Annotated in this window: 48 protein-coding genes and 1 riboswitch (2 of these 49 running past the window's edge); of the genes, 26 read left to right on the top strand and 22 right to left on the bottom strand. The window is 61.6% G+C overall.

The annotated features are described in order from the left end of the window. The 11 genes from AC07E3_RS15625 to AC07E3_RS15575 all read left to right on the top strand — a co-directional run. Positions 1–406 carry the 3' end of an ATP-binding protein gene (locus AC07E3_RS15625; RefSeq protein WP_336065826.1) on the top strand. 1,013 nt of this gene lie to the left of the window's left edge, so 406 of the gene's 1,419 nt are visible here — the last part of the coding sequence; its start codon lies beyond the left edge, outside the window; its stop codon occupies positions 404–406. 148 nt (positions 407–554) lie between these two features. Further along, on the top strand, positions 555–926 hold the full coding sequence (locus AC07E3_RS15620; RefSeq protein ID WP_478363170.1) for an RT0821/Lpp0805 family surface protein: 372 nt from the start codon (positions 555–557) through the stop codon (positions 924–926). 210 nt (positions 927–1,136) lie between these two features. Beyond that, on the top strand, positions 1,137–2,258 hold the full coding sequence (gene ccmI, locus AC07E3_RS15615) for a c-type cytochrome biogenesis protein CcmI (protein WP_478363168.1): 1,122 nt from the start codon (positions 1,137–1,139) through the stop codon (positions 2,256–2,258). A gap of 7 nt (positions 2,259–2,265) precedes the next feature. Then, positions 2,266–2,700 carry a cytochrome c maturation protein CcmE gene (gene ccmE / locus AC07E3_RS15610; RefSeq protein ID WP_478363166.1) on the top strand — a complete coding sequence of 145 codons (435 nt, stop codon included), beginning with the start codon at positions 2,266–2,268 and terminating at the stop codon, positions 2,698–2,700. A gap of 60 nt (positions 2,701–2,760) precedes the next feature. After that, positions 2,761–4,758: a heme lyase CcmF/NrfE family subunit gene (locus AC07E3_RS15605; protein ID WP_478363164.1), complete on the top strand. Its 1,998-nt coding sequence runs from the start codon at positions 2,761–2,763 to the stop codon at positions 4,756–4,758. After that, positions 4,755–5,231, top strand: coding sequence for a cytochrome c-type biogenesis protein (locus AC07E3_RS15600; RefSeq protein ID WP_478363162.1), 477 nt, complete (start codon positions 4,755–4,757; stop codon positions 5,229–5,231). The genes AC07E3_RS15605 and AC07E3_RS15600 overlap by 4 nt, the downstream gene beginning before the upstream one ends. Before the next feature lie 97 nt (positions 5,232–5,328). Then, positions 5,329–6,561: a bifunctional alpha/beta hydrolase/OsmC family protein gene (locus AC07E3_RS15595; RefSeq protein ID WP_478363160.1), complete on the top strand. Its 1,233-nt coding sequence runs from the start codon at positions 5,329–5,331 to the stop codon at positions 6,559–6,561. 130 nt (positions 6,562–6,691) lie between these two features. Further along, entirely contained in the window at positions 6,692–8,230 is a 1,539-nt protein-coding gene (locus AC07E3_RS15590; RefSeq protein ID WP_336065810.1) for a Do family serine endopeptidase, read from the top strand. Between the two features lie 107 nt (positions 8,231–8,337). Then, complete coding sequence (locus AC07E3_RS15585; protein WP_336065808.1) at positions 8,338–9,009, top strand: response regulator transcription factor; 672 nt, start codon at positions 8,338–8,340, stop codon at positions 9,007–9,009. Then, on the top strand, positions 9,009–10,469 hold the full coding sequence (locus AC07E3_RS15580) for a sensor histidine kinase (RefSeq protein ID WP_478363158.1): 1,461 nt from the start codon (positions 9,009–9,011) through the stop codon (positions 10,467–10,469). The genes AC07E3_RS15585 and AC07E3_RS15580 overlap by 1 nt, the downstream gene beginning before the upstream one ends. 45 nt (positions 10,470–10,514) lie before the next feature. Further along, positions 10,515–13,472 (top strand): bifunctional [glutamine synthetase] adenylyltransferase/[glutamine synthetase]-adenylyl-L-tyrosine phosphorylase, encoded by a 2,958-nt coding sequence (locus tag AC07E3_RS15575; protein WP_478363156.1) that lies wholly within the window; start codon positions 10,515–10,517, stop codon positions 13,470–13,472. A gap of 1 nt (position 13,473) precedes the next feature. Here AC07E3_RS15575 and AC07E3_RS15570 read toward each other — a convergent pair whose 3' ends face one another. Both AC07E3_RS15570 and pepN read right to left on the bottom strand, forming a co-directional pair. Next, a complete protein-coding gene (locus AC07E3_RS15570; protein ID WP_478363154.1) occupies positions 13,474–15,810 on the bottom strand; it encodes a PAS domain-containing sensor histidine kinase in 2,337 nt (778 codons plus the stop codon). Between the two features lie 129 nt (positions 15,811–15,939). Next, positions 15,940–18,585 carry an aminopeptidase N gene (pepN, locus tag AC07E3_RS15565; protein WP_478363152.1) on the bottom strand — a complete coding sequence of 882 codons (2,646 nt, stop codon included), beginning with the start codon at positions 18,583–18,585 and terminating at the stop codon, positions 15,940–15,942. Between the two features lie 187 nt (positions 18,586–18,772). On the opposite strand from pepN, the gene AC07E3_RS15560 reads away from it, so the two are divergent. Both AC07E3_RS15560 and AC07E3_RS15555 read left to right on the top strand, forming a co-directional pair. Further along, positions 18,773–21,082 (top strand): xanthine dehydrogenase family protein molybdopterin-binding subunit, encoded by a 2,310-nt coding sequence (locus tag AC07E3_RS15560; protein ID WP_478363150.1) that lies wholly within the window; start codon positions 18,773–18,775, stop codon positions 21,080–21,082. Between the two features lie 67 nt (positions 21,083–21,149). Next, on the top strand, positions 21,150–22,103 hold the full coding sequence (locus AC07E3_RS15555) for a DMT family transporter (RefSeq protein ID WP_336065793.1): 954 nt from the start codon (positions 21,150–21,152) through the stop codon (positions 22,101–22,103). On the opposite strand, the gene AC07E3_RS15550 is transcribed toward AC07E3_RS15555, so the two are convergent. Then, positions 22,098–22,916 (bottom strand): MmyB family transcriptional regulator, encoded by an 819-nt coding sequence (locus AC07E3_RS15550; protein ID WP_478363148.1) that lies wholly within the window; start codon positions 22,914–22,916, stop codon positions 22,098–22,100. The genes AC07E3_RS15555 and AC07E3_RS15550 overlap by 6 nt on opposite strands. Positions 22,917–23,054: 138 nt before the next feature. Here AC07E3_RS15550 and AC07E3_RS15545 point away from each other — a divergent pair, with 138 nt between their 5' ends. Next, positions 23,055–23,444 (top strand): hypothetical protein, encoded by a 390-nt coding sequence (locus tag AC07E3_RS15545; protein ID WP_478363146.1) that lies wholly within the window; start codon positions 23,055–23,057, stop codon positions 23,442–23,444. On the opposite strand, the gene AC07E3_RS15540 is transcribed toward AC07E3_RS15545, so the two are convergent. The 4 genes from AC07E3_RS15540 to AC07E3_RS15525 all read right to left on the bottom strand — a co-directional run bounded on the left by AC07E3_RS15540 (position 23,411) and on the right by AC07E3_RS15525 (position 26,557). Beyond that, a complete protein-coding gene (locus AC07E3_RS15540) occupies positions 23,411–24,319 on the bottom strand; it encodes a hypothetical protein (protein WP_478363144.1) in 909 nt (302 codons plus the stop codon). The genes AC07E3_RS15545 and AC07E3_RS15540 overlap by 34 nt on opposite strands. An 82-nt stretch (positions 24,320–24,401) precedes the next feature. Beyond that, a complete protein-coding gene (locus tag AC07E3_RS15535; RefSeq protein ID WP_336065782.1) occupies positions 24,402–25,223 on the bottom strand; it encodes a uracil-DNA glycosylase in 822 nt (273 codons plus the stop codon). Between the two features lie 72 nt (positions 25,224–25,295). Next, positions 25,296–25,874: a hypothetical protein gene (locus tag AC07E3_RS15530; protein WP_223005152.1), complete on the bottom strand. Its 579-nt coding sequence runs from the start codon at positions 25,872–25,874 to the stop codon at positions 25,296–25,298. Between the two features lie 83 nt (positions 25,875–25,957). Next, on the bottom strand, positions 25,958–26,557 hold the full coding sequence (locus AC07E3_RS15525) for a DUF2585 family protein (protein WP_336065776.1): 600 nt from the start codon (positions 26,555–26,557) through the stop codon (positions 25,958–25,960). Positions 26,558–26,841: 284 nt separating this feature from the next. On the opposite strand from AC07E3_RS15525, the gene AC07E3_RS15520 reads away from it, so the two are divergent. Both AC07E3_RS15520 and AC07E3_RS15515 read left to right on the top strand, forming a co-directional pair. Beyond that, complete coding sequence (locus tag AC07E3_RS15520) at positions 26,842–28,524, top strand: electron transfer flavoprotein-ubiquinone oxidoreductase (protein WP_478363141.1); 1,683 nt, start codon at positions 26,842–26,844, stop codon at positions 28,522–28,524. A gap of 5 nt (positions 28,525–28,529) precedes the next feature. Beyond that, positions 28,530–29,381: a class I SAM-dependent DNA methyltransferase gene (locus AC07E3_RS15515; RefSeq protein WP_478363139.1), complete on the top strand. Its 852-nt coding sequence runs from the start codon at positions 28,530–28,532 to the stop codon at positions 29,379–29,381. 262 nt (positions 29,382–29,643) lie between these two features. Here the strand turns inward: AC07E3_RS15515 and AC07E3_RS15510 are convergent, their stop codons facing one another. Genes AC07E3_RS15510 through AC07E3_RS15495 form a run of 4 tightly spaced genes read right to left on the bottom strand, consistent with a single transcriptional unit; the run spans position 29,644 to position 32,635 of the window. Then, positions 29,644–30,663, bottom strand: a complete 1,020-nt coding sequence (locus tag AC07E3_RS15510) for an endonuclease/exonuclease/phosphatase family protein (RefSeq protein WP_478363137.1) — start codon at positions 30,661–30,663, stop codon at positions 29,644–29,646. A gap of 56 nt (positions 30,664–30,719) precedes the next feature. Continuing rightward, entirely contained in the window at positions 30,720–32,219 is a 1,500-nt protein-coding gene (locus tag AC07E3_RS15505; protein ID WP_336065768.1) for an AMP nucleosidase, read from the bottom strand. Between the two features lie 46 nt (positions 32,220–32,265). Beyond that, positions 32,266–32,439, bottom strand: coding sequence for a hypothetical protein (locus AC07E3_RS15500; RefSeq protein WP_157776520.1), 174 nt, complete (start codon positions 32,437–32,439; stop codon positions 32,266–32,268). A 25-nt stretch (positions 32,440–32,464) separates the two neighbouring features. Then, positions 32,465–32,635 carry a hypothetical protein gene (locus AC07E3_RS15495; protein WP_007008452.1) on the bottom strand — a complete coding sequence of 57 codons (171 nt, stop codon included), beginning with the start codon at positions 32,633–32,635 and terminating at the stop codon, positions 32,465–32,467. 225 nt (positions 32,636–32,860) lie between these two features. On the opposite strand from AC07E3_RS15495, the gene AC07E3_RS15490 reads away from it, so the two are divergent. Continuing rightward, positions 32,861–33,565 (top strand): glutathione binding-like protein, encoded by a 705-nt coding sequence (locus AC07E3_RS15490; RefSeq protein WP_065818378.1) that lies wholly within the window; start codon positions 32,861–32,863, stop codon positions 33,563–33,565. A gap of 58 nt (positions 33,566–33,623) precedes the next feature. Here the strand turns inward: AC07E3_RS15490 and AC07E3_RS15485 are convergent, their stop codons facing one another. Together AC07E3_RS15485 and AC07E3_RS15480 are read right to left on the bottom strand one after the other, a co-directional pair. Beyond that, complete coding sequence (locus AC07E3_RS15485; protein ID WP_478363133.1) at positions 33,624–33,941, bottom strand: SMR family transporter; 318 nt, start codon at positions 33,939–33,941, stop codon at positions 33,624–33,626. Further along, positions 33,938–34,288, bottom strand: a complete 351-nt coding sequence (locus AC07E3_RS15480; RefSeq protein ID WP_478363131.1) for a DMT family transporter — start codon at positions 34,286–34,288, stop codon at positions 33,938–33,940. The genes AC07E3_RS15485 and AC07E3_RS15480 overlap by 4 nt, the downstream gene beginning before the upstream one ends. A 99-nt stretch (positions 34,289–34,387) precedes the next feature. Between AC07E3_RS15480 and AC07E3_RS15475 the strand changes: the two genes are divergently transcribed. Then, positions 34,388–35,296, top strand: coding sequence for a LysR family transcriptional regulator (locus AC07E3_RS15475; protein WP_478363129.1), 909 nt, complete (start codon positions 34,388–34,390; stop codon positions 35,294–35,296). A 222-nt stretch (positions 35,297–35,518) separates the two neighbouring features. On the opposite strand, the gene AC07E3_RS15470 is transcribed toward AC07E3_RS15475, so the two are convergent. Continuing rightward, entirely contained in the window at positions 35,519–35,863 is a 345-nt protein-coding gene (locus tag AC07E3_RS15470) for a DUF2147 domain-containing protein (RefSeq protein ID WP_065818374.1), read from the bottom strand. 576 nt (positions 35,864–36,439) lie between these two features. On the opposite strand from AC07E3_RS15470, the gene AC07E3_RS15465 reads away from it, so the two are divergent. Then, a complete protein-coding gene (locus tag AC07E3_RS15465; RefSeq protein WP_007008458.1) occupies positions 36,440–36,706 on the top strand; it encodes an SEL1-like repeat protein in 267 nt (88 codons plus the stop codon). Positions 36,707–36,785: 79 nt separating this feature from the next. Here the strand turns inward: AC07E3_RS15465 and AC07E3_RS15460 are convergent, their stop codons facing one another. Continuing rightward, positions 36,786–38,741, bottom strand: coding sequence for an acetyl/propionyl/methylcrotonyl-CoA carboxylase subunit alpha (locus AC07E3_RS15460; RefSeq protein WP_478363127.1), 1,956 nt, complete (start codon positions 38,739–38,741; stop codon positions 36,786–36,788). Between the two features lie 928 nt (positions 38,742–39,669). Between AC07E3_RS15460 and AC07E3_RS15455 the strand changes: the two genes are divergently transcribed. Then, entirely contained in the window at positions 39,670–43,359 is a 3,690-nt protein-coding gene (locus AC07E3_RS15455; protein ID WP_478363125.1) for an SRPBCC family protein, read from the top strand. Between the two features lie 190 nt (positions 43,360–43,549). After that, positions 43,550–44,176 (top strand): DUF922 domain-containing Zn-dependent protease, encoded by a 627-nt coding sequence (locus AC07E3_RS15450; protein WP_336065747.1) that lies wholly within the window; start codon positions 43,550–43,552, stop codon positions 44,174–44,176. 18 nt (positions 44,177–44,194) lie between these two features. Here the strand turns inward: AC07E3_RS15450 and AC07E3_RS15445 are convergent, their stop codons facing one another. The 5 genes from AC07E3_RS15445 to AC07E3_RS15425 form a co-directional block, all read right to left on the bottom strand. Beyond that, positions 44,195–45,802, bottom strand: coding sequence for a carboxyl transferase domain-containing protein (locus tag AC07E3_RS15445; RefSeq protein WP_336065744.1), 1,608 nt, complete (start codon positions 45,800–45,802; stop codon positions 44,195–44,197). Between the two features lie 169 nt (positions 45,803–45,971). After that, positions 45,972–47,132 (bottom strand): isovaleryl-CoA dehydrogenase, encoded by a 1,161-nt coding sequence (locus AC07E3_RS15440; protein WP_336065742.1) that lies wholly within the window; start codon positions 47,130–47,132, stop codon positions 45,972–45,974. Positions 47,133–47,145: 13 nt separating this feature from the next. Further along, positions 47,146–47,754, bottom strand: coding sequence for a TetR/AcrR family transcriptional regulator (locus tag AC07E3_RS15435; protein WP_478363123.1), 609 nt, complete (start codon positions 47,752–47,754; stop codon positions 47,146–47,148). A gap of 303 nt (positions 47,755–48,057) precedes the next feature. Next, positions 48,058–48,624, bottom strand: coding sequence for a cysteine hydrolase family protein (locus tag AC07E3_RS15430; RefSeq protein WP_478363121.1), 567 nt, complete (start codon positions 48,622–48,624; stop codon positions 48,058–48,060). 44 nt (positions 48,625–48,668) lie between these two features. Then, the gene (locus AC07E3_RS15425) at positions 48,669–49,862 is read right to left on the bottom strand and encodes an MFS transporter (protein WP_478363119.1); all 1,194 of its coding nucleotides are present in this window, start codon (positions 49,860–49,862) and stop codon (positions 48,669–48,671) included. Between the two features lie 293 nt (positions 49,863–50,155). On the opposite strand from AC07E3_RS15425, the gene AC07E3_RS15420 reads away from it, so the two are divergent. The 5 genes from AC07E3_RS15420 to AC07E3_RS15400 all read left to right on the top strand — a co-directional run bounded on the left by AC07E3_RS15420 (position 50,156) and on the right by AC07E3_RS15400 (position 55,029). Next, entirely contained in the window at positions 50,156–50,977 is an 822-nt protein-coding gene (locus tag AC07E3_RS15420; protein ID WP_336065732.1) for a M55 family metallopeptidase, read from the top strand. Next, the gene (locus AC07E3_RS15415; protein WP_478363117.1) at positions 50,974–52,008 is read left to right on the top strand and encodes a P1 family peptidase; all 1,035 of its coding nucleotides are present in this window, start codon (positions 50,974–50,976) and stop codon (positions 52,006–52,008) included. Before AC07E3_RS15420 ends, AC07E3_RS15415 begins: the two co-directional genes overlap by 4 nt. A 135-nt stretch (positions 52,009–52,143) precedes the next feature. Then, positions 52,144–53,214, top strand: a complete 1,071-nt coding sequence (locus AC07E3_RS15410; protein ID WP_478363115.1) for an imelysin family protein — start codon at positions 52,144–52,146, stop codon at positions 53,212–53,214. Beyond that, complete coding sequence (locus tag AC07E3_RS15405; protein ID WP_478363113.1) at positions 53,195–54,298, top strand: DUF1513 domain-containing protein; 1,104 nt, start codon at positions 53,195–53,197, stop codon at positions 54,296–54,298. Before AC07E3_RS15410 ends, AC07E3_RS15405 begins: the two co-directional genes overlap by 20 nt. A 60-nt stretch (positions 54,299–54,358) precedes the next feature. Then, positions 54,359–54,511, top strand: a riboswitch (FMN riboswitch). Between the two features lie 83 nt (positions 54,512–54,594). Beyond that, complete coding sequence (locus AC07E3_RS15400; protein ID WP_007008472.1) at positions 54,595–55,029, top strand: 6,7-dimethyl-8-ribityllumazine synthase; 435 nt, start codon at positions 54,595–54,597, stop codon at positions 55,027–55,029. 64 nt (positions 55,030–55,093) lie between these two features. On the opposite strand, the gene AC07E3_RS15395 is transcribed toward AC07E3_RS15400, so the two are convergent. Beyond that, positions 55,094–56,206 (bottom strand): pyridoxal phosphate-dependent aminotransferase, encoded by a 1,113-nt coding sequence (locus AC07E3_RS15395; protein WP_478363111.1) that lies wholly within the window; start codon positions 56,204–56,206, stop codon positions 55,094–55,096. A gap of 160 nt (positions 56,207–56,366) precedes the next feature. Further along, positions 56,367–57,113, bottom strand: partial view of a porin gene (locus tag AC07E3_RS15390; RefSeq protein WP_478363109.1) — the 3' portion only. Its footprint extends 366 nt past the window's final position; 747 of the gene's 1,113 nt are visible here — the last part of the coding sequence; the start codon falls outside the window, past its right edge; its stop codon occupies positions 56,367–56,369.

The following is a 57,113-nucleotide window of genomic DNA, read 5'->3' as shown; positions in this document are numbered from 1 at the left end:
TCCTTCCATCGACCTTCAGGTGCAATTCCCGGATGAACCGCTGATCTTTGCGGGAGAGCGGGAAGACCTGGAGGAAATAAGTGGCAATCTCATGGAAAATGCCATGAAATGGGCCCGAAGCCGGGTTTCTCTTTCCGTGGAGGAAGGAGAAACGCAGGGCGATGGGCATGGCGTTCTGATTCTCATCGAAGATGACGGTCCGGGCATTCCGGAGGAAAAGGCGCGTGATGCGCTGAAGCGTGGCCGGCGGCTCGATGAAACAAAGCCGGGAACGGGGCTTGGGCTTGCGATTGTCGCAGACCTGGTGGAAGAGTATGGTGGTTCTCTCGCTTTGGAACGATCCTCGCTTGGCGGGCTAAAGGCTGTTGTTTCCTTGCCGCGCGCAGAAACCCAGGGTGCCAGCTGACGAGAACTGCCTAAATTGGGCCAAATCGACGCCTTAAATGCCTCGCAAACGATAAGTGTGTCTCAGGGGACCATCGGGATCAATGAAAGTCGCAGCAGTTTTTGCAATAGCGTTCTCCGCGGTTTTGTCGGGCTGCCTGAGCAGCGACATGTCGGGTTCGCAGCTTGAGCCAAATCAGTTCGCGGCATCCCAGGCGGCGGCAGACAGCTCCGCCATACTGGGCATGGAGGGTGGTGGCCTGATTGGCGGCGAATTTGGTGAGGCACTGTCGCGCCGGCAAAAGCGCCTTGCGATAGAGGCTGAATACAAGGCGCTGGAGAACACACCGGCCGGACAGGATGTCTCGTGGCAGGACACAGGCTCAGGCCGCGCCGGGACGGTGCGCGCGGCACAGCCTTACCGCGTTGGTTCCCAGGATTGCCGGCAATACACCCATACCATCCAGATCAACGGCGCACCGCGCGAAGCGCGCGGGACCGCGTGCCGCAATGAGGATGGAAGCTGGATGCTGCTCGGCTAGAGCAATTCCACGAAAAGCGGGCACCGGTTCTCCATCCGGAACTGCCTAAATATAATAGGATTGAGCGCTTCTGCGTTTCAATGAAACTTGGAGGCGCTTCAGGAGCAGGCCCTGCCGCCATGGTCGCAATCCCCGCAGCAGGACAGGTTTGCCAAATGGCCGCAGGTGCGCCGAGTTGGCAGCGTCTTTCCTGACAGCTATTTAGGACCCATGTTGTTCTGGATCCTCGCAGCTTTTCTGACCTTCGTCGCAGCCTTTGCAGTGCTGCGGCCTTTTGCCGTGCGCAGCACGATGTCCGAGGACGCACGCGCGCACGATATCGAGGTCTATCGTGACCAACTCGAGGAAGTTGAACGGGATGCCGAACGCGGGCTCATCGGGCATCAGGAATCCGAGCAGGCGCGCGCCGAGATCGGACGCCGGATTCTGAGGGCTTCAGAAGCGGCAGGCGGGCAGAAGGCACATCTGGCAAGCCAGCGCGTGACACGCCTGACGGCAGCGATCGCCGTGCTCGCCGTGCCACTGGTGAGCTGGGGGCTCTATGTGTTCACCGGGTCGCCGGGCATGCCCGCGCAGCCCCTGCATGCGCGGATGACCGAGGAGCCCGCCGAAGCGCCGATTGATGAGCTGGTTGCACGGGCCGAGACACATCTGGCAGACAATCCCGACGATGCGCGCGGCTGGCAGGTGCTGGCGCCGGTTTACATGCGTCTGGGGCGTTTTGGCGATGCACAGACAGCATTGCGCAACATCATGCGCCTGTCGGGAGATACGGCGGATATGAAAGCGGCATTGGGCGAGGCGATCGTCGGTAGTGCGCAGGGCATGGTCACGGCTGAGGCCGAGGCAGTCTTTCAGGAAGCGCTTGTTCTTGATCCCAGGGAGCCGAAGGCACGCTTCTTCCTGGGGCTGGCGCGCGCACAGGACGGCGCGATTGACGAAGCCCGGTCGCTCTGGCGTGAAATGCTCGACGACCTGCCGGAGGCTTCGCCGTGGCGCTCGGCGGTTGAGCAGGCTATGGCGCGTTCGGGTGGTGCCGCCGAATCCGGCGCGGGGCCCAGTGAAGACGAGGTCGCGGCCGCGTCGGACCTCTCCGGGGCTGACCGGCAGCAGATGATCGAAGGCATGGTCGCAGGACTGGACGAGAAGCTGCGTGAAAATCCGGCCGATCTGGATGGCTGGCGGCGTCTCATTCGTTCATACATGGTGCTGCAGCGTCCGGAAGCCGCGAGAGAAGCCTTGGAGCGGGCCGTGGCGGCATTCGGCCCGGAGGCTCCTGAAAGCGACGACCTCAAGGGATTCGCGGCCGATCTCGGCGTCGTTATCGAATAGGTTTGATGTGACACGGAAACAGAAAAGACTGGCGATCATCGCAGGCGCGATCGGCTTTCTCGGTGCCGCCACCGGGCTGACCCTCTATGCTCTGGGGGAACAGACCTCTTATTTCTACATGCCCGGTGATCTGGCGGAAAAGCCGGTTGCTGCGGGCCAGCGCATCCGCCTTGGCGGTCTCGTGGAAAAGGGGTCCATCGAACGCTCCGACGATACCCATGTCCGCTTTGCGGTGACCGATGGAAGCGAAACGGTGACGGTGCGCTACAACGGCATCCTTCCCGATCTCTTCCGGGAGGAGCAGGGGGTGGTCACCGAGGGTGTGTTCGACGAGAGCCAGACCTTTGTCGCCGATACGGTGCTCGCCAAGCATGACGAAAACTACATGCCACGCGAAGTGGCCGACAGTCTCAAGGAAAAGGGTATCTGGCAGGAAAACTGACGCTGGTGGAAAACCCGTCGGGACGCGGCCAGAAACGGCTTGATTGGAGCGCATGAGAGAATGAGCATCGAACTCGGTCACTTCGCCCTTGTCCTGGCTTTTGCGCTGGCGCTGGTTCAGATGACAGTGCCGATCGTTGGAGCGCAACTCAAAAACGACACGCTGATGCGCGTGGGCGAACCGGCCGCTCTGACCAACTTCATGCTGGTTGCGCTGTCCTTCATGGCGTTGACCTCGGCCTATATCCAGTCGGATTTCTCCGTCTTGAACGTCTGGGAGAATTCGCATTCGGCCAAGCCGCTTCTCTACAAGATCACCGGCACATGGGGGAACCACGAGGGCTCAATGCTCCTGTGGGTGCTGATCCTTGTCTTCTTCGGTGCACTGGTGGCGGTTTTCGGGCGCAACCTGCCCCTGTCGCTGCGTGCCAATGTGCTGGGGGTGCAGGGGGCGATCAGCTGCGCGTTCATCATATTCATTCTGGCGACCTCCAATCCGTTTGCGCGCCTCGACCCGGCGCCGATGGAGGGGCGTGATCTGAACCCCATTCTCCAGGACATCGGGCTCGCCGTTCATCCGCCCCTTCTTTATCTTGGCTATGTCGGGTTCTCCGTTGCCTTTTCCTTTGCCATTGCGGCCCTGATCGAGGGCCGGCTGGATGCGGCCTGGGCGCGCTGGGTGCGGCCCTGGACGCTGGCAGCCTGGATGTTTCTGACAGGAGGCATCGCAATGGGCTCTTACTGGGCCTATTACGAGCTTGGCTGGGGCGGGTTCTGGTTCTGGGACCCGGTCGAGAATGCTTCCCTGCTGCCGTGGCTGGGGGGAACGGCGCTGCTGCACTCGGCGCTGGTGATGGAAAAGCGCTCGGCGCTGAAAATCTGGACCGTCCTGCTCGCAATCCTGACATTTTCTCTGTCGCTGCTCGGAACGTTCCTGGTTCGCTCAGGTGTCCTGACGTCCGTCCATGCTTTCGCTACCGATCCGGCACGCGGTGTCTTTATTCTGTGCATTCTCATCCTGTTCATCGGCGGGTCGCTGGCGCTCTTTGCCTGGAGGGCGGCAACCCTGACGCCGGGCGGCCTTTTCCAGCCGGTTTCGCGCGAGGGCGCGCTTGTCCTCAACAACCTCATCCTGACGACGGCGACCGCCACCGTGCTGATCGGCACGCTTTATCCGCTTCTGGTTGAAGCCGTGACGGGCGACAAGATTTCGGTCGGCCCGCCCTTCTTCAATCTCACCTTTGGCCCGCTCATTCTTCCCTTGCTGGTGATTGTGCCTTTCGGGCCCCTCCTTGCCTGGAAACGCGGTGATTTATGGGCTGTTTCGCAACGCCTCTTCTGGGCTTTCGGCAGCGCCCTGGCTGCAGCGCTTCTCGTCGTCCTTCTGGTCGACCGCGCCTCCGTTCTGGCGGCACTCGGCATCGGACTGGGCGTCTGGCTGGTGCTCGGCGCGCTGACCGACCTCGTGATCAAATCCGGGCTCGGCAAGGCAACACCGTCCGTGGCGTTCAGTCGTTTCAGGGGTTTGCCGCGCTCGGTGTTCGGGACAGCGCTTGCCCATGCCGGCATCGGGCTCACGACAATCGGGATCATCTCCGTAACCACGCTGGAAACCGAGCAGATCGCGGCGATGCAGCCGGGCGAAACGGTGGAGATACAGGGATACAATCTACGGTTCGGCAGCCTGCGCCCATTCACCGGACCGAATTACACGGAGGATCAGGCAACGTTCATTCTGACCCGTGTGACCGGGAAGCCGCTCGGCGAGGTGGTGTCTTCCAAGCGTCTTTACACCGCGCGTCAGATGCCCACCACCGAAGCTGGCATCCGCACGCTTGGCCTGAGCCAGCTCTACGTTTCCCTCGGCGACCAGACCCCGAACGGCAAGATCGTCGTGCGAATCTGGTGGAAGCCGATGGTCACGCTGATCTGGCTGGGTGCGCTGGTCATGATGATTGGTGGGACGGTGTCGCTGCTTGACCGCCGGCTGCGGATTGGAGCGCCGATGCCACGCAGAATACCGGGCAGAAAACCGGCTACAGAGGGCAGGGCGGCATGAGGCGGTTGATTTCCGGCGCGTTCTTCGCAGTCTGCGGGCTTGTGTTTCTGGCGCTTCAGCCCGCGTTTGCCGTACAACCCGACGAAGTGCTGGATGATCCGGCGCTGGAGGCGCGCGCGCGCGACCTTTCTGCCGAGTTGCGGTGTATGGTCTGCCAGAACCAGTCGATCGACGATTCCGATGCGGAACTGGCTCGTGATCTCCGGGTTCTGGTGCGCGACCGCCTGGAGGCAGGCGACAGCGACGAAGAGGTCATCGCCTATGTGGTCGATCGCTATGGAGAATTCGTTCTCCTGAAACCGCGCTTCAGCTATCGCAACGCCCTTCTCTGGGGGGCTCCTGTTATGCTTCTGTTGTTCGGGGGAGCATTGATTGTCGCAAACGCACGGCGCAGGAAGACAGGAGAGGCTGTCTCTGGCCTGAGCGCAGACGAGCAAGAGCGCCTTGACCAGATTTTGAACGACCGTGACTGAAATTGCGCCTCGCAAACCTGTACGAAGGGTCCGCACCCACTTAGCCTGAAACCAGCCTGCCTGTTGGCAGGCCCGGGCACGTGCGAAAGGGGACCCCATGACGGCGAAAACACAGAAGCTTGCGTTCAAAGGCCATTCCGGCGCCGATCTCGCTGCGCGGCTCGACCTGCCGAACGGGCCGATCAGGGCCTACGCACTGTTTGCTCACTGCTTTACGTGCTCGAAGGATTTGCTCGCTGCGCGGCGTATCGCTGCCGAACTGGCGCGGGCCGGCATCGCCGTGTTGCGCTTCGACTTTACCGGCCTCGGGTCCAGCGAGGGCGAATTCGCATCGACCAATTTCTCCACCAATCTCGAAGATCTGCTCAGTGCGGCGACCTTTCTTGAAAAGCATTACGAGGCGCCCTCCGTTCTGGTCGGGCATTCTCTGGGCGGTGCGGCGGTTCTTGCCATTGCCGGGCGCTTGCCCTCCGTAAAGGCGGTCGCAACCATTGGAGCGCCTGCCGATACGGCGCATGTGCTGAAGAATCTGGGTGCTTCGCTTGAGAGCATCCAGAAGGAAGGCGAAGCGGATGTTTCGCTCGGCGGTCGGCAGTTTCGCGTGCAGAGACAGTTTGTCGAGGATGTCCGGTCGCACAGTCTTCTGGATGCCGTCGCCGGCATGCGCAAGCCGCTGCTCGTTTTGCATGCGCCGCTCGACGAGATTGTCGGCATCGACAACGCCACGCAGATATTTCTGGCGGCAAAACACCCCAAGAGCTTCATATCGCTGGACCAGGGCGATCATCTATTGACAGACCCCGAGGACGCCTCCTTTGCCGCAAGTGCGATGTGTGGCTGGCTCTCGCGCTATCTCCCCGGCGACGAACCCCAGGGCACGGTGCCAGTGGAACGTGTGCGCGTGATGGAGACGGGGCAGGGCAAGTTCCAGAATGCGGTGCAGGCCGGCCGGCATCGCCTGTTCGCGGATGAGCCGGAGAGTTTCGGCGGGCTCGACACGGGACCGTCACCCTATGACTTTCTGTCTATAGCCCTTGGCGCCTGCACCACGATGACACTGCGTCTTTATGCCGATCGCAAGAAGCTGGATCTGGGTCGCATCAGCGTCGACGTCTCGCACAACAAGGTCCATGCCAGGGATTGTGCGGATTGCTCCGAGGCGGCGAATGCTCAGGGACGTATCGACCGATTTGAACGCGTGATCGATGTGGAGAATACCATATCATCCGAGCTGCTGGACAAACTGGTCGAAATCGCCGGCAAGTGTCCGGTTCACAGAACGCTTGTGAGTGTCGCGCATGTCCACACCGCTGTTCGCGGAGGGGAATGAGCCCAATTTGATGCGAACATTACGAAAATTTCATCGGCTGGAAATGGCGTTGTAATGTGCAGATCGCTATTTCATCACTCCAAGACGCTTTTGCGCGCCGAAATGAGATTTTCCAAGAGGATGGGTTGCTATGCATCAGGACGCGGACAACAAGGCACTGGAGAAGGGTATTATCGGAAAGAAGCGCGGGCGCCTGATGGCGACAATCGCTTCTGTCGCCATTGCCGGAGCGATCGGTCTGGGCGCTGTCACCAGCGGAACGGTGCCAGTCATGGCTGAAGCTGTCCGGCTGGACCAGCCGGTTCAGGCTCCGAGCTTCGCCGATATCGTCGAGAAGGTTTCTCCCGCGGTCGTCAGTGTGCGCGTGAAAGCCGATGTCAAGATGACATCGAATCCCGGTGGCTCGGGTTTCTTCGACATGCCGGGCTTTGAAGAACTGCCGGACGGGCACCCCCTGAAGCGCTTCTTCCGCGAGTTCCGCGGCGATCGCGGATTTGAGCAGGATCGCCGGTCCGAGCGTCGTCGTCCGCGCCCGGTTTCTCAGGGGTCCGGCTTCTTCATTTCCGAAGACGGTTATCTCGTCACCAACAACCATGTGGTCGATGGCGGCAGCAACTTCACCGTCGTCATGGATGACGGTACGGAGATCGACGCAAAGCTGGTCGGCACCGACCCGCGTACCGATCTCGCCGTGCTGAAGGTCGATGAGGAACGCAAGTTCACCTATGTCGATTTCGCCGATGACGAGAAGGTGCGCGTCGGTGACTGGGTGGTTGCCGTCGGCAATCCGTTCGGTCTCGGCGGTACGGTGACGGCAGGCATCGTCTCCGCCCGTGGCCGCGATATCGGTGCCGGACCGTATGACGATTTCATCCAGATCGATGCGGCCGTGAACCGCGGAAATTCCGGTGGCCCGGCCTTCAATCTTACCGGTGAGGTCGTTGGCATCAATACGGCGATCTTCTCGCCCTCCGGCGGCAATGTCGGCATCGCCTTCGCGATTCCAGCCTCGGTGGCCAAAGAGGTTGTCGGAGATCTGATCAAGGACGGTACGGTTGAACGCGGCTGGCTTGGTGTTCAGATCCAGCCGGTGTCCAAAGACATCGCCGAATCCGTTGGCCTCGATGAGGAGAAAGGCGCGCTGGTTGCCGATGCGCAGGAAGGCGAGCCGGCAGCCAAGGCAGGTATCCGCTCCGGCGATATCATCATCGCAGTGGACAACAAGCCGGTCGCTTCGCCGAAGGAGCTGGCCCGCCTGATCGCCGGCTTCGCGCCGGGCAATGAGGTCGACGTGACGCTCTGGCGCAGCGGCGAGACAGAGAGCGTCAAGGTGATGCTCTCCGAGATGCCGGGTATGGAGACGATGGCGTCGGCACGAGGCGGTTCGCAGTCGAGCACGATGGACGCCCAGTTCGGCCTGAAGGTGACGCCCGCAGAAGATGACGCTGGCCTGGTGGTGACGGACGTGGAACCCGGGAGCCCGGCAGATGACCGCGGAATCCGCCCTGGCGACATCATCCGCACCGTCAACTCGCAGTCGGTGAAATCGGGCAAGGATGTCGAGGAGGCCGTCTCGGCTGCCGTGAAAGCCGGTCGCAAGGCCGTGCTGGTGCAGATCGAACGCAACGATGCCAGCCGCTTTGTCGCCCTGCCGACCAGGGAGGGCTGATCTCTGAGGCAAATCCTGAACTCCCTCGCGGTCGCTGCGGGGGAGTTCTGTTGTCATCCAGACCTTTCAGGAAGACGTTTCATCTGGGAAGAGGTTATAACAACCGCATGAAGATTCTTGTCATCGAGGACGATCGGGAAGCGGCTGACTATCTCAGGAACGCCTTTGCCGAGGCAGGCCACACGGCCGACATCGCACGCGACGGCGACAGCGGCTTTTCCATGGCCGAAACCAGCAGCTACGACGTCTTTGTTGTCGATCGCATGCTGCCGCGTCGGGACGGTCTGTCGATCATCGCCGAATTGCGCGCTGGCGGCAACGATACACCTGCGCTCATCCTCTCGGCACTGGGAGAGGTGGATGACCGGGTGACCGGCCTGCGCGCCGGTGGCGACGACTATCTGACCAAGCCATACGCCTTCTCCGAACTGCTCGCCCGCATCGAGGTCCTGCGCCGGCGGGCCGGCGCCAAGGATGTCGAAACCGTCTACAATGTCGGCGATCTGGAGCTGGACCGCCTGTCGCACACGGTGCGACGCGCGGGGCAGGAAATCGTTCTCCAGCCGCGCGAGTTCCGGTTGCTCGAATACATGATGCGCCATGCCGGACAGGTGGTGACCCGGACCATGCTTCTGGAAAATGTCTGGGACTATCATTTCGACCCACAGACCAATGTCATCGACGTGCACATCTCGCGCCTGCGCGGCAAGATCGAAAAGGGCTTTGAGAAGCCGCTGCTTCATACGGTGCGTGGCGCCGGCTATATGCTGAAGGACTGATGGCGCGGCTTCTTTCGATCCTCAACACGACGGCGGCGCGTCTTTCAGCGCTCTATCTCATCCTTTTTGCCGTCTGCGCCACATTTCTCGTTATTTACATGACCTCGCTCTCGGCCCGCATGCTGGTCGGGCAGACACGCGAAGCCATCAATGAGGAGGTGCGCGGCCTCGATCGTGCCTATCGCCGAGGCGGCCTGCCGTTTCTCGTGCGGGTGATCGAATCGCGCGCGCGCCAGCCGGGCGCCAATCTCTATCTTCTGGCCGATGCCAACGGCCGCATTCTTTCCGGCAATGTGGAAAGCCTGCAGCCAGGTGTGCTCGACGTGATGGGCTGGACGGAACGGCCTTTCACCTATAGCCGTTTTGGCGAGGGTGAGGCGCGCATTGAGCCCCGTGCACGCGAGGCGGAGCACAAGGCGATGGCAGTCGTGTTCCGACTGCCCAACCAGATCATCGTCATGGTCGGGCGCGATCTCGGCGAACCGGAAAAATTCCGCAGTGTGATGCAGCGCGCCCTTGTGGTCACGCTCGCCATCATGTGCGCGGGCGCCCTGCTGATCTGGTACTTTGTCGGCCGCCGCGCGCTGAAGCGCATCGACCGCGTCTCCGAGGCAAGCCGTAGCATCATGGGTGGCGATCTCAGCCACCGGCTGCCCATTTCGGGAGCGGGTGACGAGTTCGACCGGCTTTCCGACAATCTGAACAAGATGCTGGATCGTATCGCGGCCCTGAATGAGGGGTTGCGGGAGGTCTCGGACAACATCGCCCATGATCTCAAGACGCCGTTGACGCGCCTGCGCAACAGGGCGGAAGCCGCGCTGGCCGGAAACCAGAAAACGGCGGACTACCGCGCTGCTCTGGAACGCACCATCGCCGAATCCGACCAGCTCATACGCACGTTCAACGCCATTTTGATGATTTCGCGGCTCGAGGCGGGGTACTCCGCGGAAGCCACGTCGACAATAGACCTGCGCGCCATTCTGGCCGATGTGGTGGAACTCTACGAGCCGCTCGCCGAGGAGCAGGGCGTGGCGCTTGAGGCCGAGATTGACGGTGCCGTCACGCTGCAGGGCAACCGTGAACTGATCGGACAGGCGCTATCGAACATCGTTGACAATGCGATCAAGTATTCGGCGGGTTCTGGCGAGACACCGGCGGTGCAGGTCTCCCTGGAAACCGCAGCCTCTGAAATTCGGCTGACGGTGCGCGACAATGGTCCCGGTGTTCCCGACGCGGACCGTCGCCGCGTGACGGAACGCTTCGTGCGCCTTGAGGAAAGCCGTACCCAGCCGGGTTCCGGTCTGGGGCTCAGCCTTGCCAAGGCTGTCATGACATTCCATGGTGGACGTCTCGAATTCGCCGACAACGAGCCCGGTCTCGCCGTGACAATGGTGTTTCCCGCTGAAGCGCCGAAACGGAAAGTCGAAACGGTTTTCAGGAAGCGTGAAGCCTCCGACTGAGAGGGGCTAGGCGAGCGATAATGCTTGACCGGAGAGGGGGCCTTGATGGGGCGTGATGCGGTTGCTGATGGAAGCCTCTGGTTTGGGGCGCCGGTTCTTGTCCTGAAGCCGGTCGATGACGACGAGGCCGCGGAAGCGCTTGAGATGGTCCGTGAAGCAGCCGAGCATGCTCAATGCGCGCGCCTGTGCGACCTCCTCGGGAGCAATACCGGTTTAACGGGTTTCCTCTCGGCGGTGTTCGAGCTTTCGCCATTCCTGCGCGATTGTGCGCGCCGCAACCCGCACGCTCTCGAAGCCCTGTTCGACGCGCCGGCCGACGAACGGCTCAAAATGCTGTTCGAGCGCATCGATGCGAGTGCCTTTGCGCAGGAACAGACCGAAAGCGGTCAGATGAAGGCGCTGCGCGATCTGAAGGCGGAGGCGCATTTCCTGATTGCGCTCTGCCGGCTTGCCGATGTTGCGGACACGGCCACAACCACCGAGCGGCTGAGCCTTCTTGCAGACAAATGCATTCGCGCCGCCGTCAATTTTTTGCTTCTCGATGCCGACCGCGCGGGCAAACTGAAGCTCCCCGATCGAGCGAGACCGGCAGAAGGCAGCGGCTGGATCCTGCTTGGCATGGGCAAGCTCGGTGCCAATGAGCTGAACTTCTCTTCCGATATCGACCTGATCGTGCTGGTCGATCCGCACGCGCCGGCCATCATCGAGGCCTATGAGGCCATCGATCTCTTTGTCCGCCTCACACGCAGGCTCGTCCGAATCCTTCAGGACCGGACAGAGCATGGCTATGTCTTCCGCACGGATCTGCGGCTGCGTCCCGATCCGGGCTCCACCCCGCTGGCGATACCTGTCGAGGCGGCGCTTCACTATTACGAAAGCCGCGGCCAGAACTGGGAACGGGCGGCGATGATCAAGGCGCGCCCTATTGCCGGCGACCTTGTGGCCGGCGAAAGCTTCCTGAAAGAACTGCAGCCCTATGTGTGGCGCAAATACCTGGATTATGCGGCCATCGCCGATGTCCATTCCATCAAGCGCCAGATCCATGCGCACAAGGGACATGGGGCTGTGGCGGTGCGCGGCCACAACGTCAAGCTGGGGCGCGGCGGCATCCGCGAGATCGAGTTTTTCGTCCAGACCCAGCAACTGATCGCCGGCGGCCGTTTCCCGGAACTGCGCGGTCGGCGCACCGTCACCATGCTCAAGGAACTCGCCCGTTGCGGCTGGATTGACGAGGAGGCGCAGGAGGCGCTGACGCGTCAGTACTGGTTCCTGCGGGATGTCGAGCACGCCCTGCAGATGGTGGCTGACGAGCAGACCCACACGCTTCCCGAAGAGGACGATGAACTGGAGCGCATCGCGCATCTGCTCGCCTTCGACGATGCAGAAGCGTTTTCAGAAGCCTTCCGTGAAAGCCTGCGCCTGGTCGAACAGCACTATGCTGATCTCTTCGAGACCGCACCGCAGCTTTCGCGCGGTGTCGGCAATCTGGTCTTTACCGGCGATGTGGACGATCCGGGCACGCTGGAAACCCTGAGCGAACTCGGCTTCGAGCGGCCAAGCGACATGTGCCGCGTGATCCGCGGCTGGCATTATGGCCGCTACCGCGCGACGCAGTCGGCAGAAGCGCGCGAGCGTTTGACCGAGCTCACACCGGCCCTTCTCGAGGCTTTTGGAAGCACGCGGCGCGCCGATGAGGCGCTGTTGCGCTTCGATGCATTTCTGGCAGGACTGCCGGCCGGCATTCAGCTCTTCTCGCTATTGCAGTCCAACCCGGCCCTGCTCAACATGCTGGTGAGCATCATGGGCGCAGCGCCACGCCTGGCCGCGATCATCACCAGGCGGCCCCACGTGTTCGACGGACTTCTCGATCCGGCGCTACTCTCCGAGCTCCCCGACCGGGCCTATCTCTCCGAGCGGCTGGAGACCTTTCTGGCTGGCGCGCAGATTTACGAGGAGATACTCGACAGGCTGCGCATCTTTGCGGCCGAGCAGAAGTTTCTGATCGGTATCAGGCTCCTGACCGGGGCCATCGATTCCGCGCGCGCCGGCAAGGCGTTTTCGGACCTGGCCGATCTCACGGTTGAGTCCGCGCTCGAGGCGGTGGTTGAGAACTTCGCCGGGCGCCACGGTCGCATCGCCGGCGGGCGTGTCGCCATTCTGGGCATGGGAAAGCTCGGCAGCCGCGAACTGACTGCTGGTTCCGACATAGATCTGATCCTGCTTTACGATCACGACGAGGATGCCGACTATTCGGACGGGCAAAAGGCGCTGGCGCCTTCGGAATATTACGCGCGCCTGACCCAGAGGCTGATTGCAGCCGTCTCCGCGCCGACCGCAGAGGGCGTGCTCTACGAGCTGGACCTGCGCCTTCGCCCCTCGGGCAACAAAGGGCCGGTCGCCACGCATATCGACGCTTTTGCGCGCTATCAGCGCAACGAAGCCTGGACCTGGGAGCACATGGCACTCACGCGCGCGCGCGCCTTCGCCGGCGACAGGGCGCTGATCGAGCGTGTCGAAAAGGAGGTGCACAAAATCCTCGCCCTGCCGCGGGACACGCAGAAGATCCGCAACGAAGCGGCTGAGATGCGTCGGCTACTGGAGGAGGAGAAGCCCGCCCGCGACGTCTGGGATCTGAAGCTTGTGCCTGGCGGCCTCATCGACCTCGAATTCATCGCCCAGGTGGCCGTGCTCACCAGAAACACCCGGTCCGAAAGCGAAACGACCGCCACCAGTGAGGTTCTTTCTTCCCTATCAGAGACGTTCTGCGCGCCTCAGGCGCGCCAGGAACTCGTCGATGCGCATCACCTCTATATGACGCTCACGCAGACCACGCGGCTTTGCCTTGAAGGCGGGTTTGATCCGGACGAGGCGCCGCCCGGCTTCGCCGACCTCATGTTGCGGCAGACCGATCTACCGGAACTCGGCATTCTGGAAGCGCATGTGGAAGAAACGGCGGGCAGGGTGCGGCGGCTGTTCGAAGAACTTGTCGGCGCGGTCGTTTAACTCAGGCGGCCACGGCCGGCTTTTTGCGCTCTTCGGCCGGCAGGCGCACCGACACGATGGTGCCGACGCCTTCTGTCGAGCGGATTTTCAGCACGCCGCCATGCAATTCCGCCAGCGAGCGGGAAATGGCAAGGCCAAGGCCGGAGCCCGTGTGGCTTTTTGAAAACTGGTTCTGAACCTGTTCGAAGGGGCGGCCGAGCTTTTTCAGGGCATCCCGCGGGATGCCGCAGCCTGAATCCTCGATGGTAAGCGTGACCGCCGGGCCGACCTTTCGCGCGCGCAGCGATATGTGCCCGCCTTCGCCCGTAAACTTCACGGCGTTGGACAGCAGATTGATGACGATCTGCTTGATTGCGCGGCGGTCGGCAAAGACCTGCATCCGCTCGGGGATGTCCATCTTCATGGCGATCGATTTTTCCGCCGCCTGGAGTTCCACCACGCGCACCGTTTCGCGGATCAGCGGGCACAGATCGATTTCCTCGCAATCGACCGAGAACTGGCCGGCTTCGATCTTCGACATGTCGAGAATGTCGTTGATGACGCCGAGCAGGTAGGAACCGCTCGAACAGATGTCGCGCACATACTCCTCGTAGCGCTCCGAGCCAAGCGGCCCGAACATTCCAGATTCCATCACTTCCGAGAAACCGATGATCGCGTTGAGCGGTGTGCGCAGCTCGTGCGACATGTTGGCCAGGAACTCGGATTTTGCCCGGTTCGCCGCCTCGGCACGCTCGGTCTCGCGCATGTATTTGCGGTTCAGCTCACTGAGTTCGCGTGTGCGCTCCTGCTCGGCGCGGCGCGCGAGGCTGAGATCGTGAATGGTCGCCATCAACCGGCGCTCGCTGTCGACAAGCTTGCCCTGATGCTGCTTGAGCTGGGTAATGTCGGTGCCGACGGAAACCGTGCCGCCGTCGCGCGTTTTGAGTTCCGTCACCTGCAGCCAGCGTCCGTCCGCGAGCTGTCGTTCATAGGTGGCGCCGTTACCATTGCCTGAGGGCACGGCCAGTCTGCGTTCAGAGCGGAAGGCAGGCGCCAGCGCTTCGATGTCGCGGCGCCGCGCGCCGGAGACGATCATGCTCTCGTCGACGCCCAGATCCTGCTTGTACTTGGTGTTGCACATGACGAGCCGCTCGGCATAGTCCCACAGTACGAAGGATTCGCCGATGCTCTCGATCGCTGTGCGCAGCCGCTGGTCGGCCGCTTCCGTCTGCTGCACAAGCGTGCGCTGCTCGGTCACATCCACGGCGATGCCGATCAGGTGCAGCTCCGGTGCGTTCGGGTCCACCACCTGCGCCCGCGCACGCACCCAGACCCACTGTCCGTCGGCGCGTTTCATACGGAAGACGCGGTCTACGTGATCAATCTCGCGCGCCATGATGCGGTTGGCCAGATCGAACAGATCGCCATCGTCGGGATGGATGATCGCCGCGACCTCACCGAAGGAAAGCATCTCGTCGGTCGTCTCGTAGCCCAGCATCTCGAACATGGAGCGTGACCAGAACATCTTGCCGCGCACCATGTCCCAGTCCCACAGGCCGCATTTGCCGCGCACCATGGCCATGTCGATGCGCTGGTGTGCTTCCATGTAAATTCGGTCGGCAGCCTGGGCACGCGCGGCCTGGCTGAAATAGGCGTAGAGGATCACCATCAGGATGCCCGCGGTCAGGGCAAACAGCGACACATTCATCGAAACGGAACGGCGCCAGTCGGCAAAGAGACCGTCGCGTGAGGTGAGGGCGACGGCAGCGCCCTCCTGACCGGCAACATGGACAAGCGACGCAAGCCACTGCTCACCGGCAATCTCCACATTCATCACTCCGGCACGTGCGCCGAACAGGAAGAGCGGCTGGCCGCCCGCCAACACGTCTTCGAGCGAGCGACCGATGAGGTTCTGTCCGTTGGGCGATGTGGCCAGGACGTCAAAGTTTTCATCGGTGATGGCGAGCACGCGCTCGTCTTCCGATCCGGCGCGGCGCATCGCTTCTTCGATGAGCATGCGCGCCTTCTGTGCCGGCTCGGTCTCGGTCGTGTCGATTGCCACGCTTGCGGCCAGCGAATCCGCCGCCAGCGCGAGCATGGTCCGAGCGTCGCGTTCGATGTCGTCGCGCCAGGTGAAGAGCGAGAGAAGCCGTGCTGCCGCCAGCACCAGAAGAAAGATGATGATGAGAACGGGAATGGAACGGCGCAGATAGGGCTCTATGGCCAGAAGACGTTCATAGGCCGGAGCTGCAATAATCTTGGCGTTGCCTGCCAGTCCCATGCGCCTTGCGCGTCGGGTTCGTGGCCCGGCAGCCATGCCCGCAATCAGGGGCAAAGCCCAACCCCCTGCCTTCGCCATCCGACGGGCTCCCTCGTTCCTCGTTAAGTTCGGTGATTCGGCTCCGCCTGCTGCCGAATCATCCATAAGGAATCAAAGGTGATTCGCCTTGTCCAGTGGTCTTGGTAAAAAAGATATTAACGCCCGCCCTCAGGCGAGCGTTCGTTCCAGAATGTCGGCAAGATCGCGCGAGAGATCCGTCCGCTTGGACATCTCGGCAAGAAGCTTGCGTGCGTGCTCGCGCCGGCCCTTTTCAAGCGACCGCCAGGAGCGGAACGCGGTGGCAAGGCGCGCTGCCACCTGCGGATTGTGACTGTCGAGCGCGGCGACCGTCTCAGCGACGAGACGATAGCCTTCGCCATCGGCGCTATGGAACGCCGTCTGGTTCGCCATGGAGAACGTGCCTATAAGCGCCCGCACGCGGTTCGGGTTTGCAAGCGAGAAGTGCGGATGCTCCATCAGGCTGCGAAGCAGGGAAACCGTCGCGGTCGATGGAACCATCGCCTGGATCTGGAACCATTTGTCGAGCACCAGCGGGTTGTCGCGGTAACGCTTCTCGAAAGCCGCGAGCGCTGCCCGTCCCACGTCGGTGTCGTGGAAATGCTGGGCCAGAACGGTGAGCGCACCCGCGCGCTCCGTCATGTTGTCGGCGTCCTCGAACTGCCGGTAGGCGGCCTCGGGACTGGCAGAATCCAGCACCAGAAACTCGATCAGCGTGTTGCGCAGGGCACGGCGGCCGGCGCTGCGCGCATCCGGAGAAAACGGCGCATTGTCGAGCAGACGCTCGTAAAGCGCGCGGAAAGTCTGGCTTCCCGCCTGCGCAACGGCCATCAGCAGCGCCCTGCGTGCGGTGTGGATCGCATCCGGGTCGATGTCCCGGCCGATTTCCCGTGCCACATCGGCTTCGCCCGGTACGCTCAGTGTCAGCGCGCGAAAAGCCTCTTCGAGCGTTTCGTCTGCAGCGAGGTCGATGGTCACCGAGATGAGTTCGTCCTCAAACACCGGCTTCTTGCCGCCGCGCACCGCTTTGCTCGCGGCAATCAGCGCATCCGTCAGAAGCGTGTTCAGCGCCTGCCAGCGCGAGAAGGGGTCGCTGTCGTGGCGGGCGAGGAAAAGCTGTTCATCGGCCCTGCTTTCAACCGAAAGGGTCACCGGGGCCGAAAAACCCCGGTTGATCGAGAGGACGGGACGCGCCTTCACCCCCTTGAACACGATCTGGTGTCTGCGCTTGCGCAGGTGGATCACGCTGTTTTCGACGCTCGCCCCCTCCACGCTCTGATAGTCGAGGTCTGTCCCGTCAGGCCCGACGAGGCCGAAGGCGAGCGGTATGTGCATCAGGCGTTTGCGGCTTTCGGAGGGCGTGGGCGGCACCGATTGCTCGATCTCCACCGTCAGCGTTTTTTCCTTACCATCATAGCGCGATGAAAGCGCCACATTGGGCGTGCCGGCCTGATGGTACCAGAGCGAGAACTGGCTGAGGTCCCGCCCGGAAGCGTCCTCGAAGGCTTTTACGAAATCCTCGATGGTTACGGCCTGCCCGTCATGCCGCTCGAAATAGAGGTCCATACCGGCCCGAAAGGCGTCCTCGCCCAGAATGGTGCGCAGCATGCGGACAACTTCCGAGCCCTTCTCGTAGACGGTCGCCGTGTAGAAATTGTTGATCTCGCGGTAGCGGCGCGGCCGCACCGGATGGGCCAGCGGGCCCTGATCCTCGGGAAACTGATGCGCGCGCAGGCCGCGCACTTCGGCGATGCGCTTGACGGCGCGCGATCGCTCGTCGGCGGAGAATTCATGGTCGCGGAAAACCGTCAGGCCTTCCTTCAGGCAGAGCTGGAACCAATCCCGGCAAGTGATTCTGTTGCCTGTCCAATTGTGGAAATACTCATGCGCGATGATCGCCTCAATATTGGCGAAATCGACATCCGTGGCCGTGTCCTCGTCGGCGAGCACATATTTGTCGTTGAAGACATTGAGCCCCTTGTTCTCCATCGCGCCCATATTGAAGTCCGAGACGGCGACAATGTTGAACACGTCGAGGTCGTATTCCCGCCCGAAGCGTTCCTCGTCCCAGCGCATCGAGCGCTTCAGCGCGTCCATCGCATAGGCCGCCCGCTTTTCCTTCCCGTGTTCGACATAGATGCCGAGATCGACTTCGCGCCCGGAAGCGGTGGTGAAGCGGTCTTTAACCACACCGAGATCGCCGGCCACGAGAGCGAACAGATAGGAGGGTTTTGGGAAGGGGTCGTGCCAGACGGCAAAATGACGCCCGTCGGCGAGATCACCGCTTTCCACCGGATTGCCGTTCGACAGAAGAAGCGGCGCGTCTTTGCGATCCGCTTCCATGCGCACGGTATAGACGGACAGAATGTCTGGCCGGTCGAGGAAATAGGTGATGCGGCGGAAGCCTTCGGCTTCGCATTGCGTGCAGAAAACACCACTGGAAACGTAGAGCCCCATCAGCGTCGTGTTCTTCGATGGCGCGATCCGGGTCACGATGGTCAGCTCGAACCGGCGCGAGGCCGGCAGCCGGGTGATCGTCAGGCGGTCGGGAGATGCATCATAGTCGGCAGGCTCTGCCTCGGCGCCATTGACCGCAAGGGCTTCCAGCACCAGCCCGTCGCCATCCAGAATCAGAGGAGCGTCGGCGGGAGCGCGAGGGATGCGCTCCACCTGAAGCCTGGCCGTTACCAGCGTTTCCTCGGCGTTCAGCCGAAAATCAAGAGCTACCTCCGGAATGAGATAGTTGCTCGGCTGGTAGTCCTCGAGACGAAAAATCTGGCCGCTTTCTGTACGCATCTCAACTCTTTCTAGGGCCCCGGGCGCAGGCCGGCAATCTGTGGGCTGTCTGGTCCAACAAAATCGAATTGTTGCTCTTTACACAATCATTAGGCTCGACAAAACTAAGACAGCATATGTCGCTCGACTGTTTCCAGCCAGCTCACCGAACATCGGCCAATTCGCGATTGGCCAGAAGGGATTCCGCATGACTGTGATGACGCCGAAATTCGGGATGGGTGCCTCCGTGCGCCGCAAGGAAGATGCGGCATTTATTACGGGCCGGGGGCGCTACACGGACGATTTCCTGCCCGAAGGCACGCTGCATCTCTACGTGGTGCGTTCGCCTGTTGCCAAGGGCACATTCACCATCGCGTCGGTCGAGGAGGCAAGGGCAGCACCGGGTGTCCATCTGGTGCTGACGGGCGCCGATGTTGCGCATCTGAAGGATCTGCGCTCCGGCGCCATGCAGAAACAGCCCGACGGCACGCGTGCACCCACGCGCGACATTCCTATCCTGTGTCGTGACCGCGTGCAGTATGTGGGCGATGCAGTGGCGCTGGTGGTGGCGGAAAGCCGCGCCCAGGCGCAGGACGCTGCCGAACTGATCGAGATCGATTTCGACGATGAGGAAGCCATAGCCTCGACCGCCGGCGCCCTTTCCGAACATGCCCCGCTGGTCTGGCCGGAACTCGGCTCGAACCGCGCTTTTCTTTACCATGTGGGCGACAGGGAGAAAGCGGACGCGGCGTTCGCCAGGGCCGACCACGTCACCCGCATTGAATTCGTGAACAACCGTCTCGTCTGCAACTATATGGAGCCGCGCGCGGCACTTGCCGAGTGGCGCGACGACGAAAACCGCTACGTGCTGACCACCGGTTCGCAGGGCGTTCATTCCATGCGCGGCATTCTGTGCAAAACCTTCGGCATCGAGCCGGAAAACCTGCGCGTGATCACGCCGGATGTCGGTGGCGGTTTTGGCCCGAAAACCTTCGTCTACCGTGAATACGCCATGGTCATGGAGGCGGCGAAACGGCTTGGCCGCCCGGTCAAATGGACCGGCGACCGCAATGAGCATTTCATGACCGATGCGCAGGGGCGCGACAATGTCGTGACCGCCGAGATGGCGATGGACGGCGAAGGGCGTTTCCTAGGCCTGCGGGTCGACCTCACGGCCAATATGGGCGCCTATATCTCGCAGTATGGCCCATTCATCCCGTTTGTCGGCGTCTCCATGTCAACGGGCGTCTATGACATTCAGGCGCTCGATGTGACGATCAACGGCGTCTACACCAACACCTGCCCGGTGGATGCCTATCGCGGGGCGGGCCGCCCGGAAGCTGCATTCCTGCTTGAAAAGCTGGTGGATGCCTGTGCGCGCGATCTTGGCATCGGGCGTGACGAAATCCGCCGCCGTAACTTCATCAGGCCCGAGCAGTTTCCCTATCGTACCCAGACTGGCCGTCTTTACGACGTCGGCGAGTTCGAGGGGCACATGAACAAATGTATGGAGAACGCCGGTTGGGCCACGTTCGAAGAGCGGCTTGAGGAATCGCGGCGCAACGGCAAACTGCGCGGCATCGGCATGGCCACCTATATCGAAGCCTGCGCCTTTGCCGGTTCGGAGCCTGCCCATGTGCGGCTGAACGAGGATGGCACCGTCACGCTTCTGATCGGTACTCAATCCAACGGCCAGGGACACGCCACCGCCTATGCGCAATTCGTGGCCGACAAGCTGAATATCGACATCGACAGGATCACCGTGCGTCAGGGCGATACCGACGAGCTGGCATCCGGTGGTGGCACGGGCGGCTCGCGCTCCATTCCACTGGGCGGTGTCTCGGCCGCGCGGGCCGGCGAAGACCTCGCCGAGAAAATCCGCAGGCTGGCGGCAGACGAACTGGAAGCGTCCGTCGATGACATCGAACTCTCCGGCGGCGCCGCGCGCATTGTCGGCACGGACCGCGCGGTCGATTATGCAGCCATCGCCAGGGCCGCAAAAGCGCCTGAGGATGTGGAAGGCTTCGGCGAGTTCGTGCAGGAAGAGGCGACCTATCCCAACGGCACGCATATCTGCGAAGTCGAGATCGACCCGGAAACCGGCCGCACGCAAGTCATTGCTTATTGGATCGTCGACGATTTCGGCGCGACGGTGAACCCGATCCTGCTTGCAGGTCAGGTCCATGGTGGTGTTGCGCAGGGTCTCGGACAGGCGCTGACGGAAGACACGGTATATTCGGAGGATGGCCAGCTCGTTACAGCGAGCTTCATGGATTATGCCATGCCGCGTGCCGACGATCTTCCCTTCATTCATTTTGAGACCCGCAACGTGCCCTCGACCACCAACGCGATGGGCATAAAGGGGGCAGGCGAGGCCGGCACGATCGGCGCCACGCCGGCGGTTCTTAACGCGGTGACGGATGCGCTCTACCGTGCCTATGGCATAGCTCACATCGACATGCCCACCACGCCGTCGCGTGTGTGGGAGACGATCCGGCAGGCCAGGGACGCAGCATGATGCAACCACGCTCGATCAGTTCGATGCACTGTCCTGCGTCCTCACCGGCCTTATAGGAAACCAGATCATGCCCGCTGTGACCGAAGTCGGCGCTGAACGCCAGCCATTGATGGGCATCGCGCTGAAGGTCATTTCGGTCTCCGTGTTCGTCATGATGTCCTCGCTGATCAAATCGGCGGGGATGGTGCCGTCCGGCCAGATCGTCTTCTTCCGCTCCTTCTTTGCCATATTCCCGATCATCGCCATGCTCGCCTGGCGTCGGGAACTGGCAACGGCCTTTCGCACCACGCACCCCGTCAGTCACATCATGCGCGGCCTTGTCGGCGTAACGGCCATGGGGCTCGGCTTCTTCGCTTTGACGCGCCTGCCGCTGCCCGATGCAATCACGCTCAACTATGCGCAACCGCTCATCGTTGTGGTGCTCTCGGCAGTCTTCATGGGCGAGGTCGTACGCATCTACCGCTGGAGCGCCGTCGCCGTCGGTTTCCTTGGCGTCATCATCATCGCCTGGCCCAAACTCACTCTGCTTACCGGCGACGCCGGCCTTGAGGCCGCTGAGGCGGTGGGCGTCATCGCAGCCCTGTGCGCGGCGACGGGTTCGGCGGTCGCCATGCTCCTCGTGCGCCGACTGGTGCAGACGGAGAAGACCGCGACCATCGTCCTGTGGTTCTCGGTGACAGCCACCGTGCTCTCCCTGTTCACCATTCCTTTCGGCTGGGCCGATCTCTCGCGTGAGCAGTATCTCGCTCTGGCGGGGGCTGGTGTGTGCGGGGGCGTGGCACAGATCCTCATGACAGAGTGCTACCGTCATGCGGAGCTCTCGACCATCGCGCCGTTTGAATACACGTCCATGCTACTGGCCATCGTCATCGGCTATTTCGCCTTCGGCGATGTTCCGACCCTCTACACGCTGGTGGGCGGCATGATTGTCATCGGGGCAGGACTCTTCATTATCTGGCGCGAGCGCCAACTCGGTCTCAAGCGTGTGGCAGCCCGTCGTTTCGTGCCGCCGGCCTCATGAGGCGCCATCGTGCAATTGCCGCAGAAAGGCGGCGGTTGCAGCGTCGGTCGGGAAAAAGCTTTCAATGGCGAGTTCCGACAGCGTCACGTCCAGCGGTGTGCCGAACACGGTCGTTGTGGTGATGAACGAGAGCTCGGTTTCACCAAGACGCAGCCGAAGTGGAACGGCTATCATGTCTGCCGCGCGGGGCCGCGGCTCCGGCCCGTTCTTTTTGACGGGATAGGCCGCGAGTTCCTTCTCCAGAGATGCCAGTTGCGGATCGGCGGTCTGGTCGATGAGCTGGCGCAGCCTTTCCAGAACATGCGCCCGCCAGGGAGCGAGATTGACAATGCTGGGCGCAAGGCCCTCGGGGTGCAGACTGAGGCGCAGCACGTTCACGGGGGGCTTCAGGAGCTCCGCGTTCGTTACGCCCCTGAGCAGCGGCGCGATGGCCCCGTTCGCGGCGACCATCGTCCAGTGCCGGTCGATGGCGATGGCGGGATTGGGCGCATGGCCGTCGAGCACGGTCTGCACCGCGTCCATCGCCGGCTTCAGTGTCGGGTCATGCAGGTCCCGTTCGGAAAAGCCCGGCGCATAGCCTGCGGCCAGCAGAATGCGGTTGCGTTGCCGAAGCGGCACGGAGAGGCTTTCCGACAAGAGCAGAACCATGTCGCGCGACGGGTTGGATCGCCCGCTTTCCACGAAGCTCAGATGGCGTTGCGAGATGCCGGCTTCGAGCGCCAGGTGAAGCTGGCTCATGCGCCGTCTTTCGCGCCATTCTTTGAGCAGGGAACCGGCATTGCTCTTCGATGCGATGGTGTTTTCGATCTCCATGGCGGAGACCCTAAAGCTGTCCGCCGCACATTTCCATTACCTCTCACGTAATCGCCAGGCGGCGGTTCATCCGACAGGCTTCACTGCGTCAGCGCCGTAGCAGGCTCGCCACAAACCCTTTGCAGGAAGGAAAAGAACATGTCACTCGCTCTTACACCCACACTGAGGAAAACGCTCCGGTTCGACGCTGCCATGAGTGGTGGTGCCGCGCTGCTCCTTGTTGTCGCGGCCGGCCCGCTGTCGCGTCTTCTCGCCCTGCCTGAAGCGCTTCTGTTCTGGGCCGGCGTCGTGCTGGTGCCGTTCGTGACGATGCTGCTGGTGATTGCAGCGCGTGCGAAAACACCGCGTCTTGTGCTGATCGACATTGTTCTGCTCAACGCCGTCTGGGTTGTTGCAAGCTTCGCCCTGCTCGCAAGCGGCTGGGTCGCTCCCAATCCGCTTGGCATAGCGTTCGTCTGCGTTCAGGCCGTTGCAGTCGCGGTGTTTGCTCTGCTTCAGCTGGCAGCCCTGCGCGCTGCGCAGGACTGAGAAGGCCCGGGACCACGCAGCCGCACGGCCCGGCCTTCGTCCTTCAGGCTGGTGGAGCCGAAATGATAGCGAAACCCTGCCACGATGCCGTGAGATGTCATGTCCTCGCTATGGGTTTCGCCCGATGTCAGCGAGGAGGAACGGTAGCGATATCCGCCAAAGGCAGTGATTGGTCTGTTCGAGAGCCGATAGTTGGCGGCCGTAGACACGGAGTAGGTCTTCAGCGCCGCATCGTCGCTCAGCAATTGCTCAAATCCGGCATCCAGATCGAAACGCAGATTGTCTGTGTGATAATAGCGTGCGCCGATAAGGCCGTTGAGCTTGGACGCATCCTGCTCTTCCAGACGCCCCTTGCCCAGGCCGACCTGGCCCAGAACAGTCGACTGGCTGAGGAAAACCGCACCTTCCAGCCCGGCTGACGTTTCCGTGGGCCCAAGTGCGAGGGTCTCGGCGGATAGCCGCTCATATTGTGCGTAGAGACCGACTGCATATTGATCTTCTTTGCGATGATAGGCATGCGCTCCGAAGCTCAGATTCTGGTCAGAAAGCTCACCGAATTTTAGTTTATCGAACTGACTGTCGATTTGGATGTGCCAATGCGCGTTGATCGGCACATTCACTGCTCCGCGAAGCGCCCAGCCGCTGTTTTTTTCGGCGGTTTGTTCTAGGTCTGCCTTGCCAAGAGATGAGCTTAACTCAATAAAGCCAGATATCTGAGGAGTGATATTCAGCAGTAATGGGGCGTTTTCCAGATCGGGTGGGGCTGGTGGAGGTTCCGCTGTCACCAGATCTGCGCCGCTCGCAGCATCGGCTCCGTGCAACAGGAAGAGTACTAGAAGAATCAGGCGCCCCCCGGAACTAACGCGAACATACATGTTCGACTCCGGGACGTTGTGGAGACGCGGCACTGTCCATCAACGGTGTTAAGATGAGCTTAATTCGCGTCCGCTTGCAGTCTCAGACTGCTTCTTCCAGCTTGAGCTTGATGGCAAGGAAATCATGCCAGGCGAGCTTCTTGTGTGCCGGGTTGCGCAGGAGATAGGCCGGGTGCAGCGTCGGCATCGTTGGGATTTCGAGGCCTGACGGGGTCCTGTGCACGGCCCAGTTGCCGCGCATGCGCATGATGCCGGTCTGCGTGTTCAGGAGCAGTTTGGTGGAGGGATTCCCGAGCGTTACCAGAACTTTGGGTGCTACAAGCTCGATATGCCGCTCGATGAACGGGCGGCAGATTTCCGTTTCCAGAGGGGAGGGGTCCCGGTTTCCGGGTGGTCGCCACGGGATCACGTTGGAGATATAGACGGTGGTGCGGTCGAGCCCGATTGCCGCCAACATGCGATCCAGCAGCTTGCCGGAGCGGCCGACGAAGGGCAGGCCCTGAATATCCTCGTCACGGCCCGGAGCTTCGCCGACGAACATCACGCCAGCTTGCGGGTTGCCATCGGCAAAAACGGTGTTTTTTGCCGTTGTCTTCAGGTTGCAGCCGTCAAAGGCGGAAAGCTGCTCGCGCAGAATCTCCAGGCTTTCGGCGCTTTTTGCTATCTCGCGCGCCCGTGCGGCCTGCGCATCGTCCGGAACCGCGGTTCGGGCTGCAGCGGGAGCGGCTGGCCGGGCCTGCGGGGCCGCAATCGCCTTCTGCTGTGCAGGCTGGCGCTGGGCAGCCCTTTTCTCGGCTTCTGTGCGTGTTTCCTCGAACCGGTCCGCCGCTTCCTCAAGAAGGGGCTCGTCCACGCCGGCATCGGCGTAGAAGGTCAGCAGCTCCCTTAGTCCAGCGGAATCCATTGCGTCCGAAATCCTGATTGTCGGCATATGTTGAAAGAGGCACTTTCTCTTTCTTTGCCCGCGGTTGCAAGTTCAGGAAGCGGGAATGCGCGGGTCCTGCACCAGATAAAACACCGGCTTCGGCGTCAGGTCGGTAATCAGGAGCCGAAATGTCACTGAATGACCTGCATCGACCGTGCCTGACTGAAACAAGAGCCGGTCATAGGGCTCGAACTTGCGGTCGTGGGTGGCAAAGGCGCTGGAGCCGATCTGGGTGGAGCCGACGTTCCTTTGATCGAAAGAGAGGCCGTCCCCGTAGACGCTCGAGATGCCGCGCAGTTCCTGCAGTTCAAACTCAAACTCTACCCAGGGCAGGTTGCTTGCATTGAGCGTCTCGATTTCGATGAACAGGTAGCCGGCGCCGGCCCGTTCGTCATAGGCGTAACGCGGAACCGCCCCGGTGGTGCGGATAACCAGAACCACGGCAGAGGCCGTGTAAAGCTCCTGCCTCAGGAGCACGGGATCGCTGCGCGAGCCTGTCCCCGAAACCGCCTGGATGCGGAACCCGCCAAGCTCATCGGAAAAGGAATATTGTCCGGCCTGCCAGCGTCCGTCGTCTCCCGGCCCTGCGCCCAGAAGGGCTGCAGGCAGGAGGACTGCTGCTATGGACATGGCACGGGGCAGGACGTCACCTCCCTTCCTGACCCCAGTATACCGCCGTTTCGTGTTCTGGAGAAACGGGAAAGCTGGTGGCTTCAGCCGCCCACCTGCCAGTTGGAAATCGCCTGCGAGGGATAGACAAGCTGGAGAATGTTGAGCGTGAGATTGTCACGGATCATGACCGCCATGAAAATCTCCGTCGCAACCACCAGAAGAATGCTGAGCCAGAGGGGCGATAAGCGCGCGACGAAGAAGCCGACGATGGTGGCAAACGTGTCCGAGAGCGAGTTGATCACGCTGTCTCCGTAATAACCCTCGGCGAGCGCCGATTCCCGGTAGCGGTTGATCACCATGGGCGTGTTCTCGGCCATTTCCCAGGCGGCTTCCAGGCCTACGGCCAGTGCGAGGCGATAGCCAACCGGCATGCGCGGCGCGACAAGCCAGATGAGCCCGTAGAAAAGGAGCCCGTGCAGGAAGTGGGAATAGGTGTACCAGTCACCGATGTGCTGGGAGGTTTCAGGCCCCGACGGATCCGAATACCAAAGCTTCACCGTTCCGCAGTCGCAGATCGTCGTCTGTCCCATGAACTTCAGAAAAAACGCCTGAATGGCAAGGATCGCGAGTACGCAGAAAGCGGTCACCGCGATCGGTCTCTGCCTGTAGGCTCTCTGTAGCGGGTTTTCCCGTATGTCCACGTCGTGTCCCTCAATCATGAAACAGGCTGAAACTGCTCGGATTCGACCCGGCAGACAATCAGGAATTGCCTGCCGGCACATTCTCAATTATTTACGTTTACGTTAAAGTAATATCGGTTGGCGTCAAACAGGAATGGATTGATGCAACATCTCCGGTTTCGACAGGCGCGCGGATGCGCTATAGCCCGGCGTTGAAACCGTTATGCGGGACTGATGGGTATCCGGTTCGCGCCGGCAGCACTGGCAGGCACGGCGCGCGAGAGAAAAAGACTGCGGAGGGTGGAATGAGCGATATGGAACGCGAAAGCATGGAATTCGATGTGGTCATCGTCGGCGCAGGTCCGGCGGGGCTGGCCGCGTCCATCCGGCTCAAGCAACTGAACCCGGAGCTTTCCGTCGTCGTTCTCGAAAAGGGCGGTGAAGTCGGTGCGCACATCCTGTCGGGTGCCGTCGTCGATCCCATCGGCATCGACCGGCTTTTGCCGGAGTGGCGCGACGATCCCGATCACCCGTTCAAGACACCCGTCACCGACGATCAGTTTCTGGTTCTCGGGCCGGCGGGCTCCATGCGCATTCCCAATTTTCTGATGCCGCCGCTGATGAACAATCACGGCAATTTCGCCGTCTCGCTCGGCAATGTCTGCCGCTGGCTTGCAGGCTATGCCGAGGGACTGGGCGTTGAAATCTATCCGGGCTTTGCCGCCGCCGAAGTGCTCTACAACGATGAAGGCGCGGTCATCGGCGTCGCCACCGGCGATATGGGCGTCGAGCGCGATGGCTCGCACGGTCCCAACTATCAGCCCGGCATGGCGCTTCTGGGCAAGTATGTCCTGATCGGCGAGGGCGTGCGGGGCTCACTCGCCAAGCAGCTGATCGAGAAATTCGGCCTTTCCGAGGATCGCGAACCACAGAAATTCGGCATCGGCCTGAAAGAACTCTGGGAGGTCAAGCCGGAGAACCACAGGCCGGGTCTCGTCCAGCATTCCTTCGGCTGGCCGCTCGACATGAAAACCGGCGGCGGCTCCTTCCTCTATCATCTGGAAAACAATCAGGTGGCGGTCGGTTTCGTGGTTCACCTGAACTACAAAAACCCTTTCATCTCGCCATTTCAGGAATTTCAGCGTTTCAAGACGCATCCCGCGATCAGCAAGACGTTTGAAGGTGGCAAGCGCATCTCCTATGGCGCCCGCGCCATCACTGAAGGCGGCTACCAGTCGGTGCCAAAACTCGTCTTTCCTGGCGGTGCGCTCATCGGGTGCTCGGCAGGCTTCGTCAACGTCCCGCGCATCAAGGGGTCTCACAATGCGGTCCTCTCGGGCATGCTTGCCGCCGAGCATGTTGCGGAAGCGCTGGGCGAGGGACGCGGCAATGATACGCTGGAAGGCTACGAGGCCGCTTGGCGCGCCTCGGACATCGGCAAGGACCTGAAAAAGGTGCGCAACGTCAAGCCGCTCTGGTCGCGCTTCGGCACGCTTCTGGGCGTCGGCATTGGCGGCTTCGACATGTGGATGAACTCGCTGTTCGGCTTTTCGCTGTTCGGCACCCTGAAACATGGCAAGACCGACGCGGCTTCGCTGGAGCCGGCCGCAAAGCACAAGCCGATAGACTACCCGAAACCCGACGGTGTGCTCACCTTCGACCGTCTCTCCTCGGTGTTCCTGTCCAACACCAATCACGAGGAGGAGCAGCCGGTTCATCTCCAGGTGAAGGATATGGAGCTGCAGAAGACGTCGGAATACGCCGTCTATGCCGGCCCGTCCTCGCGCTATTGCCCTGCCGGCGTCTATGAATGGGTAGATGCTGACGGCAACGCGCTCACCGATGGCAGCGATGTGGCCGATGCCCGCTTCGTCATCAACGCGCAGAACTGCGTCCACTGCAAGACGTGCGACATTAAGGACCCCAACCAGAACATCAACTGGGTGCCGCCGCAGGGCGGCGAGGGGCCCGTCTATACCGGGATGTAACACCATTGTCCGAGCCCGAACCCGAAAGCGGCACCACCAGCCCCATCGATGAGGAGGCGCTGGCCGAGGCCTATAACCGCGCCCTCGCGCTCGAAAAGGCCGGCGACCTCGACGCAGCCGCTGCCGCCTATCGGGAGGTGCTTGCTCTCGATCCTGCCGACCATGGCGGTGCCGCGGTGCGGCTCGCTTCTATGGGACGGGGCGAGACACCCTCACGGGCATCGGAAGCCTATGTGGCGACCCTGTTCGATCAGCACGCCGGCGCGTTTGAGAGCATTCTGGTCGATCAACTCGGCTACGACGTACCGGCACTGACCCGCAGGGCGCTGGATGAGGTGGCGCCGGGGCCCTTCCACCGCATGCTGGATCTCGGTTGTGGAACGGGGCTTGCCGGAGAGGTTCTGCACGACATCGCGGACCACATCACCGGCATCGATCTTTCGGAGACCATGATCGAGGTCACCGACGAGAAGGAGGTCTACGACGCGCTCTATGTGGGCGATGCGGTGGACTTTCTCCATCACGCGGATGTCGAACCTTTCGATCTGATCACCGCGACCGATGTTTTGCCCTATCTCGGCGATCTGGATGCGTTCTTCGCCGGCGCGGCGGAGCTATCCGTGGACGGCGCGGTTCTCGCTTTTTCAAGCGAGACCCTGCCGGACGAGGTGCTCGCCGGGCGCGCCTTCATGGTCGGGCCGCATCAGCGCTTTGCCCATTCCGAGACCTATCTCGCCGAAATGCTCGCCAGGCACGGCTTTGCGGGGCTCGCCATCGGCGGCATCGTGGTGCGGCATGAAATGGGAAAGCCGGTTCCCGGCCATCTGGTCATCGCGCGCAGGAAGCCGGCCGATTAGGGGCAGGACCTATTAATATGGCCACAATGGCGTTCGATAGACCAAGAGATGCAAGGAAAAGCCCGCAGAGCGGGGCCTTTCCCCCGGTCAAGGGGTTTGACGCGGCAGGTCGCCGGTCTATCGAGCGTCCTTCGGATCGGCCTGATCAGCACGGGCTACTTTGTCACAAGGCCTTGAAAGACATGAAGTCTTCCTGCGGCCTTGCTTCGCGTATCCGCACAGATCAGGCCGACCATTGCGGCCATATTAACAGGTCCTGACCCTAGTTTCCGTTTCTGGCGAGCTTCACTTCGATCACCTCGGCCGGCTCATTGCCGGGCATGATGCCGAATTCGAACAGAACGGGCAGGTGATCGGACCCCACATCCTCCAGCCGCTCGACCGAAAATGGCACGATCCGGCCCTTGGTGAACAGATTGTCGATCGGCAGCCCCACGAGTCGGCGGAGGCTCTCGGGCACGATCGGTTTCATCCATGTGGGACCGACCCCCGGCAAGAGATCCAGCCGCCCGGCTGCAGCCACACGGTGAGCCGTCACGCTCCAGGGGGTTGCGTTCAGGTCGCCGGCCAGAATGGCGGTATCGGGAAGGCGTTCAAGCACGGGCGCCACACGCCCCACCTGTCGATGCTGTTCAAAGGGCCAGGGCCAGCCCAGATGCAGCGTGCCGATCTCCACCGCATCCGCGCCAAGCCGAACCGTCGCCACGGCCATCGAGCCGCGGTCATAGCAGGCAAAGGCGGACGGGTCGGCGAAGGGCCGGCGCGAGAGAATGGCAACCCCGCCGATGCGTGCCGGCGGCGGGCAGATCACGCGATAGGGATACGCCGCTTCGAGAAATTTCAGCTCTTCCACCCACATGCGCGAGACCTCGTTCAGCGTCACGATGTCCGGCTTTGTCCGGCCGATCAGGGAAAAGACCTGCTTGGGGGTGGCGTTGTCGTATCTGAGGTTAAGCTGAAGGAGCCGGTAGCGCGCGGCAGGCGAATCCGTCGTTTCGGCTTTTGCCGAACCGGTGGACGCCTGAACGGGAAGCAGCGTTGCGCTCAGCGTTGCGATGCCAAGCACGGTTCCCGCCGCACCGATCTGACGCCAGCCTTTCACAAAAAGCAGCGGTGCGGCCAGAAGAGCGATCAGCACGGCAAGGTGAATGCGAAAATGCGCCATGGAATCGAGGGCAGGGTGCAGCCTGCCCCAGAAACCGGCGACCAGCGGAAAAGACACCAGAACCACGCCGATGGCAAGAAAGGCCGGCAGCATTGATGCGATCCTCGGTCTCTTCATTGCCTCTCGCCCATTGTTTCCGTCTCGATGCAGCAGCGCCTAATCGCATTTTCTGGCTATTGGAAGGCGGTCTCGAAAAAGCTTCGCAACTTGCGTGAATGCAGCCGTTCCGGCGGCATGGCCGCGAGTTTCTCTACGGCCCTCATGCCGATCTTGAGATGCTGGGAAACCTGCCTCTTGTAGAAATCGGTGGCCATGCCCGGCAGCTTCAGCTCACCGTGCAGCGGCTTGTCCGAAACGCAAAGCAGCGTGCCATAGGGGACCCGAAAGCGGAAACCGTTGGCGGCAATCGTGGCCGATTCCATGTCGAGCGCGATCGCGCGGGATTGTGAGAGGCGCTGCACCGGTCCGCGCTGTTCGCGCAGTTCCCAGTTGCGGTTGTCGATGGTGGCGACCGTGCCGGTGCGCATGATGCGCTTTAATTCATAGCCGGAAAGCCCGGTGATCTCAGCGACCGCTTCCTGAAGCGCCACCTGCACCTCCGCCAGCGCCGGCAGCGGCACCCAGACGGGCAGGTCGTCGTCAAGCACATGGTCTTCGCGTACATAGGCATGCGCCAGAACGTAGTCGCCGAGCGCCTGCGTGTTCCTCAGGCCCGCGCAATGGCCGAGCATCAGCCAGGCATGCGGGCGCAGCACCGCCACATGGTCGGTGATTGTCTTGGCGTTGGAGGGGCCGACACCGATGTTCACCATGGTGATGCCCGCATGGCCTTCACGCGTCAGGTGATACGCCGGCATCTGCGGCAGGCGGGCAAGGGCGCTGGCGGACGGGCTCGTCTCGCCGGCCTTTGTGATGATATTGCCCGGCTCCACGAAGGAGGTGTAGCCGTTTCCGCCCTCGGCCATCATCTCGCGGGCAAGCGCGCAGAACTCGTCGATATAGAACTGGTAGTTCGTAAAGAGCACGAAATTCTGGAAATACGCGGGGGCGGTGGCGGTATAATGCGAAAGCCGGTGCAGCGAATAATCGACGCGCTGTGCGGTAAAGGGTGCAAGCGGCAGCGGTTCGCCGGGCGGGGCCTCATGCGTGCCGTTGACGATATGGTCGTCCGTGGCGTTGAGGTCCGGCACATCGAAAAGATCGCGCAGCGGCCGTTTCAGCCGGTCAGCTATCGAGCCCTCCACATAAGTGTCCTGGAGGAACGCAAAGTGGAGCGGTATCGGTGTTTCCGATTCGGAGACGGTGATGGGGACGCCGTGATTGCGGATGACCAGGCTCAGTTGATCGATCAGATAGTCGTCGAAAAGGTCGGGCCGCGTGATCGTCGTGGCATAGACGCCGGGCGCCGCCACATGGCCATAGGCAAGCCGCGTATCGATCTGGGCATAGGAGCCGGTGGCGAGGCTGACTTCGGGATAGAATGCGCGAAAGCGGCGGTCGCTTTCGCCGTCTTTGGCCACCTGCGCAAAGGCATCGCGCAGGAATGCGGTGTTGCGCTCGTAGAGCGCCTTCAATGCCGCAACGGCTTCGCGGGCATCGGTAAAGCTTTTCCGGGCAAAAGGCTCGGGGCTCGAAATCGTCTGAATGGGCTGAGGGTATATTCTATGTTCCATGGCCTTTTATATGGATATTCTTTTTCTTCTCAAGGCCCGACCCGATCTAACGCGAGCGTTTCAGGCTGACCATCAGGACGAGGCCGGCACCGCTCGAGCGTTCATAATCCCCTTCGATGATGTTTTCATTACCGGCACGGACGTTCTGGACCGCAAGCAGCGGTGAGCCGATCAGGGCAGCAAACATCAATCCCCGGGCCATATGTGTGATCGTCCGCATCGTCTTGTTCCTCAACTCGTTTCGCTCAGCGCAGCGCCGTTCTGCCGCAAAGGGCGGCCTGCTCCGCGGAGCAGGAGAACGGCCGATTGTCCTGCCAGGGATCGGAAGGCCTGCCGGCCTCTGCGACCAGTATGGCGAGCCCCATGCCGAAGAGGGCGGTGATCAGGCAGACGATTGAAAAGCGGCGCATCAACATTGGTTCGTCCTCAGTGTCGCCATCACTTTGGCCGAGACCGACTGAACCGAGACTGAGAGGGACATTCATCCAGGGTTCAGCAGTGTTAACACCCTCATTATGGGCAGATAACAGATGGTTTATCGGCGAGCGCGTTGCAAAGTGCGCAGATGGTGCTTACCTGCCCGGGTATCGCCGCGATCCTCCCCCGACCGCGCGGCGCCCAACACCTGGAGGCAACGACACATGACCACCCAGACCAAGCCGATTGAGCTTCACTACTGGCCGACGCCCAACGGCTGGAAAATCACCATTTTTCTTGAGGAAACCGGTCTCCCCTACGATGTGCACTTTGTGAACATCGGCAAGGGCGAGCAGTTCGAGCCTTCCTTCCTCAAGATCGCGCCGAACAACCGCATGCCGGCCATTGTGGACCCTGAAGGTCCGGGCGGTGAGCCCATTTCCGTGTTCGAATCCGGTGCCATCCTTCAGTATCTCGGCCGCAAGACGGGAAAGTTCTATCCCACCGACGAGCGGGCCCGCGTTGAAGTCGATCAGTGGCTGTTCTGGCAGATGGGTGGTCTCGGCCCCATGGCCGGCCAGGCGCATCACTTCCGCAATTACGCGCCGGAAAAGATTCCCTACGGCATCGAGCGCTACACCAATGAGGTCAACCGCCTCTACGGCGTCATGAACAAGCGTCTCGCAGACCGGCCGTTCCTCGCCGGCGATGACTACACCATTGCCGACATGGCGAGCGTTGGCTGGGTGAAGCCCTACGAGCAGCAGGGGCAGGATCTCAACGATTTCCCCAACCTCAAGCGCTGGTTCGAGACCATCATGGCGCGGCCGGCGGTCGTGCGCGCGCTGGAGGTTGGTCAGGAACATCGCCGCAATATCGCTGAGGACAAGGAAGCCCAGAAAGTTCTTTTCGGTCAGCGCGCCAGCTGACTTCAGCCCTGAACGTTTAAGGCAGGGCGGGCGTCTTTCGGGCGCCCGCCCTTTTTGTCTATCCGAGGCGTATCAGCAGGATGGCCAGGATGAGAAGGCCCACACCCAGCCAGCTCGTCAGGTTGAGGCGGTGGCCGAAGACGAGCCGGACGGCCAGCGCCGTCCCGAGGATCGAAAGCACGCCCCACACCGCATAGGCAATAAAGAGGTCCATGCCGGTGACGGCCAGCGCCAGAAGCGCGAAGGCCGCCATGATGAGCAGGACGGCAGCGGTTCCCCAGCCCCTGCGTGCGAAACCGTTCGATTTCTCCAGCGCCAGATTGGCGAGAATGTCGAGCACCACCGATCCCAGGACATAACCCATATAGATGCTCATCGTGTCTCGCCCTGCTGGTGGTGGCCATAGTTGATCACCGCGATCCCGAGCAGCGCCACGCCGATGCCGATGCCCTGAACCCGGGAGATCGTTTCGTCGAGGAGGTAGAGGGAGGTGAGGGCGATCAGGACCATGCCGAACCCTTCCCAGAACGCATTGGCGAGCGCGACCGGTATGCGCAGCGTTGCGCGTCCCAGAAAGAGATAGGCGATGCCGATCATGGAAATCGCCGCCAGCGTTCCCTGAAGAAGCGCGCCGCCGGATACCAGGAGTTTCATGAGTGTGGTCCCGACCACTTCTGCAAAGACCGCAGCGATCAGATAGAACCAGTGCAATTTCGACCTCATAGTGTCAGATCAAGTTTTATGTCACTCGATTGAGATATCTGCCCAATTGCCGTATGGAAAATCGCTGAGCGACAGGATTTTTGACGAAGAAGCTTTGCCGTGAGACTGGATTATCTGGAGTATTTCGTGGCTGCGGCGCGCGCGGGCTCCATCTCGGGTGCCGCGCTCCAGCTTGGGCGCAACCGTTCCACGGTCAGTATGGCAATCGCCGCGCTGGAGGATGAGCTTGGCGCCGCGTTGTTCGTGCGGCGCGGCAACAGCCTTGCCCTCTCGCCGGTCGGCGAGCACATTCTGGATGACTGTGCCCGCATCATCGCGCTGTCCAACAGCATCATCGAGCGCTGCGCGCGTGGTGGTGAGACTACAGGCCGGGAACTGAGGATCGGGCGCGACGATGTCCTGTCGGAAAACTTCTGGCGCCATGTGATCCGGGCCATTCGCCGGGCGCGGCCGGATGTGCGCCTCAGCATGCGCTATGCCGAAAGCGATGTGCTTCCTGAACTGGTGCGCGAAGGGCAGCTCGATATCGCCTATTTCATTGCTTCGGGCCGTGCCGGCCCGGCATCCGGGCTCTACAGTCGTGTCATTGCGCGGATTGGCATGCGGATGATGGTCGCCCGGAGCCATCCGCTTCATTCCATGAGCTATGTCGCCGACGACGATCTCGCCATCCTGCCGCAGATCACCTATCTCGACAGCACGCAGCGCGAGCGCTTTCACCTCGACGCCATGGGCAGCGAACGTATCGCGCTCAGCAGTTTCGAGCTAGGCAAGGATGCGATCTGCGATGGTCTGGGCTGGGGCTACGTGCCCGAATCCCTGTTGTCGGAAGAAGACGACGCGCAGCTTGGCCAGATCAATCACGGTCTGGGCGCAGCCTGGTATCCCTATTTTGTCTGCAGCCGCGAGCCGCTTGCCATCGGGGGCAGGACCGAAGCCGCGCTGCAATCACGCGCACACGAAATCATTCTCGCACAGATGCGCAGTGAAGGTCTGATCGCAGATTGAGCCCCCACGCCTTCCGCAGGGAGGAGAGGCGTGGAAGGGCTCTGACCGGGGCCTGTGTTCCATGCAAGGCTGGCAACCTGGACGACGCCCGCCACGGGGCCTGTTCATAGGTCCTGACCCTGGAGCACCGGGCCGAAAAGTGGAATCCGGTTTTCGGATTGTTCCGATGCTCCATCAATCGTTTAGGTCGTCCTTTGTGCGTCCGGATGGACACACGGCGATCTAGAGACGCGACCAGGTCTGGTTGCGGCAGATCAGGCCGCCGAGTACGCAGCCTCCCATCTTCAGGCTATTGCCGGAGAGGGTGCCTTTGCCGGAATAGGTCTTGTCGTTGGCCGGATCGGTGATCTTGCCCGTATACTTGCTGCTGCCGGCAGCCTGAAACGTGCCGATCTTCTTGCCGGCGTGCTTGCCGCTTTTCAGCGTGATGCAATAGGAGCCGCCACAGGGCGCAATCTGTGCCGTCGCGCCGGATTCCGTCTTCCAGTTCCCCTCAATGGGGTCGGCCATGGCAACGCCACAAGCCAGAAGCAGCGCGGCACCACTCAAAACAACTCTGCCAATCATCAGTCTTCCTCCCAATGATGTTGCGGGCATAGCTTACGCAAACGTAAACGTAATACAACCGCTTTTTGTGGTGGCAGGCCGCAACCGTGACAGAAGCTGCATCAGTGTGGTCGGCACCTGCAGTATCGCCACCGCGCCATGGCTCGCGCTCTTCGAGCTTATTTCGCCCGTCGGGCGAGAGGCCGAACAGCGGCATTCGTATGAATGCAACAGGAAACGGCGCAGAAGACCCGCGGCCAGTCCGGTTTTCTGCCCGCCGCAAGGGGCGAAATCGCACGGCGCGCAATTAGAATTTTCAGAAAATTGTCTCTTCAAGCGTGCGGCGTGGTTAACGAAATCTTGCAAACGACGTTAACGAATTCGCCTGGCGCCCACCACTGAAATCCCGATGCCCTGCGGGTTTGCGATGCTTAACAAAATCAGGCATTTACTGAAAATTTGAACTTTGTTTTCTTCTAATTAAGCACAAGATTTAACGGCGATTTCAGCCGCACCCTGCATTCTCGAAAGCATCGAAGGGCTGGCTCGGAAGGGCAAGAACAAAGGCTCTCGGGAGAAAAACAGGGATCTTGAATTATGGCACGTTACGACGTTCAGGAAGCAGGCTTCGGTACGGCTGGTTCGTCCACCCAGGCCGACGTGCTGTTTCAGCTTGGAATGATGTATGCGACCGGCCGCGACTGCGATGTCGACCTGGTGGCCGCGCACAAATGGTTCAACATTGCAGCCATCAAGGGCTCTGAGCGCGCTGCGGAGCTGCGCTCGGAACTGGCCGCCGGCATGTCCAAGCCGGAATTGGCCAGGGCGCTGCGCGATGCCCGTGAATGGATGACGATGCACTGATGCGGGGGGCGGAACGTTCAGGATCCGGTCTGAAACGGGCCGGGTCCTGAACGCAGGGCGCCTTTACGCTTGCGCGAGTCTACTCTGCTTCCTGAAAGCGGACGAGCATCGCGCCGTCATTGACCTGCAGACCTTCGGTCGCGATTTCGGCGACGACGCCGTCATGCGGCGCGGTGATGGTGTGCTCCATCTTCATCGCTTCGAGTACCAGTAGCGGCTGACCCTTCTGGACCGTCTCGTTGACCGATGCGCGCACCAGCTTCACCAGCCCGGGCATCGGTGCTCTGAGCCGGTCGCCGCCGCCGCTTTCCTCGGCGGCCTGCAGCCGGTCCGGCACCTTCAGCGTCAGCGCATCCGCGCCCTCGAACACCGTGATGTGGCCCGGCCATGAAGCGATGCGGGTGGGGTCGTCGCGGTGCACGATGATTGGCCGGCTGGCTTCATCGTCACCAAGGTGAATTGCCAGCGCGCCATCGGCCTGCGCCGCCACGCGGGCTTCTACCGCCTCTTCACCGTTTACCAGCGTCCGTTTGTGAACGAGCGGCCCGAAATGGCCGTAACCCGAAATTGCTGAAAACGGATCGGATGCATCTTCTGAAGATGCGGCTCCGCTCGTTGCTGCGATGGCTGCCGCAAGATGCCGCGCCTTAAGAGGGGCAGTTTTGGTCAGAACGTCCTGCTTGCGTCCGATCAGGCCGGTCTCCAGCCGCCCGGCAGAGAAATCATCGTCGCGCAGAAGCCGTGTCAGAAAGCCGAGATTGACGGTCGAGCCGGCGATCTCGGTCTTTTCGAGCGCGTCGGCGAGCCCCTCAATCGCCTCCTCCCGTGTGGGCGCATGGACAATCAGCTTGGCGATCATGGGATCGTAGAACGGGGTTATGGCATCCTTTTCCGCGACGCCCGCATCAATGCGCAATCGTGCGGCTTCGATGCCATCGGGAAACCGCAAATGGTGCAGCGTTCCGGTTGCCGGCAGGAAGTCACGCGTTGCATCCTCGGCGTAGAGCCGGGCTTCCACCGCATGGCCGCTCACCGTGATTTCGTCCTGTGTGCGTGGCAGGGGCTCGCCCGCCGCCACCCGCAATTGCCATTCCACCAGGTCGACACCCGTAATCATCTCCGTCACCGGGTGTTCCACCTGCAGCCGGGTGTTCATCTCCATGAACCAGAACCGGTCCGGTCGCAGTCCTTCCGATGCATCGACAATGAACTCGATCGTGCCGGCACCGCTATAGGAAATGGCCCGGGCAGCCTTCACGGCGGCCTCGGTCATCGCCGTCCGCGTTTCTTCGTTCATGCCGGGCGCGGGGGCTTCCTCGATCACCTTCTGATGACGGCGCTGGGCCGAGCAGTCGCGTTCGAAGAGATGGACGGCATTTCCGTGGCTGTCGCCAAAAACCTGCACCTCGATGTGCCGGGGTGTCTGGATATACTTTTCGACCAGCACGCGCTCATCGCCGAAGGCAGCCTTTGCTTCCCTTTGGGCCGCGGCCAGAGCATCCGGGAACGCATCGGGATCGGACACCAGACGCATGCCCTTGCCGCCGCCGCCAGCCCGCGCCTTGATCAGAACCGGATAGCCGATTTCATTGGCCTTGGAAGCGAGCGCGACTAGCGCCTGCGTATCGCCGTGATATCCGGGAACCACCGGCACTCCCGCTTTTTCCATCAGCCGTTTTGCGGCGTCTTTCAGTCCCATTGCGCGAATGGCCTGCGACGACGGGCCGACAAAGATCAGGCCGGCGTCCTCCACCTTCTCGACGAAGTCGGGGTTCTCCGAGAGAAAGCCATAGCCCGGGTGGATGGCCTGCGCTGCGGTTTCAAGCGCGGCGGCGATAATTCTGTCGCCATCGAGATAGCTCTCGGTCGCCGGAGCCGGGCCGATGCACACCGCCTGATCGGCCATGCGCACATGCAGCGCGCCTCGATCCGCGTCGGAATAGACCGCAACCGTGGCAATCCCCAGGCGCCTGGCGGTTCGGATGATCCGGACAGCAATTTCCCCACGATTGGCGATCAGAATCTTGTCAAACATGCAGAGCGTTCCTCCTACGAAGCAGGGACACCATAATGCGTTGAGCGTGTTTTGTGGCGGGAAATCTGCTCAAACCGCCATTCTTGTCGCTGAAATGGGCGCTACGTGTGGAAGAGCATTGGCGTCGGTGAGTGCGGGAACGCCGTACCATCGCTGATGGTCCTTTAGCCGTGGGCTATTTTGCATACCAGCTCCAGATTCTGGGTAAGCAATACAGTATTTCCAGATCGGGAATCCGGTAAGAATACCCAAAACAACTGTATCCTATCTGCGTCATTCAAATATGTTTCTGCAAGAGTTCCGGGGGTTTTCGGCCGGGCTTCATGTCAGACGCAGGTTTCGATGTTGTGCAGATGACCCGTTTCCCGGAGCGAGGAATACTGCTGCGTGTAGCCCGAAGGAACTGGTGTCGGTGGCGTGTTTGACTGGTTCGACCGGGAGAATTCATGAACGGCCAGTTCGTGTTCAACGCATTCTAGTGCCGAGATTCTGTACGCGCGTTTGAGCAGCTCGAGTAGCAGCAAAGCGTTTTGATGTCGGGAGAGCATGGCCTTCCGGTGAAAGGGTAGCAACACAACAGGCAAGAAAAAGCGGATCCGTGGAACTGCGTCCACCGGAAGCCGTAGCGGCCGCGCGTACGAAAGCGAGTTTGGGACGTTCGGAGGCGTGAAGCGGAGCAATTCGCTGAACTTGTCAGCAGATAATAGATGGAAATTCCATGATGAAATATTCACCATCCCGCTTTCTGTTTGCAAGTAGTCTTGTATCGATTTCGGCTACTCTGCAAATCGGCCCGCTCTTAGCAGCAGACATGCAGGGGGCAGAGCCGATCCCCGAACCTCCGATCTTCTCTCCATCTCCCCTGAGACAGAACGCCCGCATCGTCGGAGGCGCCCCCATGGGAGGAGGTACAGTCGGAGGCGCCCCCATGGTCGTGCCAGGTGACGGTGCTCCCGTATACAAGGGTGACGACCTGCCGCCCTTGGTCGATCTGGACGGGAACTGTGGTGGTGTTGCCTGTCCTGCCGCGATGCGCGGTAAGATGATGGACAACAGCTCCGTGGGAAAGTTGCGGATCGGTGAGAATACGGAGCGCGCCGGTCCCGGCGATCGACCATCTCTACCCTTCGTCATTTCTGTTGATGGTCAGGTCGTCGATGAAAGCGGCCAGATCACAAACGAGGGTATGTTTGGCGTCTCGCCCAACGCACGTCCCGTCGACAGGCAGCGCAAGACGGATCTCGATCTCAACTCAGTGGATATCCAGATCAAGTTCGACGGGCTGGATGCGGAGCCATTGCTCAACGTATCGACCGTGCCCGTACAACGCATTTTTCGGGAAGGCGAACCCGTCCGCTTCTACGCGACGTCCAACTATCCGGCGTTCATCAGTCGGGCGGAAGTTCGCATCTATGAGAACAACGTTGCCTGGGCCAACAAGCCTGTAGCCGTCGTTCCGATCAACGTAAATGATGAAGCTGCTTGGGTCATGCCTGTGCAAAGCGGCCGCGAATTCCGCTATGTGCTGCGTGTCTACGATGCCAGGGGCCGCTTCGATGAAACGGTGCCGATGACCATCGCCAGCACTCGTGGCGAGTTCCTATCCGATTCCGGATATGGCGTGGCGCCGGGCAATGCGGAAGACCGGACCGCCTTCCGCAACATTCCAGTCTATGGCGGTGCGATAACGGTCTATGGCAAGAATGTTCCCCAAGGATACGGCATCGTCGCTTTCGACGAACTCGTTCCACTCGACCCAAAGGGAACTTTTGTTACCCAGCGCATTCTGCCACCGGGCCAGCATGTGGTCGACGTTGCCGTTGACGGTGGCTCGAAGTCGGGCGGACTTTACTTCAGCCGGGATGTCAACATACCGACAAACGACTGGTTCTACGTCGCCCTTGCAGATTTCACCATCGGCAAGCGAACGGGAGACAGCGGCATCGAGGAGGTACGGGCGGGTGAGTTCGACAGTGTGTGGAACTCGGGCCGCTTGGCATTCTATCTCCGCGGCAAGATCAAGGGAAAGTTCCTTCTGACAGCAGCAGCCGATACCGGTGAAAACGAGGTGAAGAACCTTTTTAAGGATCTCGATGCCCGAGACCCAAGGGAACTCCTCCGTCGCATTGATCCCGACAAATATTATCCAGTGTATGGGGATGATTCCACGTCGGTAGAGGACGCGCCGACAAACGGGAAATTCTATGTGCGCCTGCAGCGTGGTGAAAGCCATGTGATGTGGGGCAACTACAAGACCAAGATTTCAGGCACGCGCTTCCTGCAGGTGGATCGCGGCCTCTATGGTGCCGAGATGGTCCTCCGCTCGGCGGGCAACACCGCGAATGGTCAGCCCAAATTCGAAGCCACGGCCTTTGCAGCCAAACCTGATACATTGCCGCAGCGTGACGAGTTCCTGGGAACGGGCGGATCAGCCTATTTCCTCAAGCGGCAGCGCATCATCGAAGGCTCGGAAACGCTGCATATCGAATACCGGGACAAGGTCACAGGCCGGGTCATCGAACGGCGGGCGCTGGTCTACGGTGAAGATTATACGATCGACTATCTGCAGGGTGTCGTCATTCTCGATGCACCTCTGTCGTCCGGTTCCATTGATGACGGTGCGGTTCGTGACGGCGCACTGGGTGGTCTCAAGGCCTATATGGTCGCGCAGTACGAATACCGCGCGCGCGCTGGCGACATGGAGAATTATGTCTATGGCGGCCGCGCGCAGACCTGGCTCGGAAAGAGTGTCCGGTTGGGCGCAACGGGGATCAAGGACTCAACGGGTCTGTCTGACCAGACTGCCTATGGCGCAGATCTCAGGGTTCAGCGTTCCGATGATACCTATATCGACGGCGAGATCGCTTATTCGAAGGGCCCTGGTTTTGGCCTGTCGCGTTCGACGGATGGTGGTCTGACCCTGGCCGATCAGGATACGGCAGGGCGTGAGGGACTGTCTGCGAAAGCCTGGAGCCTACGCGGACAAATGGCCTTCAAGGATTTCCGTTTGCTCGGCACTGCCGGCAGACTTGGCGGCTACTACGAGCAGAAGGAGGCCGGTTTCTCCAGCGTGACCGAACAGGTAGATGCTGACGAACGCAGCTGGGGCGCCGAAGCCGAAATCCCTTTGAGCGCCAGCATGAACCTCAAACTGTCTTATGACGATTATCAGAACGATGAGGGGCGGGAACATAGCGATGCAGAGCTGGAAGTCAGCTACGCGTTTGACGCCTATTGGAAAGCGGCATTCGGCATCGCCTATTCGAAGCTTCATTCGCCGGCAGCGATAGCATCAGGCAAGTCCGGCTATGACGGCACCCGGTTGGATGCAGGTCTGCGCGTCGACTATCGGCAGGATGACGATTACCTCTATTATGGTTTCGTGCAGGGCACGATCGACCGGAAAGGAAATATTGCGAAGAATGATCGTTATGGCGTTGGTGCCGAAGTGCGTCTGAGTGAAAAGCTCGGTGCCGAGGGTGAGGTATCCTGGGGCAAGTCGGGAATAGGCGGTCTCGCAGCTCTGACTTACGATCCGACACCAGAAGATCACTATTACATCGGCTACCGTCTCGATCCTGATCGCGCTACCGATGGCAGCTATGGCTATGACCTTCAGGGTCGTGACCATGGGGCCGTGGTCGCCGGTGTGAAGAAGCGCATGAGCGATGTGGTCTCGGCCTATTCGGAAGCGGATGTCGATCTTTTCGGACGCCGCAACTCGCTGGCGCAACGCTATGGCGTCATCTACACGCCGGATGTTGCATGGACGTTCGATGGTGGGGTCGAAGCCGGCAATATCGAGGATGACCGCATCAATCCCGCTACGGGATCGCAATACGCCGATTTCGAACGCTACGCGGGTTCGCTGGGAGTCGGTTTCAAGGATGAGGAGATGGGTGTCAGCGCACGCGTCCGCGGCGAAGCCCGCTTCGAGCGGTCTGATGATAAAACGCGAAACCGCAACACCTATGTCATGAGTGCTGGTGCGGCAATGGATCACGACGGGTACGGCCGGGTGCTCGGAAGCGTCGATGCCGTCATTTCACAGACGCCAAACGGAACTTACTACAATGGCGACTATATCGAGGGATCCCTGGGATACGCCTATCGCCCGGTGGACAACGACCTGCTGAACGCATTGCTCCGGTATACATATCTTTACAACCTTCCCGGCAATGACCAGATCAGCAGCATGTCGCGTTCGACGAACGGGCCGCTTCAGCGCAGTCATATCGTCTCTGCTGACCTAACCTACGATCTCCTGCCATGGCTCTCCATTGGCGGCAAATACGGTATGCGTCTCGGCGAAATCCGCGCAAGGAGCCGTGACGGCAGCAACTCCATGGGCAACTGGGAGAAGTCGTCGGCTCATCTTGGCATCCTTCGTGCCGACCTGCATGTGGTCAAGAACTGGGATGCGATGATTGAGGGGCGGGCATTCTATCTTCCGGAGATCGAGTCCATGGACTACGGCGCCCTCGCAGCCCTCTACCGGCATGTTGGCAACAACTTCAAAGTCGGTGCGGGTTACAATTTCGGGCGCTTCTCAGACGATCTCCGTGATCTGACGCTGGACGACCGCGGAGCCTTCCTGAACGTGGTCGGGAAGTTCTGAGGCCCGAGGCGGGCGTCGCTCGAGGGGGGAGGCGCCCGCCACTTCATCTCCGAAAGCGAGAGCACCTGTCCTCATTTGGACAAAGTCGTTGTCGAAAGTCGCGGGACGCTAAACCGCCAGGGCTTCCTTTCCGAAGCTCTGGCGGTCTGTTATTTCAGTTGCAGCAATTCGGTCGGAAGCGCCGGATATTATGGGGGCACTGGATTTGGTCAATATCCGCTGGGCGTATGCAGCCGCGGCAGTGGCGTTCTTGCCAGGTGTGGCGCTGGCTGACTGGAAGCCGGTCGAGCGCATCGAGCCCTACACGATTTCCGGCTCGACGGCTCTCGATCTCTACAGGTCCATCGGCGAACGCGGACCAAAGCTTGGCGTGCGCCGGGTGATCGCCTACACGGATTTCAAGCTGACCTGGCGCCGGGACTATCGGCCACGCGATGACGGTGCCTGCGTTCTGGCATCGGCGAAACCGAAGCTGATCATCACCTATCGCCTGCCACAGGTTTCAGGCAGCCTTTCCCCACAGACGCAGGCGGCGTGGGAGCGCTTCAGTGATGGTGTGCGAACCCATGAGCGTGTCCACGGAGAGATCATCACCGACATGGTGAAGAAGATCGAGGCCGTATCCGTCGGCCTGCGTGCAGAGAATGATCCGGGTTGTCGGAAGGTGCGGGCGAAACTGCAGGAGCATCTTGGCCGCCTGTCAGAGGAACAGCGTCAGCGCAGCCGCGAATTCGATCGGGTCGAGATGGGCGATGGCGGCAATGTCCATCGCCTGGTGATGGAGTTCATCAATGGTGACAGGCAGCGCAGCAACTGACGCCGCCAGTTCAAAATCCTACATCCTGAAAACACCGAACTTCGTATCGCCGACCGGCGCATTCAGCGCAGAGCCGAGCGAGAGGGCAAGCACCTCGCGTGTCTTTGCGGGGTCGACAATGCCGTCATCCCAAAGCCGCGCGCTCGAATAGAGCGGGTGGCCTTCACGCTCGTATTTCTCCAGAATGGGCCTGCGAAAATCGGCCTCTTCCTCCGCACTCCAGTGCCCGCCTTTGCGCTCGATGCCTTCGCGCTTGACGATGGAAAGCACGGTTGCCGCCTGCTCGCCGCCCATCACCGAAATGCGCGCATTGGGCCACATCCAGAGGAAGCGGGGAGAATAGGCCCGGCCGCACATGCCGTAGTTGCCGGCACCGAACGAGCCGCCGATGATCGCCGTCACTTTGGGCACCTGCGCAGTTGCGACCGCCGTCACCAGTTTGGCGCCGTCGCGCGCGATACCGCCGGCCTCATATTTGCGTCCGACCATGAAGCCGGTGATGTTCTGGAGGAAGACAAGCGGAATTTTCCGCTGACAGCACAATTCGATGAAATGCGCGCCTTTCAGGGCACTTTCGGAGAAAAGCACGCCATTATTTGCCAGAATGCCCACCGGAATTCCGTAAATATGGGCAAAGCCGGTGATAAGCGTGGTTCCGTAGTTGGCCTTGAACTCATCGAACTCGGAGCCGTCCACCACGCGTGCGATCACCTCGCGCACATCGTAGGGCTGGCGGGTATCGGCGGGGATGATGCCATAGATCTCGTGCGGGTCGTAAACCGGTGGAACCGGTTTGCGAAGATCGAGCGATATGCTCTTCTTTCGATTCAGGTTTTTGACGATGCGCCGCACGATCGCGAGCGCATGCTCATCGTCTAGCGCATAGTGGTCGGCAACGCCGGATTCGCGTGTATGCACCTCCGCGCCGCCGAGTTCCTCCGCCGTCACCACCTCGCCGGTGGCCGCCTTCACGAGCGGGGGGCCGCCGAGGAAGATGGTGGCGTTTCCCTTCACCATCACCGTTTCGTCACTCATTGCCGGCACATAGGCGCCGCCGGCCGTGCACGACCCCATCACGCAGGCGATCTGCGGAATGCCCTTCGCCGACATGTTGGCCTGATTGTAGAAGATGCGGCCGAAATGATCCCGGTCGGGAAACACTTCGTCCTGGTTGGGAAGATTGGCGCCACCTGAATCCACCAGGTAGATGCAGGGCAGGTTGTTTTCCAGCGCGATCTCCTGCGCGCGCAGATGCTTCTTGACCGTCAGCGGATAATAGGTGCCGCCTTTCACTGTGGCGTCGTTGACGACGACGACGCATTCGCGCCCCTCGATGCGTCCCACACCGGCAATCAGGCCGGCGGAGGCAATGTCCCCGCCATACATGTCGAAGGCGGCGAACTGGCCGATCTCAAGGAAAGGCGCGCCCACATCGAGCAATTGCCCAAGCCGTTCGCGCGGCAGAAGTTTGCCACGCTTGACGTGACGTTCACGCGCCTCGTCCGATCCGCCTCGCTCGATCACGGTGGCTTTCTCGGCCATCTCGGCCACCAGCGCCTCCATGCGCTGGAAATTGGCCCTGTATGCGTCGGAGGAGGGGGAAAGCTGCGATTGAAGGACGGTCATGCGATCTCCTGCGACCTTTGCGGGTCCTTACCCTGGCTATGAACATTCATGACTGAACGGCTGCATCGCCCACAAAGCGCATCATGCGCACGGGATGCAACAGATTGAAGTGAAGGCAACCTATATATTTTGCCGGCAGGTAGGGTGATGACGTGCGGCGGCAAGGGTTTCAAGCCTCCGACATCATCTCGCGCCCGATCAACCAGCGTCTGATCTCGCTCGTTCCCGCGCCGATCTCGTAGAGCTTTGCGTCCCTGAGAAGCCGTCCTGCGGGGAACTCGTTCACATAGCCGTTGCCGCCCAGAAGCTGGATCGCGTCAAGCGCCGTCAGGGTCGCTTTCTCCGCCGCATAGAGGATGCAGCCGGCCGCATCCTTGCGGGTCGTCTCGCCCCGGTCGCAGGCGGACGCCACGGCATAGACGTAGGCGCGGCAGGCGTTCATCGCCGTATACATGTCGGCGAGCTTGCCCTGCACAAGCTGGAAGGAACCGACCGGCTGTCCGAATTGCTCGCGCTCGCGCACATAGGGCGCGGCCACGTCGAGACAGGCAGCCATGATGCCGACCGGCCCGCCGGCCAGCACCACACGCTCATAATCGAGCCCGGACATCAACACGTTGACGCCCTTGCCCTCTTCACCGAGCAGGTTCTCGAACGGCACTTCGACGTCCTCGAACACCAGTTCGCCCGTGTTGGAGCCGCGCATGCCGAGCTTGTCGAGCTTCTGGGCGACGGAGAACCCCTTCATATCGCGCTCGATGATGAAGGCGGTGATGCCACGCGGCCCTGCGGCGGGATCGGTTTTTGCATAGACCACCAGCGTGCCCGCATCCGGGCCGTTGGTGATCCACATTTTCGACCCGTTGAGGACGAAGCGGTCATTGCGCTTTTCCGCCCTGAGTTTCATGGAGACGACGTCCGACCCCGCACCCGTCTCCGACATGGCCAGCGCACCCACGGTCTCGCCCGAGCACAGGGCGGGGAGGTATTTTTCCTTCTGCGCGTCGTTCCCCCAGCGGCGGATCTGGTTTACGCAGAGGTTGGAATGGGCGCCATAGGAGAGGCCGACCGAAGCGGATGCGCGCGAAATCTCCTCCATCGCAACCACATGCGCCAGATAGCCGAGCCCCGAGCCGCCATAGTCCGGATCGACCGTCATGCCGAGCAGGCCGAGCGCACCCATTTCCTGCCAGAGATGGGCGGGAAACTCGTTGCTCTCGTCGATCTTCTCCGCCAACGGCGCGATCTTTTCCTGTGCAAAGCGATGCGTCATCTCCCGCAGCGCGTCGATGTCCTCGCCAAGCCCGAAATTCATTGATCCGGTGTACATCGGTCTCCTCCGGTCACGTCTCAGCGCCCACAAGGCGCATGGTCATGGTGTGATAATTAGCGGCGACTTCATCTTCGGAAAGTCGCAGTTCCGGGCGGAACCAGACAATCACGCCCGTGATCATCTGAATGATCGCCATCGCCGTCAGCGCTACATCGTCGATGCGGAACACCCCTTCGCGCTGGCCGTCTGCCAGAATGCGCCGCAGCTCGCCTTCATACTGGCTGCGCAGGCCCAGAATGTGCCGTAGACGTTCCTCGGAGAGGCTGCGCAGTTCCAGATTGCTCACATGGGTGGCGTTGCGGCGCGAAAGATGAAAGCGGATGTGGTTCTCGACAAATGCTGCAAGGCGTCCTGCCGGCTTTTCTTGTTCGGAGCCAGTTGCAGGACGCACTTCCCCCCAGGAAGCGATCAGGTTTTCCATGTGCTCGCACATGAGCGCGTAGAGCAGTTCTTCCTTGGTCGGAAAATAGCGGTAGAGCGCGGCTGCCTGCACACCGACCTGGCCCGCAAGCTGGCGCATCGACATCGCCTCGAAGCCAAGCCGCGCGATGAGCTCCAGCGCCGCCTCGCGGATCGCCGCTTCCGTCTTTTCACCGTCAGAGCCGGTCGTTCGCGCCATGGAACCTCCCTTTCCGCAATAATAAAACGAACGTTCAATTAATTCAAGAAGGGAGAGACGCGGACAGAGAGCTTGGTCACCTTCATATCCGGGATGACGGGGCAGGGCGGTCTTTGCGCTTGGGGAGAAAACGGAGCCGCGCGGACGGGACAGAAGCACGTATGCCAATGCGTTGATGCCAGGGCGGGAAACCGGGAAAATCGGCCCTGTTCTCCATACCGTCATGCCCGGTTGACACGGGCGGCTCCGTTGCAGTTAGAACGCGACTGCCGGGCCGGGGTTCCAGAATTTTCCCGCTTCGGTTCACAGCGCTTCCAAAAGCGTGTCAGTCGACGTGACCTTGCAGAACTCGAAGCCGAGTGTCGCCACGTGGGCGCGGTGCACGTCTTCGGCGCTGACTGTGCCTCCCTTGCCATCCGGAAGCGCAAAACAGTCGCAGGCATCCTCCACCAGCATCATTGCCCACCCCATATTGGCGCCCGTGCGGATGGTGGTCGAGACGCACATGTCGGTGGAAATGCCACAGGTGACCACCGTTTTCGCGCCAAGCCGGCGCAGCCTGAGGTCGAGATCGGTTCCGATGAACGCGGAGTTGACGCTCTTGGTCACGAGTTGCTCGCCGGGCAGCGGCTCGAAGCCCGGCCGCATCGCATGGCCAGGTTCCCCCGGGCGAAGGGTGGAGCCGGTTTCGACGGAATCATGGCGCACGTGAATGACGGGCCGCCCCGCCTTCCGCCACGCCGCGAGCAGGGCGAGGGCATTCCGGTCGACATTATTGTTCCAGCGTTGCGGCCAGGGAGGGCTGTCGAAGGCCTGCTGGAAATCGACCGGCAGGAGAACGGCATCATTCAAATCAGTCTGGAAAGTCATTGCCTGAATATTTCTCTGAACGTTATCTTCTGGTGGTCCTGAACCTAGCGACTATAGACCCGCTCACAAGAGCCATTGCCGCGATTTACCGCGCGCTTCTGGACCAAAATGTCCAGGAAAAGCAGCGCTGTTCCCGTCGCAAGCCCGCCCGCAAGCACCATGCCCGCGGCGATCGGGCCCGTGGTCTGAAGGGTGAAGGCTGCGACGGACAGAACGGCAAGAAGCGCCAGATTGTTGGCGCTTTCGGAGAGTGCGAGAACAAACCCCCGTGCATCGCCGGCCCTCTGTGCGATCAGTGCCGTGCTGGCAGGTGCGGCAAAACCCAGCGCCACGCCCCATCCGCCAAGACAAAGGAGTGCTCCTGCAAGCGGGAGCGGTGCGAACAGGAACACGGCGAAGGTGAGGACCAGCAGCAGAACGGCGGCAACAAGCAGCCCCTGATCGCCGCGAAGCACCCGTTTGGCAACGCCGACTGAAAAATTGCCGATCGCCAGTCCAACACCGAAGACGCCGACCGAGAGGCCGGTCTGAAGTGTGTCTGTCGCAAAGCGCTCGCGCAGCATTTCACCGCTGAGACCGAAGGCCGCGACCGCTGCCCCGTTCCAGAGAGCCTTTGCCGCAAGGAGCGTGAGAACATCGCGTTTCGGGCCTTTGAAACACGGTCGAACCGCCATCGCATGTGTTTCTCCATCGAACCGGAGAACCTGGCCGACCGGAAATATCAGCAGAAGGCAGCCGGCGGCAGTTGCCAGAAACGGCGCACGCCATCCGAAAACCTGCGTGAGAATGCCCGCGAGTGCGGGGCCGAGGGCAATTCCGGCCGTCATGCCGAGCATCACGAGCCCCATGGCCTCAGCATGGCGCGCCTCCGGGAGCCTGTCGGCAATCAGGGCAAAAACGGCGGGGATCAGCGCCGCCGCCGCCACACCGCCGAGCACACGAAGGGCAATGGCGATGCCAAGCGTCGGGGCAAACGCCACGGCGAGCCCGTCGGCGGCAAGAAGCGCCAGCGCGACAGCAAGGAGCATTCGCCGGTCGATCCGGTGCGCGATGAGCCCGATGAGCGGCGCGCCAAGCGCATAGGAAAGCGCATAGCCGGATATCAGCCAGGAGGCAGCGGCGGGCGATGCACCGAAGGCCGTTCCAATTGGTGTCAGCATTGGCGCGATCATGAATTCCGTCGCACCGACGAAGAAAACGACCAGTGCAAGCACCGGCAGAAAAAGCCGTGAAGACATGAGTTTCTCCATGAGTGAAATGAAGGATGGCGGTCGAAGCGCCGGAAAGAAGGGGGAGGAAAGCACCGGTGAGCAGACGCAGTGGCGCTGCGCTGGGGGCGGGGGGAAGGAAATGAGGGGGCTTTGACGTTCTGCGGATGAACCGCCTGCGGCAGGTTGCCCGAACGCTATTCCTGTTTTGCACGCTACAGGTCGACCCGCAAGCCCCTGGCCTCGTTTCCGTGCGGTAGTGGGGCTGGAAATCACCGGGCTTTTCAAGTCGAATGCCGGCGATTCACTTTGGGGACCTTCACATGCACATCTTCATTTCGGTCGACATCGAAGGCGTGGCCGGCGTCAATGAGGCTCTTCAGGGCCAGCGCGGCAACCCCGAATATGAGGTGGCGCGACGTCTCATGACCGAAGAGGCCAATGCCGCCATTCGCGGAGCGTTTGCTGGCGGTGCGGATGCGGTGACCGTTGCCGATTCGCATGGGCCGATGCGCAACATGATCGTCGATCAGCTCGATCCGCGTGCCCGTGTCGTCTCGGGCCGGGCGCGGCCTTTGTCCATGATCGAAGGCATTCATGCCGACCATGCCGGCGCCGTGCTGATAGGCTACCATGCGGCAGCCGACAATTTCGGTGTTCTCGCGCACACGATCAGCGGTCTTGCCTTCCGCCGCATAGAGGTGAACGGAGTGCGGGCGGGCGAGCCGACGCTTTTTGCCGGTCATGCGGCGGAAATCGGCGTGCCGCTGCTTGCCGTCAGCGGCGATGACCGGCTTGAAACCGAGATCGCCGAGCAGTTTCCCGCCGCCCGCTCGATCACTGTCAAACGCTGCATCAACGCCGCGGCCGCCGAAAGCCTTTCGCCGGGCGAGGCGCGTGAGAAGATCGAGCAGGAGGTGTGCGGGGCCGTTGAACGGGCGGCAGACGCCGTTGTGGAAGCGCCCTGCAGGGCCCCGCTCACGATTGATGTCAGTTTCAGCAAGCAGCTCTTTGCGGACGCTGCGGCGCTCATGCCGTTTGCGGAGCGCATCGGCGCGCTGGATATACGCTTCGGTGCCAGGAACCATGCCGAGGCAATCGGCATCCTCTCAGGCTTCTCACTGATGGCGGCGGCCTTGGCATGACGGATCGCATCTTCGACAGGGCAGGCTCATGGTGGGACCTGCCGGCGGGCCCCGCCAACACCATCGCCGATGTGCCGGGCGTGACCGTCGGGCACCGGACCCATCGGGAGAAGACCGCGCGCACCGGCGTTACCGCGATCTTTCCGCACGATGGCGATCTGTTCCGCAACCCGGTGCCGGCGGGCCTTGCGGTGCTCAATGGCTTCGGCAAGAGTGCCGGCCTGATGCAGCTTGCCGAACTGGGTCGCATCGAAACGCCAATCCTTTTGACCAACACATTCGGCGTTGCCGCCTGCACCGTGGCGCTGATCCGCCGGGCGATTGCGCAAAACCCTGAAATCGGTCGCAGCCGCCCGACGGTCAACCCGCTGGTTCTGGAGTGCAATGACGGGCGTGTCAGCGACATACAGGCGCTGGCCGTCACAGAAGCCATGGCGAATGACGCGATGGCCGCAGCAGAAATGAAATTCGCGCAGGGCACGGTGGGAGCCGGCACCGGCATGCGCACCTTCGGCTTTGCCGGCGCCATAGGCAGCGCGTCGCGGCGTGTCGCGCTGCCTTCCGGTCGCACGCACACCCTGGGTGTCCTCGTCCTTTCCAATTTCGGGCGGCCGGGCGATCTCAGGCTTCTGGGAAAACGCATTGAGACCCCGGAGCCGGGTCGGGCCGATCCGCAGGACAGGGGCTCCGTCATCATCGTCTATGGCACCGATGCGCCACTCGATTCACGCCAGCTTGCCCGCATCGCGCGGCGGGCGGGTGCGGCGCTGGGTCGGCTTGGAAGCTATTGGGGCGACCAGAGCGGCGATGTGGCTCTGGCCTTTTCCACTGCCAACAGGCTTTCCATCGAGAGCGAGATCGACACTGTCGAGCGGCTGGCCGAGGCGCAGCTCGATCCGTTTCTTCTTGCCGCCGTGGAGACGGCGGAAGAGGCGGTGCTGAACGGGCTCTGGAACGCGGAGCCTCTTACCGGCTATGACGGGCTCAGGCTCCCCGTCCTGCGCGATCAACTTTTACCAAACGGGGGCTGATGCCCTTGTCCCTGCGCCCTGTCGGGGTTAAGCCGGAAGCAAGGGAGCCAGCTCCGGCTTCCGGCCAGCCCTCGCACATCTCCTCTCCCCTCGGTGCGACAGCCAGCACAAAGAACTCGGCTATGGAGACCTTTGATGCATGCCCGTCTTTCCCGATCTGTTCTGATCCTGTGCCTTTCGACGATCCCGGTTTTTGCGCAGGACACGCCGGACACGATCGCCCCCGACATTGGAAGCAGGGTTGTTGAGGGCTATGTAACCCCGGCGCTGACCCGCTTTCGGGAGACGAGCAGCGCATTGTCTGAGGCACTCGAAAAGGCCTGCAACGGCACGCCTGAAGATGATCTGATTGCCGTTCATGCGGGCTTTGCCAACACGCTTTCGGCCTTTGCGCATGTCTCGGTCCTGCGCTTCGGGCCGCTGGTGGCGGAAAATCGGTTCGAACGCATTTTCTTCTGGCCGGATCCGCGCGGCGTCACCTTGCGCCAGGTGCAGGGACTGCTCGCCTCCGAGGAGCCCCTGCCGGACGATCTCACCGGCCAGAGCGTTGCGCTGCAGGGCCTGCCGGCACTCGATTATGTGCTCTTCGGAACGGGCGGAGATGCGCTGGCTAAGGACGCAAGGCGCTGCGCATACGCTGAGGCAATTTCCGCCAACATCGCCGGTCTTGCCGCGGAGCTGGAGGAGGCATGGGCCGAGGGGACCAGCTTCCGCATGGCCTTCACCGCGCCCGCCGCCGACCGCGATCCCTACCGCTCCAGTGCGGAAGTGGCCGGAGAGATCGTCAAGGCCGCCGGCACGGCGCTGGAATTTGCCCGCAATGCCGAACTTCTGCCGGCACTCGGCAAAACCGTGGAGAAAGCCCGTGGCAAACGCGCGCCGTTCTGGCGCAGCGGCCAGACCTTCGCTTTCGTTGCAGCCCAAATCGAAGGCGTGCAGAAGCTCGTCGCCGTGGCAGGCTTCGTCGATGGCCCGTCCGACCTCGTCAATACCTATGGTCGTGGCATGGACTTCGATCTCTCGCACGCCCGGGAGACCCTGCTTGCGGTCGAAACGGCACCGGAAACAGCTTTCTCCGAAGAACCGGACCGCGGCCGCATCTCCTATGCGACCATCGCCATGGAAGGGGCGAAGCACACGCTCAACGGCGAGCTTTCCGGCGCACTCGGACTGGTGATGGGGTTCAATGCGCTCGATGGAGATTGATCGGCGGACATTTCTGGCCCTTGCGAGCACTGCCGCAGCTTTCGGCCCAAAGCACGCCAGGGCGGATGAGGAGGCGCTGTTTCTGGGCGCCCGGCTCAACGCGGGCGGTTTTGAGGCGGCGGTGATCGACGCGAGCGGGCGTGACCGGCTTGTCCTGCCGCTGGAGGCGCGTGGGCATTCCTTTGCCATCGATGCACCGCGCCGCCGCGCCGTCGCCTTTGCCCGTTCGCCGGGCCGCTTTGCCATTGCCTTCTCGGTCGACGGCAAGGGCGCGCCGCTGGCCTTCGCTCCACCCCCTGACCGCCATTTTTACGGACACGGCGTCTTTACCCCGGACGGCAGGCTGCTTCTGGCCACGGAGAATGACTACGAAGGCGAACGCGGCATCACCGGTCTTTACGACGCGACTGCCGAGTTCCGCCGCATCGGCGAGTTCGAGACCGGTGGCATCGGCCCGCATGAGGTGATCCTCCTGGCGGACGGCAGGACGCTTTGCATCGCCAATGGCGGCATTCTCACCCATCCCGACTATGAGCGGGTCAAACTCAATCTGGCGACGATGAAGCCGAGCCTTTCCTATGTCGACCTTGAAACCGGTGAGATGATCGAGCAGGCGAAGCTCGCACCCGAACTGCACAAACTCTCCATCCGCCACATGGCGCTCGACCGGTTCGGCGCCGTCTGGTTCGGCGCCCAGTATCAGGGCGAGGACGAAGCACGACCGCCTCTGGTCGGCCGTCACCGCCGCGGCAGGGCGATCGAGCTTTTCACGGGTCCGGAGACGACCCTGAAGGCCCTCGACAATTACGTGGGCTCCGTTGCAACCGATGCTTCCGGCGAGATCGTCGCCACCTCGTCGCCGCGCGGCGGGCTCGCCGTGTTCTGGGATGCCGGGACAGGCCGGTGCCTTGGCGAACGCCCGTTGAAGGATGGCTGCGGGCTCGCTCCACTCTCCAGTCATCGTCTTCTGGGCACCAGCGGGCGGGGCGCAATCGTCCGCACCGGCCCGGATGCGCCGCTCGAAAATGTTCGCGCCGTCGATCCGGCCGCTCCTGCCTGGGACAACCATCTCCGCCGCATTTGAAGACACACCGTCAACCCGCATTTTGCGTCTTGCCCCGGGCCGGTCCCGTGCTTATCTTCGCCTTGTTCTCAGGGCGGGGTGAAACTCCCCACCGGCGGTAAGCGGCACTGGCCGCAAGCCCGCGAGCGCCTTTTCGCGAGACTGCGGAGAGGGTCAGCAGATCAGGTGAAACTCCTGGGCCGACGGTGACAGTCCGGATGGAAGAGAACGCGCGGTGTCCGTGTGCCGGTTCTTCGGCGGCGGCCCATCGCCCGTGATCGCCTTGGGTGACGTGTCCGTTGCGAAAGGAGATCACGATGACACACACCCGCTATGCATTCATCAAGGCCAACTGGCACGCCGACATTGTCGACCGCGCGCTCGAAGGCTTTTGCGAGCTTATCCCGGCCGATCAGGTTGACGTGTTTGACGTGCCGGGCGCCTTCGAGATGCCGCTCGTCGCGCGCGATCTTGCAGCCTCTGGCCGTTATGCAGCCGTCGCTGCCGCCGCTTTCGTCGTGGATGGTGGGATCTACCGCCATGACTTCGTCGCGCAGGCCGTTGTCGACGGGCTGATGCGCGCGGGCCTCGATACGGGCGTTCCGGTTCTTTCCGTCTCGCTGACGCCGCATCATTTCCAGCCGACCGAGCACCACACGGCAATCTATCGCGCGCATTTCGTCGAGAAGGGGCGCGAAGCGGCAAAAGCCGCCCTGATGATCGGCAGGACACGCGCTGCACTGGCTGCCTGACAGAGCGCTGTGGTGAGGGGTGGTGAAGCGTCGCGAAGTGCCGACGCCGGCCTGCCCCCCATCCTCAGCGCCGGTTGTGTGCCGCAGCCAGCGCTTCGGCGAAAGCCGCCTCGAACACATCGATTTCATCGTCCGGGCCGACGCTGACGCGTATGCAGCGGTCGAGCCCCGGCGTTGCCGGTTTGCGAACGAAGACATCGCGCTCGAGCAGCCCCTGCATCACCGCCTCGGCAGTGGCCCTGCCGCCGCAGTCGATGGCCACGAAATTGGTCGCCGAGGGGATGGAGGTCAGCCCGTTCGCGGCGGCGATTGCCGCGAGGCGATCCCGGCAGGCGCTGACCCGCTCGAGTGTTGTATGAAGATACGCCTTGTCCTGCAGCGCGGCGAGGCTTGCTGCCTGCGTGACGCCCGGCATGCCGAAATGGTTGCGGATCTTGTCGAAGGCGCGAATGGTCTCGGGCTCGCCGATCACATAGCCGCAGCGCATCCCGGCCAGTGCATAGGCCTTGGAGAAGGTGCGCATGCGCAGGACATTGGGCCGGTCCGGCTCGAAGCGGGGCAGGGCGCCCGCCGGCGCGGTCTCGCCATAGGCTTCGTCGAGGATGAGCATGCTTGTTTCAGGCAGCGATTCGATAAAGCGCTGCACCTCGTCCGCCTCCCACCAGGTGCCCATCGGATTGTCTGGGTTGGAGAGATAAACGAGGGGCGCGTTTTCGGCGATGGCCGCCTCGCGCAGACCTTCGAGATTCTCGTAATCGCCCGCATAGGGCACCGTCACCAGCCGGCCGCCGAAGCCGGCGACATGATAGTTGAAGGTGGGATAGCCACCGAGCGAGGTAACGACGGGCGTGCCAGGCTCGATGTAAAGGCGCGCGACCAGGCCCAGAAGCCCGTCAATGCCCTCTCCGACGACGATGTTCTCCGGCTTTACACCATGCTCGCTGGCCAGCGCCGCGCGCAGGTCGGAACTCTCCGGGTCGCCATACTTCCAGACATGATGCGCCGCGCGCCCAATGGCCTCGATCACGCGGGGCGAGGGGCCGAAGCCGTTCTCATTGGCACCGAGACGGGCGCGAAATGGGCGTCCTGCGGCGCGCTCCTGCGTTTCCGGTCCCACGAAGGGCACGGTGGAAGGGAGGGATTGTGCAAGTGGGGTAAGCGGTGGGCGTCGTGTCATGGGCCGTGTCTGGTCTGTGCTTTCTCTGATTGAACGCGGCGACCCTACATCAAGCCCGGCAAGTGTGAAATCGCTTTGCGGTCTTCGACCGCGACACGCAGCACAAAAAACGGGGCCCGGCAAATGCCGGGCCCCGCTTCAAGCTATACGGCTCTTCTGATTAGAAGTCGCGCTGGAAGCGCAGGAAGCCGTGGAACTGATCGGCATCGCCAGCCGGCGTGTCGAACTGGGTGTAGTTGACTGCGAGCTTCGCGTTGAAGTTCTCGACGATCTCGTAGTCGATGGTCGTGCCAACATTCCAGGCGTCAATGTCACCACCGACGAGAACCGTACCGAGGCCATGACCAACATCGCTGTAGTACGCACCACCGATAGAAGCGGTCAGCTTCGGCGTGGCCTTGAAGCCAATCACACCAGCGAGCGACCATTCTGCGCCCGGATTGATCGCGAGACCGGAAACGATGCCGTCAAGCGGATTGACCGAGTAGAAGCTCACGCCGCTTTCGTACTGCGCAAGACCCTGGATGAAGAAGCGGTCGGTGAGGTTCGCCTTGACGATACCCTTGATCGCGAATTCTTCAGCCGTTGCATCGTAAGCGGCATAGAGGTCTGCGGAGCCCCAGCCCTGTGCGATGCCGACCTTACCGACAACATTCGGCGTCCAGTCGTAGTTCTTATCAGCTTCTTCGAGCATGACGGCGAAGGTGACGCCATTGCCTGCTGCGAAGTTGTAGCCGATGAAGTGAACGCGCGAATAAGGGAAGAAGCCGCGGTCCTGCTCGCCGTGGAGACCCGTATCCCAGATCGAGTCGGACATACCCATGGAGAGGCCGCCAAGCGAGATCACTGCCTGCTGCAGGTTCACACCCGAGGTGGTCACGCCTGCAGAATATGCATCGCCGTCGTT

The sequence above is a fragment of the Nitratireductor lacus genome, assembly GCF_056431025.1.
Note: the sequence above shows the minus strand (reverse complement) of the source record. Positions and strands in the feature narration are given on the sequence as shown.

Bases quoted from the DNA above. Each gene is read 5' to 3' on its own strand.
- AC07E3_RS15620 (WP_478363170.1), top strand. From the start codon at position 555: ATGTCGGGTTCGCAGCTTGAGCCAAATCAGTTCGCGGCATCCCAGGCG.
- ccmI (WP_478363168.1), top strand. From the start codon at position 1,137: ATGTTGTTCTGGATCCTCGCAGCTTTTCTGACCTTCGTCGCAGCCTTT.
- AC07E3_RS15605 (WP_478363164.1), top strand. From the start codon at position 2,761: ATGAGCATCGAACTCGGTCACTTCGCCCTTGTCCTGGCTTTTGCGCTG.
- AC07E3_RS15600 (WP_478363162.1), top strand. From the start codon at position 4,755: ATGAGGCGGTTGATTTCCGGCGCGTTCTTCGCAGTCTGCGGGCTTGTG.
- AC07E3_RS15595 (WP_478363160.1), top strand. From the start codon at position 5,329: ATGACGGCGAAAACACAGAAGCTTGCGTTCAAAGGCCATTCCGGCGCC.
- AC07E3_RS15590 (WP_336065810.1), top strand. From the start codon at position 6,692: ATGCATCAGGACGCGGACAACAAGGCACTGGAGAAGGGTATTATCGGA.
- AC07E3_RS15585 (WP_336065808.1), top strand. From the start codon at position 8,338: ATGAAGATTCTTGTCATCGAGGACGATCGGGAAGCGGCTGACTATCTC.
- AC07E3_RS15580 (WP_478363158.1), top strand. From the start codon at position 9,009: ATGGCGCGGCTTCTTTCGATCCTCAACACGACGGCGGCGCGTCTTTCA.
- AC07E3_RS15575 (WP_478363156.1), top strand. From the start codon at position 10,515: ATGGGGCGTGATGCGGTTGCTGATGGAAGCCTCTGGTTTGGGGCGCCG.
- AC07E3_RS15570 (WP_478363154.1), bottom strand. From the start codon at position 15,810: ATGGCGAAGGCAGGGGGTTGGGCTTTGCCCCTGATTGCGGGCATGGCT.
- pepN (WP_478363152.1), bottom strand. From the start codon at position 18,585: ATGCGTACAGAAAGCGGCCAGATTTTTCGTCTCGAGGACTACCAGCCG.
- AC07E3_RS15560 (WP_478363150.1), top strand. From the start codon at position 18,773: ATGACTGTGATGACGCCGAAATTCGGGATGGGTGCCTCCGTGCGCCGC.
- AC07E3_RS15555 (WP_336065793.1), top strand. From the start codon at position 21,150: ATGCCCGCTGTGACCGAAGTCGGCGCTGAACGCCAGCCATTGATGGGC.
- AC07E3_RS15550 (WP_478363148.1), bottom strand. From the start codon at position 22,916: ATGGAGATCGAAAACACCATCGCATCGAAGAGCAATGCCGGTTCCCTG.
- AC07E3_RS15545 (WP_478363146.1), top strand. From the start codon at position 23,055: ATGTCACTCGCTCTTACACCCACACTGAGGAAAACGCTCCGGTTCGAC.
- AC07E3_RS15540 (WP_478363144.1), bottom strand. From the start codon at position 24,319: ATGTATGTTCGCGTTAGTTCCGGGGGGCGCCTGATTCTTCTAGTACTC.
- AC07E3_RS15535 (WP_336065782.1), bottom strand. From the start codon at position 25,223: ATGGATTCCGCTGGACTAAGGGAGCTGCTGACCTTCTACGCCGATGCC.
- AC07E3_RS15530 (WP_223005152.1), bottom strand. From the start codon at position 25,874: ATGTCCATAGCAGCAGTCCTCCTGCCTGCAGCCCTTCTGGGCGCAGGG.
- AC07E3_RS15520 (WP_478363141.1), top strand. From the start codon at position 26,842: ATGAGCGATATGGAACGCGAAAGCATGGAATTCGATGTGGTCATCGTC.
- AC07E3_RS15510 (WP_478363137.1), bottom strand. From the start codon at position 30,663: ATGAAGAGACCGAGGATCGCATCAATGCTGCCGGCCTTTCTTGCCATC.
- AC07E3_RS15505 (WP_336065768.1), bottom strand. From the start codon at position 32,219: ATGGAACATAGAATATACCCTCAGCCCATTCAGACGATTTCGAGCCCC.
- AC07E3_RS15500 (WP_157776520.1), bottom strand. From the start codon at position 32,439: ATGCGGACGATCACACATATGGCCCGGGGATTGATGTTTGCTGCCCTG.
- AC07E3_RS15495 (WP_007008452.1), bottom strand. From the start codon at position 32,635: ATGTTGATGCGCCGCTTTTCAATCGTCTGCCTGATCACCGCCCTCTTC.
- AC07E3_RS15490 (WP_065818378.1), top strand. From the start codon at position 32,861: ATGACCACCCAGACCAAGCCGATTGAGCTTCACTACTGGCCGACGCCC.
- AC07E3_RS15485 (WP_478363133.1), bottom strand. From the start codon at position 33,941: ATGAGCATCTATATGGGTTATGTCCTGGGATCGGTGGTGCTCGACATT.
- AC07E3_RS15480 (WP_478363131.1), bottom strand. From the start codon at position 34,288: ATGAGGTCGAAATTGCACTGGTTCTATCTGATCGCTGCGGTCTTTGCA.
- AC07E3_RS15470 (WP_065818374.1), bottom strand. From the start codon at position 35,863: ATGATTGGCAGAGTTGTTTTGAGTGGTGCCGCGCTGCTTCTGGCTTGT.
- AC07E3_RS15465 (WP_007008458.1), top strand. From the start codon at position 36,440: ATGGCACGTTACGACGTTCAGGAAGCAGGCTTCGGTACGGCTGGTTCG.
- AC07E3_RS15460 (WP_478363127.1), bottom strand. From the start codon at position 38,741: ATGTTTGACAAGATTCTGATCGCCAATCGTGGGGAAATTGCTGTCCGG.
- AC07E3_RS15455 (WP_478363125.1), top strand. From the start codon at position 39,670: ATGGTCGTGCCAGGTGACGGTGCTCCCGTATACAAGGGTGACGACCTG.
- AC07E3_RS15450 (WP_336065747.1), top strand. From the start codon at position 43,550: ATGGGGGCACTGGATTTGGTCAATATCCGCTGGGCGTATGCAGCCGCG.
- AC07E3_RS15445 (WP_336065744.1), bottom strand. From the start codon at position 45,802: ATGACCGTCCTTCAATCGCAGCTTTCCCCCTCCTCCGACGCATACAGG.
- AC07E3_RS15440 (WP_336065742.1), bottom strand. From the start codon at position 47,132: ATGTACACCGGATCAATGAATTTCGGGCTTGGCGAGGACATCGACGCG.
- AC07E3_RS15435 (WP_478363123.1), bottom strand. From the start codon at position 47,754: ATGGCGCGAACGACCGGCTCTGACGGTGAAAAGACGGAAGCGGCGATC.
- AC07E3_RS15430 (WP_478363121.1), bottom strand. From the start codon at position 48,624: ATGACTTTCCAGACTGATTTGAATGATGCCGTTCTCCTGCCGGTCGAT.
- AC07E3_RS15425 (WP_478363119.1), bottom strand. From the start codon at position 49,862: ATGTCTTCACGGCTTTTTCTGCCGGTGCTTGCACTGGTCGTTTTCTTC.
- AC07E3_RS15420 (WP_336065732.1), top strand. From the start codon at position 50,156: ATGCACATCTTCATTTCGGTCGACATCGAAGGCGTGGCCGGCGTCAAT.
- AC07E3_RS15415 (WP_478363117.1), top strand. From the start codon at position 50,974: ATGACGGATCGCATCTTCGACAGGGCAGGCTCATGGTGGGACCTGCCG.
- AC07E3_RS15410 (WP_478363115.1), top strand. From the start codon at position 52,144: ATGCATGCCCGTCTTTCCCGATCTGTTCTGATCCTGTGCCTTTCGACG.
- AC07E3_RS15405 (WP_478363113.1), top strand. From the start codon at position 53,195: ATGCGCTCGATGGAGATTGATCGGCGGACATTTCTGGCCCTTGCGAGC.
- AC07E3_RS15400 (WP_007008472.1), top strand. From the start codon at position 54,595: ATGACACACACCCGCTATGCATTCATCAAGGCCAACTGGCACGCCGAC.
- AC07E3_RS15395 (WP_478363111.1), bottom strand. From the start codon at position 56,206: ATGACACGACGCCCACCGCTTACCCCACTTGCACAATCCCTCCCTTCC.